Raw genomic sequence first — 56,751 nt, 5'->3', positions numbered from 1 at the left:
GGAAACCTTCACCGGCGTAGACAGCTTCCCGCTGATGGCCGTTCCCTTCTTCATCCTGGCCGCTGAACTCATGAGCGGTGGCTCGCTGACCGAGGTGCTGCTCAAGTTCGCCGGCCAGTTTGTCGGCCACAAGCGCGGTGGCCTGGGCTACACCAACGTGGTGTCGCTGACCTTCTTCTCGGGCATTTCAGGCTCGGCACTGGCCGACGCTGCGGGCCCCGGCTCCATGCTGATCCGCATGATGGACAAGGCAGGCTACGACCGCTCTTACGCGGCCGCCCTGACCGCCTCGACCGCCATCGTGGGCCCGATCATTCCGCCCTCGATCACCATGATCGTGTACGCCCTGCAGGACGAAAGCGTCTCGGTGGGCGCGCTGTTTGTGGCCGGCATCATCCCGGGCCTGCTGATCGCCGCCGCCATGTGCGTGGTCAACTGGCACATCTCCAAGAAGCGCAATTACAAAGGCGAAGGCAAGCTGCCCCCGCTCAAGGACATCTTGAGCAACACCTGGAAGGCCCTGCCCGCGCTGATGCTGCCCATCCTGATCCTGGGCGGCATGCGCGCCGGCTGGTTCACCCCGACCGAAGCCTCGGTGGTGGCCGTGTTCTACGCGCTGGTCTGCGGCAAGTACGTCTACCGCACCCTCAAGTGGTCGGCCGTGCCCAACATCCTGGCCTATTCCTCGCTGCTGACCGCCTCGGTGCTGATCATCATTGGCCTGTCGGGCTCCTTCGCCTGGCTGCTGACCATCGAGGGCCTGCCCCAGCTGATGGCAGACTGGCTGATCGGCATGAACCTGTCGCCCTGGATGTTCCTGATCATGGTCAACGTGTTCCTGTTGATCTTCGGCATCTTCATCGAGCCCCTGCCGGGTGTGATGGTGCTGGTGCCCATCCTGGCCCCGGTGGCCCTGAAGCTGGGCGTGGACCCGATCCAGTTCGCCATGATCGTGATCTACAACCTGACCCTGGGCATGATCACGCCGCCGGTGGGTGGCCTGCTGTTCGTGACCTCCAACGTGTCCAAGGTGCCGCTGTCCGACCTGACCCGCGAGTTGATGCCCTTCCTGTGGGCGCACGCCGTGGTGCTGGTCATCCTGACCTTTGTGCCCGCCGTCAGCAGCTGGATGCCCCACGCACTGGGCTTCAAATAAGCCCAAACCTTGGCGCGTGAGCGCCCCGCGCAGCGGTATACTGCGCGCCGTCAGGAGAGAGCGTGCCTTGCCCCCAAAGCAAGCTGCACGCCGCCGAAGGCGAAAGCGGTGGGCAGCCCCCACCGCCCGAACGCTCAGGCAAAAGGACTGACAAGCGTCTGGCAACAGACGTCTCCCAGCTGGAGAGAGGCCGTGCATCACGCCACGGTCCACCGAAGGAGCAAGCCTGCATCGCCAGGTGAATCTCTCAGGTAAAGCGGACAGCCGGGGCCCCGTGTGGGAGCGTGACTTTGCGTCGCGCCCCTTGTGTGCCCCCCCCCGTGCCAAAGGCCTGTCCGTGACCGCTGCTTCCGCCCCCTCCGCTGTCCTGCTCCACACCCCCCTGAACGCCCTGCACCTCGAACTCGGTGCCCGCATGGTGCCTTTCGCGGGCTACAGCATGCCTGTGCAGTACCCCGCCGGCCTGATGGCCGAGCACCTGCACACCCGTGCGAGCGCCGGCCTGTTTGACGTCTCGCACATGGGCCAGTTGCGCCTGGTTGGCGCCGACGCCGCGGCCGCTTTTGAGAGCCTGATGCCCGTCGACGTGATCGGCCTGGGCCTGCACAAGCAGCGCTACGGCCTGCTGCTCAATGACGAGGGCGGCATCCTCGACGACCTGATGTTCGTGAACCGGGGCGAGGACCTGTTCGTCATCGTCAACGGCGCCTGCAAGGCGGCCGACATCGCCCATCTCCAGGCCCGCATCGGCCAGCGCTGCGAAGTCATCCCGATGCCCGAGCAAGCCCTGCTCGCCCTGCAAGGCCCGCAGGCCGTGACCGCCCTGGCCCGACTGGCCCCAGGTGTGGCCCAGCTCGTGTTCATGACCGGGGGCCACTTCGAGCTCGCGGGTGCGCGCTGCTACGTCACCCGCAGCGGCTACACCGGTGAAGACGGCTTTGAAATTTCAGTGCCGGCGACGCAGGCTGAAGCGCTGGCGCGGGCCCTGCTGGCCCAGCCCGAAGTGCAGCCCATCGGCCTGGGCGCGCGCAACTCGCTGCGCCTCGAAGCCGGCCTGTGCCTGTACGGCAACGACCTCGACACCGGCACCACCCCGGTCGAAGCCGGCCTGACCTGGGCGATCCAGAAAGCGCGCCGCGCCGGTGGCGAACGTGAAGGCGGCTTCCCGGGCGCGGCGCGCGTGCTGGCCCAGTTGGCCGACCTGAGCGGCGCAGCCGGTGTGCTGACCCGCCGACGCGTCGGCCTGGTGGCCCTGGAGCGCGTGCCCGTGCGCGAACACACCGAGCTGCAAACCGAAGCCGGCGAGCGCATTGGCGAAGTCTGCAGCGGCCTGCTCGGCCCCAGCGTCAACCAGCCCGTGGCCATGGCCTATGTGCGCGCCGACCAGGCCGCCCTGGGCACCCGGCTCCAGGCCATCGTGCGCGGCAAGGCCGTGCCCATGCAAGTTGCCGCCATGCCCTTCATTCCCAACCGATACTACCGGGGCTGATTTGCATCCAGCCCTTCAACCCAACAACCCTGATCAGGAGAAATCATGAGCGTCAAATATTCCAAGGAACACGAGTGGGTCAACGCCGCTGACACGGCCGCTGCCGTGGTCGGCATCACCGTGCACGCGCAAGACGCGCTGGGCGATGTGGTCTTTGTGGACCTGCCCGAAGTCGGCAAGACCTTTGCTGCCGGTGACGTGGCCGGTGTGGTCGAGTCCGTCAAGGCCGCCGCCGACGTGTACATGCCCGTGGACGGCGAGATCGTCGAAGTCAACGAAGCCCTGCGCGCCGATCCGTCCCTGGCCAACAGCGCCCCTCTGGCCGAAGGCTGGTTCTTCAAGGTCAAGCTGGCCAACCCAGCCCAGCTCGACGCCTTGATGGACGAAACCACCTACTCCGACTTCACCAAGAACGCCTGAGCCGGCGTTCCTCCCTGACGAGCCTTCACATGCTGATGCAATCCGCCCTTCCCCTCGCCGATCTTGAAAACCCCGCCGAATTCCGGGCCCGCCACATCGGCATCGGCCCAGAAGACGAAGCCCCCATGCTCAGCGTGGTGGGTGCGGCCTCGCGCCGGGCCCTGATCGATGGCATCGTGCCCCGCAGCATCGCGCGTGAACACGCCATGGTGCTGCCAGCGCCGGTGACCGAGGCCGCCGCCCTGGCGGAGCTGAAGGCGATTGCATCGCAAAACAAGATCCTGCGCAGCCACCTGGGCCAGGGCTATCACGGCACGCACACACCCGGCGTGATCCTGCGCAACATCTTGGAAAACCCCGCCTGGTACACGGCCTACACGCCTTACCAGGCCGAAATTTCACAGGGCCGCATGGAGGCCCTGGTCAACTTCCAGACCCTGGTCTGTGACCTGACCGGCATGCCCATGGCCAATGCGTCCATGCTCGACGAAGCCACCGCCGCCGCCGAAGCCATGACGCTGGCCAAGCGCTCGGTCAAGAGCAAAGCCAACACCCTGCTGGTGGCGGGCGACTGTCACCCGCAAACCATTGAAGTCATCCAGACCCGCGCCGCACCGCTGGGCCTGGAGGTCGTCATCACCGCCAGCGACGCTGACTGGACCGCCGCCCTGGCTGAACGCGACTACTTTGCCGCCATCGCCCAGTACCCCGGCACCCACGGCCAACTGCGTGACCTGCGTGCCGACGTGCAGCAAGCCCACGCCAAACAGGCCGCCTTCATCGTGGCCGCCGACCTGCTGGCCCTGACCCTGCTGACCCCGCCCGGCGAGTGGGACGCGGACATCGTCATCGGCTCCACCCAGCGCTTTGGCATGCCCATGGGCGCGGGCGGTCCGCACGCGGCCTTCATGGCCTGCCGCGATGAGTTCAAGCGCTCCATGCCGGGCCGCCTGGTCGGCGTCAGCGTGGACAGCCACGGCCAGCCGGCCTACCGCCTGGCCTTGCAAACGCGCGAACAGCACATCCGCCGCGAAAAAGCCACCTCCAACATCTGCACCGCCCAGGTCCTGCCCGCCGTGGTGGCCAGCATGTACGCGGTCTACCACGGCCCGCAAGGCCTGCGCCGCATCGCCCAGCGCGTGGCCAGCTACACCGCCGTGCTGGCCACCGGCCTGCGCCGCCTGGGCTTCAGCCCGGTGAACGACAGCGCCTTTGACACCCTGAGCCTGGACGCCGGCGCCCAAGCCCCGGCCATCGTGGCACGCGCCCTGGCGGCGGGTGTCAACCTGCGCCTGAGCGCGGGCGGCCGCATCGGTATCTCGCTGGACGAAACCACCACCCGCGAGCACCTCGAAGCGCTGTGGGGCTTTTTTGCCGCCCCGGGCCAAAGCCTGCCGCAGGTGGCCGAATTTGAAGCCGGCCTGGCCGCGCTGATCCCCAGCGAACTGCGCCGCCGCAGCGCCTACCTGACGCACCCGGTGTTCAATACCCACCACAGCGAAACCAGCATGCTGCGCTACATCCGGGCCCTGAGCGACAAGGACCTGGCCCTGGACCGCAGCATGATCCCGCTGGGCAGCTGCACCATGAAGCTCAACGCGACCAGCGAGATGATGCCCATCACCTGGCCCGAGTTCGCCCAGATCCACCCCTTCGCCCCGGCCGACCAGTTGCAGGGCTACCGCCTGCTGGACGAGCAGCTGCGCGCCTGGCTGTGCCAGGCCACGGGCTACGCTGGCATCAGCCTGCAGCCCAACGCCGGCAGCCAGGGTGAATACGCCGGCCTGCTGGTCATCAAGGCCTGGCACGCCTCGCGCGGTGAAGCGCACCGCAACATCTGCCTGATCCCCGCCTCGGCCCACGGCACCAACCCGGCCAGCGCCCAGATGGTGGGCCTGCAGGTGGTGGTGACCGCCTGCGACGCACAAGGCAATGTGGACCTGGCCGACCTGCGCGCCAAGTGCGAGCAGCACAGCGCCCACCTGGCGGCAGTGATGATCACCTACCCCAGCACGCACGGCGTGTTCGAGACCAGCGTCAAGGAGCTCTGCGCCCTGGTGCACCAGCACGGTGGCCGCGTCTATGTGGACGGCGCCAACATGAACGCCCTGGTCGGCGTGGCCGCGCCGGGTGAGTTTGGCGGCGACGTCAGCCACCTGAACCTGCACAAAACCTTCTGCATCCCGCACGGCGGTGGCGGCCCTGGCGTCGGCCCGGTCTGCGTGGTCGAAGACCTGGTGCCTTTCCTGCCGGGCCATGCCACCGGCGGCCTGCCGGTCAACGGCGTGGGTGCCATCAGCGCCGCGCCCCTGGGCAATGCCGCCGTGCTGCCGATCAGCTGGATGTACTGCCGCATGATGGGCGCTGACGGCCTGCAAGCCGCCACCGAGACCGCCATCCTGTCGGCCAACTACATCAGCGCGCGCCTGCAAGACCACTACCCCACGCTGTACGCCAGCGCCAACGGCCATGTGGCGCACGAGTGCATCCTGGACCTGCGCCCCCTCAAGGAGCGCAGCGGTGTCAGCGCCGAAGATGTGGCCAAGCGCCTGATCGACTACGGCTTCCACGCCCCGACGCTGAGCTTCCCGGTGCCCGGCACCCTGATGGTCGAGCCCACCGAGAGCGAAACCCGCGACGAGCTCGACCGCTTCATCGACGCCATGATCGCCATCCGCGACGAGATCCGCCAGATCGAAGCCGGCACCTGGCCGCAAGACGACAACCCGCTCAAAAACGCCCCCCACACCGCCGCCAGCCTGATGGGTGCGGACTGGGCCCACCCCTACAGCCGCGAAGTGGCGGCCTACCCGGTGGCCAGCCTGCGCCAAAGCAAGTACTGGTCGCCCGTGGGCCGGGTCGACAACGTCTGGGGCGACCGCAACCTGTTCTGCAGCTGCGTGCCGGTCAGCGAGTACGCGGCCTGAGGCTGGCCCGCTGAGGCGCCGCCAAAAGCCCTCCGCTCGCCCCAGGCGCCCCGTCAGCGGGGCAGCAAAAAGCGCGAGGCTTGCTGCCGCTGCAAATCCGGCGCCTGCTCCGCCACCACCGCCAATTGCAGGGGCAGCACGCGGGCCGGATCGGCCCCAGCGGTCTGCACCGCCTGGGCCGGCAGGCGCACCGTGACGGCCACGCTGCGCTCGCCACTGGCGGGCACCACGATGGGCTCGGTCGGCAGCAGCTGCAGGCCGCCCGCCTCGCGCAGTTGCACCTGGTAGGCGTGCTCACGCACGTCGTAGTTCTGCACATGCAGGCGGTAGATGTTGTCCACCGAGCCATCGCGGTTGGGCCGCGCCAGCACGGCGCGGTCACGCAAGACCTCCAGCTGCAAGGGCACGCGCTGCGCCACCGTCCAGCCCACCCCCAGCAAAGCCAGCGCCAAGGCCAGCGCATAGCCGCGCACGCGCGGCTGGGCCAGGGTGTCGCGCCAGCCCGTGCCCAGGCTGTTGGCAAATCGGATCAGGCCGGTGGGCTGGCGGGCGCTGAGCATCACCCGGTCACAGGCGTCAATGCACAGGCCGCAGCTGATGCACTCATACTGCGCGCCTTGGCGAATGTCGATGCCCGCCGGGCACACCTGCACGCACAGGCCGCAATCCACACAGGCCCCCGCCGCCGGCAGGACCTGGGCTGCCGGGGCCGCCTGGCCAGCGGGGCCGGCTCCCCGCGACAGGGGCGCGCGCAGCACGTTGGCACGCGGCTCGCCACGGCGCTGGTCGTAGCTGACCACCTGGGTGTGTTCATTGCCCATCACGCCCTGGAAGCGCGCGTACGGGCACATGTGCTGGCAAACCTTCTCACGCAGCAGCCCCGCCTGCAAAAAGGCAAACAGCGCATAGCCCAGGCAGGCGCCCAGCTCCACCGGGCCCATGGCGCCGGCCAGGGTGCGGCGGGCCAGGTCGGGCCCGCTCGAAAAATAGGCCGTGAAGGTCCAGCCCAGGGCCAGCGACATCCCGCCCCACAGGCCCCAGGTCAGTGCCTGGCGTGCCGCCGACTGCAGGCGCTGGCCTGAGCGCGCACGCTGGCGGCGTTGGCCTGGCGTGCCCATCACCCAATGCTCCACACCCAAAAACACGCCGGTGTACACCGACTGCGGGCAGACAAAGCCACAGAACACCCGCCCACTCAAGGCCGAAGCCAGAAACAACGCCAGGGCGCCCGCCATCAGCAAGCCGGCCAGCAGCAGCAAGTCTTGCGGTCCGTAAATAGCGCCCAACAGGTGCACGCGCTGGTGGGCAAAGTCAAAGCTCAGCAAGGGTCGCCCGTTCCAGGACAGCCAGCACAGGCCAAAGAACAAGGCCTGGGTCAGGCCCACGCTGGCCCAGCGCGCACGGTTGAAGCGGCCCCCGATGGCGCGCACGCCCCAGCGCAGGGACGAGACCGGAGGGTGGAATTGGATCGGCTGCGCAGGCAGGCCGGACAAAGAGGTCATGACACAGGCTCCAGCGCTGGGCGCCGGCGGTCGATCGACCGTTGGCCGGACGCGCCAGCAAACGCCTGTCAGTGGGCCTGAAGCCCCCCTGAAAAAACAGGTTCAGAGCGCGTGAAAGAAGACCGGATCAGCCCGCCCAAGCCGGTCCCTGACGGCGCCCCCCGTTCAAGCCCCGGGCGGCGTACCCAGCTGCTGGCAGGCCAGCCGGCCCAGCCGCGCCAGCGCCTCGCGCAGCAGCTCAGCGCCCACCGCGCCGTAGTTCAGGCGCAGGCAATGGGCGAAGCCCTGGTCGGCTGAAAACAGCGCCCCGGGCATGAAACTCAGCCCCTCGGCCAAGGCCAGCGGCAGCAGCGCCCGGGTGTCGATGGCGCCTGGCAAGGCCACCCACAGCAGGTAGCCGCCCTCGGGCCGCGTGACCCGCGTGCCGGGCGGGAAATGCTGGGCGATCGCCGCCAGCGCCACATCGCGCTGCTGCCGCAAGGTTTGGCGCAAGCGACGCAGGTGCAGGTCATGCCCGCCCTGGGCCAGGTAGTCAGAAATCGCCACCTGCGAGGGCACGGCCGCCGACAAGCTGCTCATCACCTTGGCCCGCTCCACCGCGCGGCTCCAGCGCCCGGCGGCGGCCCAGCCCACGCGGTAACCCGGCGCCAGGCTCTTGGAGAAAGAGCCGCAGTGCAGCACCCAGCCCGCCGAGTCAAAGGCCTTGATCGGGCGCGGCTTGCGCGCACCGAAATAAAGCTCGCCATAAACATCGTCCTCCACCAGCGGCACCTCATGGCGCGCCAGCAGCTCGGCAATGGCCTGCTTCTTGGCCTCGGGCATCAGCGCGCCCAGCGGGTTCTGGAAGGAAGACATCAGCCAGCAGGCCTTGACCGGCTGGGTGGCCAGGGCCTGCTCCAGCGCGGCCAGGTCGATGCCTTCTTCGGGGTGGGTGGGCAGCTCCAACGCGCGCAACTGCAGCCGCTCCAGCGCCTGCAGCGAGGCGTAAAACGTGGGCGACTCCACCACCACCAAGTCACCCGGCTGCGTCACGGCCTGCAGGCACAGGTTGAGGGCCTCCATCGCGCCATTGGTCACCACCAGCTCGTCGGCCGACACGGCCAGGCCATCGGCGGCGGCGCGCTGGGCAATCTGCTGGCGCAGCCGGGCGTGGCCCGTGGCCAGGTCCTCGACCAGCTTGTGGGGCGCCAGGCGCCGCATCGCGCTGCCCAGGCTGCGCCCCAGCTTGGCCAGCGGGAACAGCGCCGGGTCCGGGAAGGCCGAGCCCAGGGGCTGCACATCGGGGCGGCGCGAGAGCTTGAGCACCTCCACCACCAAGTCGTTGACGGCCACCGACTGGGATTGCTCCTGCGGTTGAGACGTGTCGGGCAAGCGCAAGCCCTCGCCCAGTTGCGCCGCCACAAAGTAACCCGAGCGCGGCCGTGCCTGGACCAGGCCGCGCGATTCCAGCAGGTAATAGGCCTGAAACACCGTGGACGGGCTGATCTCGCGCCGCGCGCAGGTCAGCCGCACGGAGGGCAGGCGGTCGCCCACGCGCAGCGTACCGTTGCGGATCAGGGTCTGGAACTCGTCAGCGAGGCGTTCGTATTGGGTCATGGGCAAGGGAAAAACGAGCCGGGGAGCAGGTCAAACAGGCGGTCATCAGCATGGGCGCCCGCGGCGCTGGGCTCCACTTTGCCAGAGCGCGCGCCGCGCCCATTGTGAAGGCTCATTCGAGCCGGCGGGACTGGACACGCGGCCGGGACCCGGCCTGCGCCCCCGGCTCATTGCCCACTCGGGCCAGCCAGATCGTTTGAAGACGTCGAACGATCCATCCCAAATAAATCATTAGATCAAGCTGCCGCTTGCCACTAGCCTCGGACCCTGTTTTCAACCTCCAAGCAAAGACCCGCGGCATGACGGGACGTTTCCCCAGCGAGCGCACCAAGGCTCGCATCCTGGACATTCCGAGCCTCCAGCCGCACCAGCGGCCCTGGGGTGCGATCCGACCGCAGAGTCCCATGCCTGCCTGGCCGCAGCCCGCGCCCCGCCCCCTACTTCATCACTTCAAGGAAAGCCACTCATGTTGTTCCTGGTTCGCATGGATGTGAACATCCCCCATGACCTGCCCGATGCACAGGCCGCCGACATCAAGGCACGCGAAAAAGCCTACGCCCAAGCGCTGCAAAACGACGGCCGCTGGCGCCACCTGTGGCGCGTGGTGGGCGAGTACGCCAACTACAGCGTGTTTGATGTCGGCTCCAACGACGAGCTGCACACCCTGCTGTCAGGCCTGCCCTTGTTCCCGTACATGAAGATCCACGTCACGCCGCTGGCACAGCACCCCTCGGCCATCGCCTGACGTCCCCAGCCCTAGAAAAAAACGGAGACGAACCATGACAACCACCTCCTGGCTGCCCCGACTGCTGGGTCTGAGCCTGGTGCTCGGTGCGATCAGCGCCCAGGGCCAGACCCCGAGCAGCGCCAGCACCGACTGGCCCAACAAGCCCATCCGCTGGGTGGTGCCCTTCCCGCCCGGTGGCGCCATGGACGCCATTGCGCGCACCCTGGGCGAGCGCGCTGGCAAGACCTTGGGCCAGCCTTTTGTGATCGAGAACCGGCCCGGCGCGGGCGGCAACATCGGCGCCGACCTGGTCGCCAAGTCGCCTGCCGATGGCTACACCTTGATGATCACCTCCATCGGCATGGCCACCAACAAGCCGCTGTATGGCAAGCTGAGCTACGACCCGATCAAGGACTTTGCCCCGGTCAGCTTGCTGGCCGTGGTGCCCAATGTGCTGGTGGTCAACGCCAGCCAGAGCAAGCTGCGCTCGGTCGACGAGTTGATCACCGCGGCTCGCCAGTCGCCGGGCAAGATCACCTACGGGTCGGCCGGCAACGGCACCTCCATCCACCTGGCGGGCGAGGTGTTCAGCTCGATGGCGCAACTCGACCTGGTGCACGTGCCCTACAAAGGCAGCAGCCCCGCGCTGACCGACCTGCTCGGGGGGCAGATCGACCTGATATTTGACAGCATCACCTCGGCGCGGCCGCACCTGCAATCCGGCAAACTGCGTGCGCTGGCCGTGACCACCGCGAAACGCTCAGCCGCCCTGCCCCAGGTGCCCACCCTGGCCGAGGCAGGCGTGCCCGACTACGAGGTCTCGCCGTGGTTCGCCGCCTTCGTGCCGGCCGGCACGCCCAAGCCCGTGCTGAACAAGCTGCAGGCCGCGCTGGTCAACGCCCTGAAGCAGCCCGAGGTTCAGGCCCGCTTCGAGGCCATTGGCGCCGAAGCCGTGGGCTCCAGCCCCGACGAACTGGCCGTCCACCTCGCGCGTGAGTCCACGCGCTGGACCCAGCTGATCACCCAACGCGGCATCCGCCCCGACTGATTCCCTCACGCCCCCGAGGCGCTTTTGCACCATGAAAAAACGCACTTTCCTCCCACTCGCCGCCTCGGCGCTGGCCCTGCTGCTGTCGCCCCCCCTGCAGGCCCAGACCTTCCCGGCCAAGCCGGTCACCATCGTCGTGCCCTACGCCCCCGGCGGTCCGGTGGACAACCTGATGCGTGCCCTGGGCACGCGACTCGACAAGGAATGGGGCCAGCCCGTGCTGGTGCTCAACAAGTCAGGGGCCAACGAGATCATTGGGGCCGAGTTCGTGGCCAAGAGCGCGCCCGACGGCTACACCCTGCTGGCCGCCACCGAGGCCGCGCTCACCATGAACCCGCACCTCTACAAGAAGCTGCCCTACAACGCTGAAAAGGACTTCACGCCCGTGACCCGCCTGATCAGCGTGCCCATGGTGTTTTTTGTGCCCGCCAACGCCAAGGCCAACACGCTCAAGGCGTTCATCCAGCAAGCCAAAGCCGCCAAGGACAAGCCGATGAGCTATGGCTCCTCGGGCGCGGGCGGCATCGTGCACCTGCCGCTGGCGATGTTTGCCAAGCAAGAAGGGCTGGACATGGTGCACATCCCCTACAAGGGCGCGGCGCCGCTGATCCCCGAGGTGATTTCGGGCCAGGTGGACTCGGCGGTGTTGGGCGTATCGGTGATCGAGCAGCACGTCAAGGCGGGCAAGCTCAAGGCGCTGGCCATCTCGTCTGAGGCCCGCAGCGTGGCCCTGCCCGAGGTGCCCACCTTCAAGGAGGCCGGCGTCCAGGACATCGACGCCGTCTTCAACATCGGCCTCGTGGCCCCGGCCGGCACCCCGGCCGCAGTGGTCGACAAGATCGCCGCCGACCTGCGCCGTGTGCTGATGGCGCCGGACTTCCGCAAAGCCCAGATCGACGCCTACTCCTATGTGGCCGTGGGCTCCAGCCCGGCCGAGTACAAGGCGTTTTTGGCACGCGACCTCAAGGTGCAAGGCGAGCGCGTGAAAACCTCCGGGGCGACGCTGGACTGAGGGTCAGCGCTGGGGCACAGGATGGCCCCGACAGCCTGACCGTCCTCCAGACCAAGGCCTGGAACAGCGACCCCTCAGTAGGTCAGCGTCTCCACGCCGCGCGGTGTGCCCAGCAGGCACACGGCGGCCTTCTGGTGCGCGAACACGCCCACCGTGACCACGCCCGGCCACTGGTTGACTTGGGACTCAAAGGCGAGCGGGTCGGTGATCTGCAGGCCCAGCACGTCGACGATGTACTGGCCGTTGTCGGTCACCAGGGGCTGACCGTCTTTTTGGCGGATGCTGCCCTGGCCACCCAGGGCGGCAAACTGGCGGATGATTTGCTGCGCCGCCATCGGGATCACCTCGACCGGCAACGGGAACTTGCCCAGCACCGCGACCTTTTTGGACTCGTCGGCAATGCAGACAAAGCGCTTGGACAGCGCAGCGACGATCTTCTCGCGCGTCAGTGCGGCGCCGCCGCCCTTGACCATGTGGCCCTGGCCATCGATCTCGTCGGCGCCGTCGATGTAGACCGACAGGCTGCTGACCTCGTTCGCATCGAGCACCGGGATGCCCAGGGCCTTCAGGCGCACGGTGGACGCCTCCGAGCTGGACACCGCACCCGGGATTTGGTCCCGCATCGTGGCCAGTGCGTCGATGAACTTGTTGACCGTCGAGCCCGTGCCCACGCCCACAATTTCGCCAGGCACCACGTACTGAAGTGCGGCTTGGCCAACGAGGGCCTTGAGTTCGTCCTGGGTGTAAGAGGTGCTGCTCATGGGGAGGGGGTGGGTAGTTGGGGGAAAATCGAGGGAAATCACGAAACGCACCGAATTATCCAATGTCGCTTCTGCCCTACGCCCTCGCCCGCCCTTTTTTGTTCGGCATGGATGCTGAAAAAGCCCATGAACTCACCCTGCACGCCCTGGCCCGCACCCAAGGCACGCTGCTGCAACATGCCTGGGCCAGCCGCCGCGTCAGCGACCCGGTGCAGATCGCGGGCCTGAGCTTCCCCAACCGCATCGGCCTGGCCGCCGGCCTGGACAAGAACGCCCGCTGCATCGACGCTCTGGGCGCCCTGGGCTTTGGCTTTGTCGAAGTAGGCACCGTCACGCCCAAGGGCCAGCCGGGCAACCCCAAGCCGCGCATGTTCCGCCTGCCGCAGTCCAACGCGCTGATCAACCGCCTGGGCTTCAACAACGATGGGCTGGAAGCCTTCATTGCCAACGTCAAGCGCGCGCGCTTTCGCCAAGCCGGCGGCCAGCCCCTGCTGCTGGGCCTGAACATCGGCAAGAACGCCGCTACGCCCATCGAGCAAGCCACCAGCGACTACCTGACCTGCCTGGACGGCGTCTACCCCCACGCCGACTATGTGACGGTCAACATCTCCAGCCCCAACACCAAGAACCTGCGCGCGCTGCAAAGCGACGAGGCGCTGGACCAGTTGCTGTCCGCCCTGGCCGCGCGCCGCGCCGAGCTGCAAGTCCAGCAAAAGCGCCGCGTGCCCTTGTTTGTGAAGATCGCGCCGGACCTGGACGAAGCCCAGATCGAAGTCATTGCCGCCACCCTGCTGCGCCATGGCATGGACGGCGTGGTTGCCACCAACACCACCCTGAGCCGCGACGCCGTCAAAGGTCAGCAGCATGCCGAGGAAGCCGGTGGCCTGAGCGGCGCCCCCGTGCTCGAAGCCAGCAACCGCGTGATCCGCCGCCTGCGCGCCACGCTGGGCCGGGACTACCCCATCATCGGCGTGGGCGGCGTCATGAGCGGCGCCGATGCCGTGAGCAAGCTCGAAGCCGGCGCCAGCTTGGTGCAGATCTACACCGGCCTGATCTACCGCGGCCCCGAACTCGTGGGCGAAGCCGCCCGGGCGCTGAAGGCGCACGCGGCCAAGCGCTGAGCTGTCAACGGGCGCGAGCGACTGGGCCACGCGGGCCCAGTCGTCCCTCAGTGCCCGCCCAGGTAGAGCTGGGTCATGCGCGGGTTGGCCAGCAGCTCGCCCGCCGCGCCATCCAGCACACAGCGGCCCTGGTCCAGGATGTAGCCCCGGTCGCTGATTTGCAGCGCCTGGCGGGCCCGCTGCTCCACCATCAGAACGGCCACCCCAGCGGCCGGCAGGGCCTGCACCATCTCAAACACGCGCGCCACCAAAGACGGCGCCAGTGCCGCCGTGGGCTCGTCCAGCACCATGACCTTGGGGCTGGGCATCAGGGCGCGGGCAAAGGCCAGTTGCTGGCGTTCGCCGCCGGACAGCTGCCCAGCCGGCTGGCCCAGGCGCTCCACCAGCGCGGGGAAGTCGGCCAGCACCGCGTCCATGCGCTGGCGCAGCGCCTTCACGCCGCGCACCACCAGCAGGTTCTCGCGCACGGTCAGCGACGGGAACACATTCGCCACCTGAGGCACATAGGCCAGGCCCGCCTCAAAGCGGCGCTCAGCGGACCAGGCCGTGATGGGCTGGCCACTCAGTTCAATCGCCCCCTCCACCCGGGGCAGCAAGCCCAGCAGCGACTTGACCAGGGTGGACTTGCCGGCGCCGTTGGTGCCGGCGATGGTGACGATCTCCCCCTCCTCCAAGCGCAGGTCGATGCCGTGCAGGATGTCGACCTCGCTGTAGCCACCGCGCACGCCTTGCATTGACAGGCAACTCATACCACGCCCCCCATGTACGCTTCTTGGACCCGGGCGTCGTTCAACACGGCCTCGGGCTCGCCTTCGGCCAGGATGCGGCCCCGGTCCATCACGATCAGGCGCCCGGCCAAAGCCTTCAGGGCCTGCAGGTGGTGCTCGATGATGATGAAGGCCAGGCCGCGCGCGTGCAGTTGGCGGATGCGCTCAGAAATTTCATCGATCAGCACCGGGTTGACGCCGGCAAAAGGCTCGTCCAGCAAGATGCAGCGGGGCTCCAGCATCAGCACCCGGCCCAGCTCGACCAGCTTTTTCTGGCCGCCGGACAAGCCCCCGGCCAGGGTGTCACGCACCCGGCTCAGGTTCAGAAACTCCAGCACCTGCTCGGCTTTTTCGACCAAGGCGCGCTCTTGTTGCCGCGCCGCCGAGCTGGTCCAAAACGTGCCCAGCAAGGTCTCGGCCCGGACCTGGGGCGCGGCCACCAGCAGGTTGTCCAGAACGCTCAGCGACTTGAACTCGCGCGGCACCTGGAAGGTCCGCACCAGGCCCGCACGGGCCCGCTGGTGGGGGGGCGCCTGGCTGATGTCCTGGCCCAGCCAGCGGATCTGCCCGCTGTCGGGCAGCTGCTGGCCCGCCAGGGATGCAAACAAGGTACTTTTGCCAGCGCCATTGGTGCCGGCGATGCCCAGCACCTCGGCCGGCGCCAGGCTCAGGGACACGCCGTCCACGGCGGTGAAGCCGCCAAAGCGGCGGGTGATGTCTTGCGCTTGCAACAGGCTCATGGCTTGCCCCCAAACAGGCCGTTGGGGCGGTACAGGGTGATCAAAATCAGCGCCAGGCCGACGGCCGCCAGGCGCAGGCTGGCCAGCTCGACCTCGGACACGCCCGGAATCCAGTCTTTGACAAAGCGCGAGCCCTCCAGCAGCACCATCAAAGCCAAGGCCCCGAACAGCGCGCCCTTGACGCGCCCCACCCCACCCAACACCAGCCCCATCCACACATAAAAAGTGATCAGCGGGATGAACTGCTCGGGCGTGATGAAGGTGATGAAGTGCGCGTAAAACGCCCCCGCCAGGCCCGACAGTGCCGCGCCCAGCATGAACACCTGGATCTTGAAGCGCGCCGGGTCCTTGCCCAGCGCCGCCAGGGCGGTTTCGTCGTCGCCAATGGCGCGCAGCAAACGACCAAAAGGGCTGCGCGTCAGGCGCAGGGTGCCCCAGCAGACCAACAGCACCAGGCTCAGCAGGCAGGCAAACAAGGCCATGTCGGAGTGGCCCGAGCCCAAGCTGCCGAAAGCCTTGGGAATGCCAGGCAAGCCCTGAATGCCCTGGGTCAGCCAGCCCTCTTGCTGGATCACGATGCGCACCGTTTCCGAGAACCCCAGCGTCACGATGGCCAGGTAGTCGTCGCGCAGGCGCAGCGACAGCAGGCCAATCGGCAAGGCGCTCAAGCCCGCCAGCAGCGCAGCGGCGGCAAAGCTCAGCGGCAGCGGCACGCCCTTGAGCGACAGCAAAGCCGAGGTGTAAGCGCCAATGGCCAAAAAGGCCACCACGCCAAAGTTGACCAAGCGGGTCAGGCCGAACTGCAGGTTCAGCCCCAGCGCCAGCAAGGCATAGATCAGGGCCATGATGCCAATGGCCAATACATAGGCGGTCATGGGTTCACCTCACCAACTCAACCCGGCCCATCAGGCCGGCCGGCCGCACCACCAACACCCCTGCCAGCACCACGAAAGACAGCGCCAGCTTGTACGACGCCCCCAACCAGGGCGACAGCAGCTCCTGCATCACGCTCAGCAACAAGGCGCCGAGCACCGCGCCGACCGGGCTGCCAATGCCGCCCAGCACCATGGCGGCAAAAGCGGGGATCAGGCTTTCCCAACCAAAGTCGGGCGTCACCACGGCCTTGCTGCCCAGCAGCACGCCCCCCAAGGCCGACAAGGCGCCCACCAGCAGCCACAGGCGCAGCAGCAGGCTGCGCGCCCGGATGCCGCTGGCACGCGCCAAATCGGGCGAATCGGCCACGGCGCGCAACTGGCGGCCAAAGCTGGTCTTGAACAGCAACACAAACACCACGGCCAGGCTGGCCAGTGCAACGCCGGCAATCGCCAGGTCGCTGGGCAGCACGCGCACACCGCTGAAGTTCCAGGCCCGCACCAGCGGGATCTGGAAGGTGCGCTGGTCATGCCCCGCCACGTAGCCAATCAGGCTGCGCAGCAAAAAGCCCAGGCCAATGGCCGACAGCAGCGAGGCCACCATGGTCTGGCGCGCCAGGCGGCGGAAGATCAGCTCATGGCTCAGCCCTGCCACCCCAGCGGTGACCAAAGCGGCCACCACCGTGGCCGCCCACAGCGGCCAACCCGCCAGCAGCTGCATGGCCAGCGCAGCAAAAGCGCCCGCGGTCATGAAGTCGCCCGTGGCCGCATTGGGAAAGCGGTTCACCCCCATCACCAGCGTCATGGCCAGGGCAGGCAAGGCCACCACCAGGCCCTCCACCACGCCATTGATCAGCAGGTTCACAAAATCGATCCAGACCATAGGCCTCCTTCAAAAACCACGCGCACGCGCCGCGCCCTGCCCGGCCCCTTCACGGTGCCAGGGCAGCGCAGCCGTCGACCTGGGCGATGTCGCCCGCTCAGAGGCTGGCCGGGATGGACACCACGTCGCGGCGCACCAACTGGCCTTTTTCGATGATGAAGACGCCAAAGTCCGGCGTCGCGTCGCCTGCGGCATCAAAGTCCAGCTTGCTGGAGGCGCCTTCGTAGTTGACCTTTTGCTTCTTGCCCAGCAGCTCTTTGCCCTTGGCAAAGGTGAACACCGCTGTGCCCGGCGCGTTGGACACATCGCGGATCTTGCTGTTGATCTGCGCCACGGTGGCGCCCTTGCCGGCGGCCTCCATGGCCAGGGCCAGCGAGATCACCATGTCATAAGCCATGGCGGCGTAGACATTGCTGGCGGCGGGCTTGCCCGTGGCCTTGGTGAAGGCCGCGTCAAAGTGGGCATAGGACTCGCTCTTTTCGTTGGACACGGTGTCCACCGAAATGATGCCCTCGCACACCTCGTTGCCCAGGGCCTTGACCAGGTCGGGGTTCGCGGCCCAGCCCGGGATCACCCACTTCACATCCACCCCGGCCTGCCACCATTCGCGCAGGATGATGGTGGTGTCGGGCAGGTAGGAGCCGGTGACGATGACGTCGGGCTTGGCATTCAGGATGGACTGCAGCTCGCTGCGGTAGCTGGGGCGGTTGGGCTCGTAGACCACCTCGGCCACCACCTCGCCGCCGCGCTTCTTCCAGGCCTTGGCAAAGCCCTGCACATTGCCCAGGCCCGAGGCGTTGTTGAAGGCCATGGTCGCCGGGCGCTTGAAGCCGCGTTTGGCGCAAATCTCCGAAAACGCCGCGCCAAAGCGGTCGTTGGTGGCCTGGAAGCGCCACACCAGGTCTTTTTTGTCCAGGGTGGAGATGGCCGGCGCGCCCGACACATTCATCTCGATCAAATCGGCCGCATCGGTCAGCGGCATCACCGCCAGCGTCACGCCCGACGACCAGGTGCCCAGCACGGCCTGCACCTTGTTCACCTCGATCAGCTTCTTGGCGGCCAGCACGGCGGCATCGGGCTTGGTCTGGGTGTCCTCAGAGAACAGCTCAAGCTTGTAGCCCCCAGCGCCGCCGGCGGCATTGACCTCTTCCACCGCCAGGCGGATGGCCTGCTGCATGCCTGGGCCGTAAGGGCTGCCCGCGCCCGTGATCGGGTTCAGCGCGCCAATGCGAAACACCGAGCCCTGCTGGGCCAAAGCCAGCGTGGGCAAGAACTGAGCAGCCGTGGCGGCGCCACCGAGCTTGACGAAATTTCTGCGGTCCATGATCAGGTCCTTAGGGGTGAGGGAAATCAAAAACAAAAAACAGGTTTGGATTGCAGCGCGCTGCGGGCCGGCCCCACAGGGCCCGGCCGGGCGCCTCAGTCGCGCTTGACCAAGCGACCATCCTGGATGATCTGGACGATGTGCTCGCCCTGGCCCAGCAGGCAGCTGATGTCTTGCAACGGGTTGCCGCGCACCAGCAGCACGTCAGCCACCGCGCCGGGCGCCAGGTGGCCCAGCTGACCGCTTTGACCCAGGATCTCGGCGCCAATCACCGTGGCCTGCTGCAAGGCCGCGCCGTTGCCCAGCACGTCGGCACGCAGCTTCAGCTCATCGGACTGCATGCGCTGGCTTTCGCCCAGCAGGTCCGAGCCCAAGCCGATGCGCACGCCGGCACGGGCCAGAATCTCCAGCCCGCGCTTGCCCGCGCTGCGCACGCCGTCCACCTTGGCCATGGACTCGGGCGGCAGGCCAAACGAGGCGCCTTCGAGCGCCAGCGCCTCATACGTCACCAGCGTGGGCACCATGAAAGCGCCCAGTTCGGCCATCAGCTTGGCGCTGTCTTCATCCACCAAGTTGCCGTGCTCGATGGTGCGCACGCCGCAACGCACGGCCCGCGCAATGGCGCGCGGCGTGTAAGCGTGGGCCATCACATAGGTGCCGGCGTTGCTGGCTTCTTCGACCATGGCGCGCAGTTCAGCCTCGGAGTAGCCCAGGCTGGTGATCGGGTCGTTGGGCGAGGCCACCCCGCCCGAGGCCATGACCTTGATTTGTGTGGCGCCCTTCAAAATCTCTTCGCGCACGGCCAGGCGGCAGTTGTCCACCCCGTCCACCACCAAGCCGATGTTGCCCAGCTTGTAGGCGCACGAGCACGGGTCGAGCGCATCGCTGCGCACCCGGAAGTCGCCATGCCCACCGGTTTGCGACAGCGCCTTGCCCGAGGGAAAGATGCGCGGCCCCGGCACCAAGCCGGTGCGCGTGGCCTCGGCCAGCGACCAATCCGCCCCACCCGCATCGCGCACCGTGGTGAAGCCGCGCTGCAACATGCCCTTCAAGATGGGCAGCGAGCGCAGCATGACAAACACATTGGGCATGCGCGCCATCTGGCCCAGGTTGAAAGACGACGCCACCGTGTGCACATGGCAGTCGATCAGGCCAGGCATCACGGTCAGGCCGGCCGCATCGATCACTTGCGCCTCGGGCGGCGCCACCAGGGCCTCGCCCATCTCGGCAATGCGGCCGTCGCGGATCAGCACATCCGAGGGCGCCGACAAGGTGAGGCTGAGCGTGTCCAGCACGCGGCCCTGGCGAATGAAAAGCGTGGCTGATGCCATGGAGCGAGACCTTCCTAGGGTTCATGTAACAGAGTCCTACCCTGCCATGACCGGCCATCGGGTCCAGTCTCGGAGGGGACAGAATCAATCCCCCATGGTTAAGGACTTCCCCCCTGAGCGCAAACCACTAATCGTGATGCCCGCATTACCCTGGCTGATCCGCCAACCAGGCTGCGCCCGATTTTGGGCGGCGGGATGGGGCGCCTGGAGGCCAAGGCGCCCACGCACGCCGCATCAGCCCATGCTCAGCGGCGACGGCGCGGTTTGGGCCGGCGGCGGGCGGCGGCTCTTGAGCTTGATGTTCAGGCGCAGTTCGTTTTCGCTGTCGGCGTGGCGCAGCGCCTCGTCATAGCCAATGGCGCCCTGCTCGTACAGGTCGAAAATGGCGTCGTCAAAGGTCTGCATGCCCAGGCCCCGGCCCTTGGTCATCACGGCCTTGATGTCGTGAAACTCGGCCCGGTGGATCTTCTCCGCCATGGTGGGCGTGTTGAGCAAAATCTCCACCGCCGCCTTGCGGCTGTCGCCCTGCACGCCGCGCAGCAGGCGCTGCGACACGATGGCGTTCAGGTTCATCGACAAGTCCATCAGCACCTGCTGGCGACGCTCTTCGGGGAAGAAGTTCAGCACCCGGTCAAAGGTGCGGTTGGCGCTGGTCGCGTGCAGCGTGGCCAGGCACAGGTGGCCGGTCTCGGCAAAGGACAGGGCCTGCTCCATGGTCTCGGTGTCGCGGATCTCGCCAATCAAAATCACATCGGGCGCCTGGCGCAGTGCGTTCTTCAGCGCGTGGTGCCAGGACTGGGTGTCCACGCCAATCTCGCGGTGCGTGACCAGCGAGGCCTGCGAGGGGTGGACAAACTCCACCGGGTCTTCCACCGTCACGATGTGGCCCTTGGCGTGGCGGTTGCGGTGGTTGAGCATGGCCGCCAGCGAGGTGGACTTGCCCGAGCCCGCCGCCCCCACCACCAGCACCAAGCCACGCTTGGCCATCACGATGTTCTTGAAGGCCGCCGGCAGGCCCCAGCTGTCCAGGTCAGGGATCAGGTTGGGAATGGTGCGCACCACCAAGCCCACCTGGCCCAGTTGCCGGAACACATTGACGCGAAAGCGCGACAGCTCTGGCACGCTGAAGGCAAAGTTGCACTCCATCTCCTGCTCAAACTCTTGCTTGTGCCGGGCGTCCATCAGCGCATCGGCCAGCTGGCGGGTGTGCTCGCCCTGCAAGCGCTGGCTGTTGAGCGGGTGCATCTCGCCGTGCAGCTTGATGGCGGGCGGAAAATCCGCCGACAAAAACAAGTCCGTGCCACCGGCCTTGACCATGGTGCGCAAGAGCGTGTGGATGTACTGCAATGACGCGTCTTGGCCTGCCGCTTGTGACATGGAAACCCCCTGATCTTTATTTGACGCCGTTCAGCCGCCTGTGGCTTGACGCAGCGAGCTGTATTCCAACAGCTTTCAGGGTCAACCATGCCCCAGCGCCCGCAATAACCGGGCCAGAGCGTTGAATAGTCGAGGTTTTGGGCTTGGGCGCAGGCTCGGCGCTTCAAGCGGCCCGGAGCTCTTTCCAGGTCAGCATGCGCTGCAAGTCTTCATCCCACAGCGCCAGCTTGTAGCAACCCATCAGGGCGCGGGGCGTGGGCACCAGGCGGGGGGTTTGCTGGAACTCGGGGAAGTCTCGCCACACCTCGGGCAGGCGGTAGAACGGAATCGCCTCGTGGTGGTGGTGGATGGCGTGGTAGCCAATGTTGCCCAGGCACACATGGGCCCAAGTGGGCCAGTCCAGCTGGGACGAGCAGGTCACCGGTGCGGGCGTGCCCCGGCCCAGGCGCTGCTTTTGGTAGAGCACCGTCGGGAAGTTGTGCTGCACAAAAAACAGCACCGACCCAATGAAGGCCGCAATCGCCAGCGGCAACAACAGCCCGCGGCACCAAGGCCCCAGCGCGTCAACAGACAAGGCCAGCGCCAGCACGGCCGCGTGAAACACCACCGCCACCGCCGCGTCCCAGTGCGCGCGCGGATGGCGCAGCAGCGGCGCCATCACCATGCCAATGCCAAACACGGTGAACAAGCCAACCAACGCATTCAGCGGGTGCCGAATCCAGCGGTAGGTCGCCTTTTGCAGCAGCGTGCTGCGGCGCCAGCGCGGCACCGTCCACACCGGGAAGGAGCCAATCTGCGCGCTGCGGTGCAGGCCCGTGCGGCGGTGGTGGTAAGTGTGGCTTTGGCGCCAGACGCTGACCGGCGTCAGCATCAGCACCCCCAGGCACCAAAACAAGCGCTTGGCCCAGCGCGCCTTGCGGAAGAAAGCGCCATGCACATGGTCATGAAACAGCACAAACAAGCGCGTGGTGGCCAACCCGGCCAGCAGCGTCATCAGGTAAGCGACTGGGCCGTCCAAGCTGGCGGCCAGCACCATGGTGGAGACCGTCAAGGCCAAGGTCACACTGAGTTCGATCATCGAGCGACGCACATCCTCCTGCGCATAGGGCTTGAGGTCTTTTCTGGAGGGCAATTGCATCTGTTGGGGGCGTTGAAAAAGAGAGGTCGCTTGCAAAGCGAGCCTGAGATCAGGCTGTCGAGCGGGCCCGCGAGGATACCCGATGACGAAGCGCTTACCCCGGTGGCGGCAAGTCGCCGACCAGGTAATCGCGGCTGAAGCGGTGCACCTGCTCGTGCTGCGCAGCTTCGGCCAAGGGCCACCAGCGCCAGTCTTGGTGCTGGGCATCGCGGCTGGGCGGCTCGAATCCAGCGGGCACATGCAGCACATGGGCCAGCACCACGTAATGGGTCGACACCCCGGGCTGGCCGCTGAAACTGTCGTCGTAAAAATGCTCGTAACTGCCCAACCATTGCGGGCACACCTGCCATTGCGCCAGGGCCTCCCCCAAGCCCAGCTCGGTTTGGGCAATGCGCTGCAGAGCCGCCTGCATGCGCTCGTTCTTGTAGATGCGGCCCCCCGGCACGAACCAAAAACCCTGGGCAGGCCGGTTGCTGCGCAAGCCCAGCAGCACCTCGCGCTGGTCGCGAATCAGCACCAGGTCCATGGACACCAAGGGGCTGGCCGCCACCACGGTGGTGAAGGTGGGTAAATCAAGGTGGCCGATCACGGGGGCGGTTGAGGTCATGGTGGTGCCCATCAAAAAGAGCGAAATGAGAAGAATTGAAAGCCAAGAAAACGCCCCATCGTGGCCAGCCAGGCTGGCCCATCGAGGCGCAGCTTCACAGGCCAGGGCTGTCGGGCCGCTGCTGCCAGCGCCAGGCGCTGGTGCACATCTCAGCCAAGCCCAGTTCGGCGCGCCAGCCCAGTGACTGCTGCACCTGGGTGGCGTCTGCGACCCAGCTGGCGGCGTCCCCCGGGCGGCGTGGCACCACCTGGTAAGGCACGCGCTGGCCGGTGTGCTGCTCAAAGGCTTGCAGCAGCTGCAACACCGACACGCCCTGCCCTCGCCCCAGGTTCAGCACCTGGTGCCGGGGCTGGCCGGGGGGGGGATCGGCCCGCAGCACCTGTCGCACAGCGGCCAAGTGCCCCTGGGCCAGGTCCATGACGTGGATGTAGTCGCGCACCCCGGTGCCGTCGGGCGTGGGGTAGTCATCACCAAAAATGCTCAAGGCCGGGCGCTGGCCCGCCGCGACCTGGCCAATGACGGTCAGCAAGTTCAGGGTTTGGCCGCGTGGCGCCTCGCCCAGCAAGCCGCTGGGGTGGGCGCCCACGGGGTTGAAGCAGCGCAGGCTGGTGATGCGCCAGTCGGGGTGGCTGGCGGCCACATCGGTGAGGATTTGCTCCACCATGACCTTGGTGCGCGCCTCCGGGCTCAGTGGGGCCAAGGGGGCCGATTCGGCCAGGCAAGCTTGGCTGGGGTTGCCGTACACCGTGGACGACGAGGAGAACACCAGCCGCCGCAACCCCGCGCGCTCCATGGCACGCACCAGGGTCACGGTGCCGGCCACGTTGTTGTCGTAGTACAGCGCCGGGTCCGCCACGCCCTCGCCCGTGGCCTTCAGGCTGGCCGCGTGCACCACGGCCTGGATGGGGTAGCGGGCGAAGATGGCGTCCAGGGTGGCGGGGTCGCGCACGTCGCCTGGCTCAAACACCAGGGCATCGCCGCACAGCTGGGCCAGGCCCTGCCAGGTCGAAGCCGGGCTGTTGGCCAGGTTGTCCAGCAGCACGCAGGGGTGGCCCGCCTGGGCCAAGGCCTCAGCGGTGTGGCTGGCGATGTAGCCCGTGCCTCCAGTCAGCAGGATCATGGGCGCAAATCAGTGGGCCGGGTCGGCGTAGCCGTTGGGGTTGCGGTGCTGCCAGTTCCAGGTGTCTTGGCACATTTCTTTTAGGCCACGAACGGCCTTCCAGCCCAGCAGCTGATGGGCTACCGATGGGTCGGCATAGCAACTGGCCGAGTCGCCAGGACGGCGCGGCGCAATCACATAAGGCACCCGCTGACCGCTGTACTGCTCGAAGGCCTGCACCATTTGCAGCACTGAAATCCCCTGCCCTGTGCCCAGGTTGGCCACCAGGTAATTGCTGTCTTGGCGGTCGCCTTGCAGGTAACGCAAGGCGGCCAAGTGGCCGTCGGCCAAGTCCATGACGTGGATGTAGTCGCGCACGCCAGTGCCGTCCACCGTGGGGTAGTCGTTGCCAAAAATACTGAGTTGCGGACGCCGGCCCACGGCCACCTGGCCAATGAAGGGCATCAGGTTGCCGGGCACGCCGCGCGGGTCCTCGCCCATGAGCCCGCTGGGGTGTGCCCCCACGGGGTTGAAGTAACGCAGACAGGCCACACGCCAGTCGGGGTGGGCCGTCGCGACGTCACGCAGGATGTGCTCAACCATCAGCTTGCTTTGGCCGTAGGGGTTGATGGGGCCCAGGCGTGAAGTCTCGGTCAGCGGCAGTGACTCGGGGTCGCCGTACACCGTGGCCGACGAGGAGAACACCATTTGCTTGACCCCAGCGCGCTCCATGGCACGGATCAAAGTCACCGTGCCCGACACGTTGTTGTCGTAGTAAAGCGAAGGCTCGGCCACCGACTCGCCCACGGCCTTGAGCCCAGCAAAGTGAATCACCCCCTCAATGGGGTAGCGCGCAAACAAAGCGTCCAGCGTTGCCGCGTCGCGCACGTCGCCCTGCACAAAAACAGGGCTGGCCCCACCCAACACGCCCATGCGTGACAACACCCCTGGCTGGCTGTTGCAAAAGTTGTCCAGCACCACATAAGGGATGCCGGCCTGCGCCAAAGCCACACCCGTGTGGCTGGCAATGTAGCCAGCGCCACCTGTCAACAAAATCATGAATTACTCCCTGTACTGACTCGTTATCTCTAATGTTCGAATTTACAGCGCCTCTGGCTTGCCAAAGAAATAGCCCTGCCCTGCGTCGTAAATGCCCACCAGGCGGCGGGCCTTGTCTTCGGTGTCCACACCTTGGGCGATGACCTGCACGTCCATGGAGCGGGCCAGCGAGGCAATTGACGTGACCCAATCTGCAGCGCTTTGCTCGGCGTCCACCTCGTGCGACAGCACGCTGTCGAGCTTGACGTAGTCGGGCGGCAACTGGCGCAGCACATGGGTGGACAAGCGGTCCAGCCCCAGGCGGTCAATGCCAAAGCGCGCGCCCTGGCTGCGCACCACGCTGGCAAAAGCCCGGGCGGCATCCACGTCTTGCGACACGCCAAAGCAGCTCATCTCAAACGACAGCAGCTTGGCCTTGTCACCGTGGTCACGCAGCACGCCGCGCAGCCATTCGACAAAAGACCGCTGGGTGGCGCTTTGCAGCGACACATTGATGGCCATGGGGCTGGCGTCGCTGGCCTGCAGGCGGGCGCAAGCCAGCAGGACCACGGCGCGGTCCACCTCGGGCATGAGCTTGTGGCGAGTGGCCATGGGCACAAAGCTGGCGGCGGGCACCAGGGCGTTGTCTTCGTCCAGCAGGCGGGCCATCAGCTCGATGTGCACCAGGGACTGGTCGGCCAGGTTGACCACGGGCTGGGCCAGCAAGCGCCAGCGGTTGTCGTTCAGCGCGTGCTGGATCAGCGCACGCCAGCGCTCAGAGCCCAGGGCGTCTTGCTCAGACACCAAATGGTTGCTGGCCAACATGGTGTTGCGGCCTGACTGGCGCGCGGCCTCAATGGCCAAGTCCAGCCGGGCCATCAAATGGCCTTTGGTCTCGCCCACCTTGAAGGGCACGGCCCCCACGCTGCAAGACACGCCCTCGTCCTGCACGCCGGCAAACACCTCTTCAAGGCCGGTCAGCAGCTCTTGGCACCAGGACTTGCCCTCGTCAAAGTTGACATCCATCAGCACAAAACCAAAGGCCGACCCGCCCAGCCGCGCCCGGATGCTGGCCGAGCTGGTCAGCACCTCGCCGCTGATACGTGCCACCGCTTGCAGCAAGGCATTGCCGCGCTGGTAGCTGACACCGGTGTTCAACTCTTTGAGGCCATTGATTTCCAGGCCAATCACCATGCCGTGGGCCACCGGGTCGGGGCCGGACAAGAGCTCGCCCAGGTGCAGGTCAAAACTGCGGCGGTTGTCCAGGCCGGTCAGCTCGTCGTGCAGCACCTGCTTGCGAAAGCCTTCGGCCTTGGCCGTTTCAGCGTCCAAAATTTCTGAAATGCGGCGCGACATATCGTTCATGGCGCGCACCACGCGGGCCAGCTCACGCGCGGCGGGCTTGGTCAGAATTTGCTCAAAACGGCGCTCTTGCACGGCGCGGGCCGAGCGCTCTATGGCGTACAGGGGGTTCAAAATCACCTGCAGCAGCAGGTGCGACAGCACCAAGGCCACGCCATAGGCCAGGGTGAGCCAAATGGCCACCTCACGCGCGGACGTCCACAGGTATTGGTAAGCATGCTCGGGCTGGCTTTGCACCACCACCCGGCCCAGTTGGCGCCAACCGGCGCTGACAAAAGCCTCGCCCCCCGGCGGGGCCAGCGGGAAGGCGTTGGTGAACCACTCCGGCACATTGGCCACCTTGGCAGGCAGCTCGCGCTCGACCAAGACCTTGCCTTTGGTGTCGGTCAGCACAATGCGTTTGAAGAAGCCACGGTCAAAGAAACTGGCGACATTCAACTCCGCCAGCACCACGTCATCACGCGCCAATGACTGGGCCAGGGGCACAGACAAAGCCGTGGCCGCGTCTTGCGCGTGGGACGACAGTTGCTGCTCCAGGTAGTCACGCGTGCCGCGCACGCTGAACACCAGCAAGCCCACCAAAATGCAAATGAACACCGCCGAAATGGCCAACAAAATTTGACGACGCAAGGTCATGTCATTGCTCCCCCGTGTGTCGACCCGAAGGCAAGTTGTAAGCCACCCAGCCCATGGCCATGATGACCATCAGCGTCAGCACGTTGGCGGGCAGCTGCAGGTTGAAGTCCACCCAGCTGTGGATGGCAATGGACACAATGGCCATCATCACGCCAAAGGCAATGCCGCGCGGCAATGAACTGCGGCGCTTGGCCAGGGTGCGCGCCGCTGCATAAAACGTGGCCAACACAAAAGCGCCCAGCAGGCCCAAACCCACCAAACCATAATCGGCCGCCAGCTCCACATAATCATTGTGGGCGTGGTCAAAATACAGTTTGTCCGTGGCGCGGTAGCGCATGTAGCTGTTGTAAAAGCTGCCGCCCCCCGTGCCAAAGGCTGGAAAGTCGCGCACCAAACCCAGCGCAGCCATGGCGGCTTGCTGGCGTTGTTCAATGGATTCTTCCGAGCCGCCACCGCTGACAGTGGTCTCTTGCACGCGGTTGACCACCTTCTCCAGCCCCACCCAAGAGCCCACCACCACCACGTCCACCACAATCAGGCTGATCACCAGGGTGACCATGGCCGGCGCCGAGCGGCGCGTGAGTGCCAGGCTGATCAGGCCGACGATCACCAGTGAAGCAAAGAACCCTGCGTTGCCCATGCGCGAGCGGGTGAGCACCAGCGCAATCACCATCACCACCAGCAGCATGCGCAGGCGCATTTTGGGGCTGAGCACAAAGGCCAAGATGCGGCCCACGACGTGCTTCCAGCCCGAGCCCTGGGACACGTCCTTGCCCAGGCGGGCCAGCATCAAGCCCACGCCAATGGATAAGCACAGCTCCATGTAACCCGCAAAGTGGTTGTGGTAGCCAAAACTGCCCTTGGTGCGGTCGTGCAGCACCTCAAAAAAGTAGATTTGGTAATGCGCAGTGGCCGAGAACAGCACCACCGCCAACACGGCTTGTAACACGCCCGCCACCACCAGGCCCATGGCCAGCTGGTCCAGCCGGGCACGGTCACGCACGGTCAACAGCACCAGCAAGAAGGCGCAAAAGTAGCCCGTGGACAAAGCCGCATAAAGCCGGGTTTGGAACACATCCAGCGACAGCCTAAACGGCGCCACGCCGTCTTGCACCCGCCAGGCCTCAGGCGACAGGGCCTGCACCCAGGCGCTGGGCAATGGCAGGGTTTGGAACCACACCAACAGCACAAAGGCCCCCAGCGCCATCAACGGCCACTTGAACAGCGCCAGGCGCTGCCAAGCCGCATCGGCCTGCCCACGCCAAGCCCACAAAGCCCCCGCCAACAAGGCAAACACCCACGGCACCAAAATGCCGATGGCAAAAGTGCGGTTGCTGCCCAGGGGCAGCGGCGCCCACACCAACAGGGCCAACAGGCCCCAAAACACCCAGGCGTCGCGCACCGGTGGTGCGCCGCCCTCATCCGAGTAGGCAGCCCTACCCCTCTTGCTCTTTGTGATTGCCATCCCTGACCTGTTGAACAATGGTTTGCTGACTTTGTTGATTTATCGTTTGGCACCACTGGCGACGAACCCAGCGATGGGCGCCTGCGCGGCCTTCGCCTGCCCAGGCATGCAGCCTGAGTCTAGCGGCGCGCGCAGCCCCATCAGCCAAAAAAAAAGGCAGCGCGAAGCTACCTTTTTTGGATAAGGCCCAGGGGCCTGATCAGGTGCGGCTGGCGCCGCCACCGCCACCACCCGAGGAGGTGCCAGCTGGGGCAGACGAGAAGCTGCTGGAGCCAGAACCCGTACCACCTTGGTTACCCGTGCCCGTACCGCCGGCGGCGGTGGATGCCGTCACCGTGGCGGTGTTGGCACCTGCGCCGATGGCGGCGTTGGAGATGACCGTTGCCGACACGTTAGCAGCTTGGGCCGCGGCCACCACTGCAGCCACCACAGCGTCAGAAGCCTTACCGGCAGTCACGACGGCCGACACAACTGCAGCGGCATCTTGACCAGAAGCCAGCATGGCGGTGGTGATGGTGCCCGGCGTCACGCCAGCAGCCAAAGCGGCAGCGGCAATGCTGTCAGCCGTGGCGCCAGCTGCTGCTTGCGCCTTGACTTCTGCCTCGACGGCCGTGGCGGACATGCCGCTGGTGAACGCGGCGAATGCCGAGGCCCCCAGAGCAGCGATGCTCATGGCGATCAGGGACTTCTTGATGAGATTGCTCATAGTGACCTCTCTGTAAAAAATGTGTGTCGCGCGAGTCTAACAAAGTAGTTAGCGGCCACCAAGCACTTTGTTGCGGCGCAACATTTGGTGCACTCATTCGAGAATTGATGGAAATGAAGGGCACCCGCACACCATTTTGGTGAATATTCAATTTAATGTCGCCAAAGCAATAAACCACCGACAAAAGGCATCAAAAAAATCAGCTAGGCAAGGCCATCGTCCACACGCCTCCCCTGCCCCAGAGGCCTTGGAACCGTTAGAGCCCCGCGTGCGTCAGAGCAAGAACACAACGCCAAGCACCGGTACCGTTAGACAGCGCGCAAATATTAGGGTTTGTATGTAAAACCGCACACACCTTGGCGATAATAGAAGCTTTGTAAAACAACCAAGTCAGGGACCCTAGGGATGAGTTCTACAGAACAAGCAAAAGCACAGCGTGTTTACGTGGCAGGCCACCGGGGCTTGGTGGGGTCTGCCCTGGTGCGACGGCTGCAGGCCCAGGGCCAAACCGTGCTGGCCCGCACCCACGCCGAGCTGGACCTGACCCAGCCCGACCAAGTCGAAGCCTTTTTTGCCACTGAAAAGCCCACTCAAGTCTACCTGGCCGCCGCCAAAGTGGGCGGCATTGTGGCCAACAACACCTACCCAGCAGAGTTCATCCGCGACAACCTGGCCATCCAAACCAACGTCATCCACTCGGCCTGGCGCCATGGCGTGGAACGCTTGCTGTTCTTGGGCTCCAGCTGCATCTACCCGCGTGAATGCCCCCAACCCATGCGTGAAGAGCACCTGTTGACCGGCCCGCTGGAGCCCACCAACCGCCCCTACGCGCTGGCCAAGATTGCGGGCATTGAAATGTGCTCGGCCTACAACCGCCAGTACGGCACCCGCTTTTTGGCGGCCATGCCCACAAACTTGTACGGCCCCGGTGACAACTACAACCTGCAAAACAGCCATGTATTGCCCGCGCTGATCCGCAAGTTCCATGAAGCCAAGCTGCGCGGCGACGCCCAAGTACCGGCCTGGGGCACCGGCACCCCTTTGCGCGAATTCTTATACAGCGACGACATGGCCGACGCCTGCGTCTACCTCATGGACTTGCCCAATGACCGCTTTGACAGTCTGCTGTCGGTGTACCCGCCGCTTGTGAACGTGGGCTGCGGGCATGACCTGAGCATCAAAGACCTGACCCAACTGGTGGGTGAGGTGGTGGGCTACACCGGTGAGGTGGTGTGGGACACCACCAAACCCGACGGAACACCGCGCAAGCTGATGGACGTGGGCCGCCTGACTGGCATGGGCTGGGCCCCCAAGGTGGACCTGCGCGCCGGCATTGGCCTGGCTTATGCAGACTTTTTGAAGCGCCAGGCCGAAGGCGCGTTTCGCGACTGATCAACGGCCGCAACAGGCAATCACAGCAGCATCACACATCGAATACTTTTAAATTCAATCAGAGAGAAAACCAAAATGAGCAATCAGGGTCAACCTACCACCGTCGCCAACGCCCGCAAAGTGGCACTGATCACCGGCGTGACCGGGCAAGACGGGTCTTACCTGGCCGAGCTGCTGCTGGAAAAGGGCTACGAGGTGCACGGTATCAAGCGCCGCAGCAGCTTGTTCAACACCGACCGCATTGACCACCTGTACCAAGACCCGCATGAAACGGGCCGCAAGTTCATCTTGCACCACGGTGACCTGACCGATTCGACCAGCCTGATCCGCATCATCCAACAAGTGCAGCCGGACGAAATCTACAACCTGGCCGCACAAAGCCACGTCGCTGTGAGCTTTGAAGAACCCGAATACACAGCCAATGCCGACGGCATTGGTGCGCTGCGCATTTTGGAAGCCATCCGCATCCTGAAGCTGGAGAAGAAGACCCGCTTTTACCAGGCCAGCACCAGCGAGCTGTATGGCTTGGTGCAAGAGATCCCGCAAAAGGAAACCACCCCCTTCTACCCGCGCAGCCCTTATGCCGTCGCCAAGCTGTATGCCTACTGGATCACGGTGAACTACCGTGAAGCCTATGGCATTTATGCCTGCAACGGCATTTTGTTCAACCACGAAAGCCCTGTGCGTGGCGAAACCTTTGTCACCCGCAAAATCACCCGTGCCATTGCCCGCATTGCGCTGGGCCTGCAAGACTGCCTGTACCTGGGCAATATGAGCGCCCTGCGCGACTGGGGCCACGCCAAAGACTATGTGGAAATGCAATGGCTGATGCTGCAACAACAGCAAGCCGAGGACTTTGTGATTGCCACCGGCGTGCAGTACAGCGTGCGCCAGTTTGTGGAGTTTGCGGCAGCAGAGCTGGGCGTGACATTGCGCTTTGAAGGCGATGGCGAAGCGGAAGTTGGCATTGTGGCTTCCGTCACTGGTGACAAAGCCAAATGCAAAGTGGGTGATACCATTGTGCGCGTTGATCCACGATATTATCGCCCAACAGAAGTCGAAACCCTGCTAGGTGACCCCTCAAATGCCCACGCCAAGCTGGGATGGAAGCCCAAAATCACCTTGGCTGAGTTGGTCAAAGAAATGGTCCTAGCAGACTATGATTCCGCACGCAAAGATGCCTTGATCAAGATGGCTGGCTTTAAGGCGTTTGACCACCACGAATAATTAGCCGAACATAACTAAGCCGCCAGGATCTTCTGAGACTGGCGGCTTTTTTATTTATTCAATTTACAGATCTATTCCAGTCTTGAACCAATCCCTGCTGAAGGCTTGTATTGACCCAGCACTTCCTGCACAGGTCAGGCCGCTAACGCATAAGCCTCAGCGGGGGTCTTCATTTTCAATGCCTGGTGAGGGCGCCGATGGTTGTACCAGCCGATCCAATCTGCAATCACCCGGCTGGCATGTTGCAGGGTTTCGAACCGGTGGCGATGCACGCATTGGTCCTTGAGCGTGCGAATCACGCGCTCGACCATTCCGTTCTGCTCGGGGCTGTAGGCCGTGATGAACTCTTGCTGCAGGCCATAGCTTTTGACCAGGGCCGTGTAGCTCCGGCTGGTAAACACCAGGCCGTTATCAGATCTCAGCAAGAACGGGTGTTTCACCTTGCCTAGGCAGCCATACCGCGCGATCAGTGCTTGCTCCAGGGCCGATTCGGCCGTCTTGGAGCGGCCACTGCGGCTCAGGTGCCAGCCCAGCAATTCACGGCTGTAGCAGTCGATCACCAGGGCCAGTGAAGCCCATCCATCGCGTCCTGCCCAAACCCGGCACAAATCCGTCGCCCAGCGCTGATCTGGGGCCTTGGCCACCGACGGCAGAGCCTGGATTCTGGGCCTGAAGCCCACCGGGCGCTTGCGCACCTGCCCGCCTGGTGCAGCGCACGGCCTTGGCCGAAGGGATTGCAGCCAGAGACAGCAAACCTGTGCTTCACGGCGATAACGGCGCCACGCTGAAAGCCACGACGGTGCTGGCGATGCTGCACTGGCTGGGGGTCAAACCGTCTTACTCGCGGCCCCGGGTGAGCGACGACAACGCGTTTGTCGAGGCGCTGTTCCGAACGGCCAAATACCGACCGGAATACCCCAAGAGCGGATTTACGGACCTGAATGACGCGCGGGCCTGGGCGGCGAGGTTCGTGCATTGGTACAACCTGGAGCATCGCCACAGCGGGATTCGATACGTGACACCAGCGCAGCGCCACAGTGGGCAGGACGTTGAGATATTGAAGCGCCGCGATGAGCTGTACCAGCAGGCCCGCCAATGCCATCCGGCCAGGTGGGCAAGGCACACCCGAAACTGGGATCACATCGCGGTGGTCAAGCTCAATCCGGAGCGGGATTCGGAGCCCATCGAAACGCCGGCATCAGCACTGGATAAAGCGCCTCGGCGCGCATGAATCAGGCGACAACTGTCTTGACACGCACCCCCCCTGAGCAGGAAATCTCTGGGTCAATACAGCGCGTCTCACGCGCTCCATGTCCCGTAAAGCTTGCTCACCCGACAATGCAGTCTGCGAGGGATTCTTCGGCCGACTGAAGAACGAACTGTTCTATGCAAAAAGCTGGATGAATACGAGTATCGAGGAGTTCACTGTAGAACTTGATTCCTACATCCGCTGGTACAACGAAGCACGGATCAAAATCTCACTGGGATCAATGAGCCCCAGGGAGCACCGCAAGTCTCTCGGAATCGCAATATAACAAGTCCAAGAAATCGTCCGCCCCCTGAGTAGGAAATCACTGGGTCAATATAAGGTTTGGTTCTGGGCGACGCTGTGCGTTGAAAAGCAGATCCGCCCCTGGCGACGGACTTGAAGAAATGGCCGTTTGCAGGCCCACAACTGGCAGACTAAAGAGCACCGTCAATCATGATAACCTGATCCAAAGCGGAAACCTCAACGGATTCAACCCGCACTAGTACCTGCACGACCGAATACACCAAGGCTCAGCAGGGACTTTAACTTAGTTAGTGAAATCACACTATCAATTCTGCACCCACACATACCTCCAGTGTTGCTTCAACAGAGACCCACCCCAAATCCGTGCGCAACCATACGCATTACTAATTGGTCATAAGAGCTTTCCGTGCAGTGCATTTTAATAGTGCACTATCATTAATCACCATGCCCTACAATCAATAAAGTTATTTTCATAAAACCGGATAGCATCGACGATTCTGGTCTTGCCTTGGATGATTTTCAGGATCAGCGTCGCCTTCTATTTATCCACCCAAGCATGACGACATCGACCAGCAATAAAAAAGTCCGCCCTGCAACGCACCACCCAACCAGATAATAAATAAAAAATAAATCAATATCTCAATGAGATGAATCACGACGAAAGAGCTGTCCAGCCGCCTTAAAAACAAAAACTGTATTAGTGACCAAATATCTAAAAAACAGCCGCTTAGGCTCACTCACCAATCGATAAATCCACTCCATACCAATACGTCCCATCCATTCAGGAGCACGTCGTAATGTACCCGCATGAAAATCAAAACCGGCACCAACACCCAACAATACAGAATTTAATTTATTTGCATTATTAAACATCCAGTATTCCTGCTTAGGACACCCCAAGCCAACAAAAATAATACCAGGCCCAAGAGAATTAATATGATCAATAATTTTTTTATTCTCTAAAGAAGAGATGGCACTAAATGGCGGAGAGTAAACACCTGATATGTTCAAGCCAGGAAATGACCGACATAAATTCAACTTCAACTTATCAAGAGTAGAGTTATGCGAGCCATAAAAGAATACACTTATACCCAACTGCTCCGCCCTGCGAAAGAGCAGATTCATAAAATCGGGCCCAGGCACTCGACTCTGATTCGGACTTCCCAATCGCCTTAACATCCAAGCGACTGGAAACCCATCGGGTGCCACGATATCAGCAGCTTCTAGTACCTTGCTAAAATCTGGAGCTTGGTTACCAGTAACAAGTACATGTGCATTGGCAAAAACAACATAGCGCCCAAAATTAGCAGATTTCACCCAATTACAAACAAGTTCTGCAAGAGACTCAGCCGTGACAGGGCTTACCCCCATACCTATAACAGAAATTTTCTTCATCGCCTCACCTCAAATAGACCCATAAATTAGTTCCAATCGATCAAGATACAAATCAAATCTATAGTCGTTGGCAGTAACAAAGGCATGATCGGAAATATCAGGATACGAAGTCATGGATTCGTACGCGCGAAGCATACATGCAAAAAAATCATCCACATCGCCTGGACGTGCAATAAAACCATTTACAGCATCATTGACAACGCTGGATATTGCACCCAAGTCAGTAACCACTGGAATAAGGCGTGATGCCATTGCCTCCAGCATTGCAATCGGCATACCCTCCCCAGATCGTGATGGCAATATAAATATATCGGCATTTCGCAAAAGTGCTATCTTCTCTTGACCTTGCACAACACCACAGTAAGTCCATCCCCCTGTAGATAATTCTTCCAAATGCGACAGCACACTTAATCGCAATGGACCATCACCACATAAAAATAAATGACTACCCGGATATCGGGAAATTATTTTACTCCAAAGATCCGGGATTATATCAACTGATTTACTTTCAACAAATCTACCGAGAAATATAATATTAACCCCACCTATTTCCAGATTAACAGCCTTGGTGGATTGAAAGTAATCCTCACCAACAAAATTAGGCAACTCAATTAACGGCCTTCTGGAGAATGTTTTCTTAATATGCTGCGACTCCTGCGGACCGAGAACGATACAACGCGCAGAATAATTTATCATGAAATAAATCATTTTCCTTATAAAAAAAGGAACAGGCGTAGTAGTTAACCATTTTCCACCGTGATAATGAACAACCACTTTTAAAAAAAGTAACTTGGCAATTAAAAACAGCAAAAAATCCCTAACTACTGCAGGCGTGTCAGCTGAAGTATTAAGATGAAATATTTTTCTGCCCGAAGAAAAACGAAAACGCAGAAGCTTCGACATAGATACAGTCGCATAGAAAATCCTTGAGCCTATCGACTTAGCACTATCAGGCGTGCCAACATTCAAATGGAAAAAAGTTGTTGGACGCGTAGAAACCAAAGGACGAACAAGCGCAGCTATACCACTAACGTTCTTATTAACCTCAAGGGATGGAGATGTAATTAGAATTTTAGTCATGACTTAATTCCTACAACTTTAGCCGGAATACCAACCGCTACTGAATAAGGCGGCAAACTACTTAGAACAACAGCATTGGCTCCGATTGTTACACCACAGCCAATAACAATATCTCCAAGTATGGAGCAGCCGCATCCGAAATCGACATGGTCGTGAATTGAGGGGACATTGTTGCCATCCGTAGCGCGTTCGCCAATTGTAACTCCATGACGCAGAATACAATTGGAGCCGATTACAACTGAAGGATGTACAACTAACCCAAATCCGTGATAAATCCTTAGACCTGGCCCGGCCTTCACCGCCAGTGGTAAATCAATACCCATAACATAGCTCGTGAGAATTTTATAAAATACTCTACAAGGCAATAAAAACAAGGACACAATTCGCGGAAGGGCTAAAGTTCCACGACAGATACGATACAAAGCAACTACAAGAAGTCCCTTGGTGTTACCGCGGTTCGCAACTAGATCAGCTCGTAATTCAGAAAACATCTAACCTCCAATTTCACGCCGATAGCAAGAATCCGATCTCGGATACTTAACAGAGGCAAATATTATCCCAAACAAAATATTAAACCAGAAAAACACCCCACCTTGAAACAACTGAAGTATCAGAAAAAAGAAAAACATAGATATTGCCAAAATTCTCGTGGAGTCTCGAGATGGACTGGCACGCACAAATAAATACAACGCAAAACAATAAAATAGATAAAAAATTAAACCGATTAATCCGCTTGTTTGATATGCATCAAGAAATCCGTTGTGCGAAAAAATATGCAGCCCAACTGCCTGCTCCATTAAGTCCTTAGCATACCCCAGCCCAATTCCAAACAAAAATCCGGGAATACCTTCAGAGAAAGGCCCCTCCAGCGCATGCCGCCAAAAATCAAATCGACCTGACCCGAGCTGGTTAAATGATTGTTCTTGCTCATACAAATTTGTCCCGGTGATTCGCATTCTAAATAAATCCGAAGTCTCAAACGCGACAAGAAAGCCCAATAGACCTACTAAACCTAAGCCCATAAAATATTTAAGAAACTTTTGAAAAGGAAAAAATAGAAAAAGATAGACATTTAACCCAACTACAAAACAGATCCAACCAGTACGTGCATAAGTTTTATACAAAACTGTCATTCCGATAAAAGCAAGCAAGCATCCGATCGAAAGTCGAATCTTTTCATTCAAAACAAAATGAACCACAAAAACCAATGCAACAGCAACCGATACGGCCGCATTGTGGGGGTTACTAAAAATACCAGAAAAACTAAAAAGCTCATCATAACCATAGATATCTAAGGACTGGAATTCCTTAACCTCATACGGCGACAACCCAAGCAAAAATGGAATACAAGAAAGCAATATCCATATCGGAACGAAAGTTCGAAAAGCATCAAACATCTTTGGCGAGAACGTTTTCGAACGGAAAAATTCAATTGCTAGAGGTAAGCTTAAAAATTTAAAAACCTCAACAAAATCATATAAAAAATATGCAAAGCTATGATAAAAATATATGAGTGACTTGACCCCAAATGCAATGCCAAGAACAAACTGAAACGACCAAATATAGGATTTCCTAAGAATAATATCCGTCAAAAAAAATAGCACCAGAAAGGACTTCCATAGAACTCCAAATTTTTGCCCAAATAATTCCAAATCATCAAAATATGAAATCATAAACAAAAAAAGCCCTAGGCAAGAATAGAATAATGCAATACGCTTATTCTCATAGTTTATATAAATCATACTTTCGTCCACAAAGGTGGCAAGCCACGCAATTTGCGCCCAAAATCATACGCGATATTACAAAACTTTTGGCTAAATAGCAGGCCCAAAAAATACCGAAGATATATTCTTATTTTAAAAAGGAAAAGCGGAAGGCTAAAGTCCTTCAGTCCATTCTTGTATCTCGCCATATAAATTTCCGAAAGGCCTTTTAATGCATTTCGAGGGCTACTACTCATTCCACCGTGCCGCATACCTACAATAGGCTCACCGCCAATATACAGCGCATCCTTAGAACCCAATGCTCTTAATAAAAAATCATAATCACCTGCTATCTTAAAACTCGAATCAAACAAACCAACATCTTTAAATAACGTACTTCGGTGAAATGTTGCGGGATGTGGGAGGCACATCATTTTGTAGAATGTCTGCTTTAAAATTGACCAGGGCGCACCAATGCTATACAAATAATCTTTGCGTGAATTAACGACGCACACCGAGCCATAGATAATAGGAATTTCTTTTGAAGAGGAATAAAGTAACGGTTGTACTTCAGCAAGCACATTGGAACGCCAGAAGTAATCATCACAACCAAGAAAAATCACCCATTCAGAATCAATGACCTTTAAGCCTTTATTCCAAGCGTCGTATATTCCTGAATCCTTTTCACTCACAAAGTGACTTATATCATTAGAAAACTCAGAAAGCACCTCAATGGTTCCATCGGTCGAAGCACCATCAATAACAATCAACTGCACTGAGACATTTTCCTGCGAAACTATACTAGCCAGACACTCACGCACTGTCGAAACACCATTATAAATCGCAACAATAACAGAGAAATCATAAGTTTTAGAACTCATCGATCACCTCGAAAAATATTTATTAAAAACAATTTAAATCGCTGGTCCGCCAAAAATGCGATTCCAACAAAAGAATATACCAGCGCAATAAAAATCCATATAAATTTATTGGGCAAATGAAAATACTCATGCAGAGAAAGCAACCCAACAAAAACTACTAAGAACCCCAAAAAACCAAATAGTATCTGGTTAAAAAATAGCGGCTTCCAATATATTGAATAATCAACGTGCAATGCCCAAATAGGTATCCAACTTCCCATCAATAGGGAGACCGTCACGGCGCAAATAACGCCGTAGCCACCAAAAAAATGCCCTAGAACCATGCAAAAAACAACACATGATATCGAATTAATCAACTGGGATAATATATTCCATCGCATGCGCCCTACCCCCAAGTAGAAAAAATATGCGGGTATATTAAACCCATTAACAAACCAACCAAAGGAGAGGATCATTCCAAAAATAATGAACCGCTCGCTGTAGGCACCCGTGAGTAAATATGAAAATATATAAAAACTCGCAACCAATACCGTAAATATTGGAAGATAGAAATAGCAATGAATGCTAAATACTTGCTGATAGAAAGCCCCAAGACCCGTCTTATCATCGACCGAAATTGCGGCAACCTTGGGTGTTAAAACTTGATTGGCCGACACAATAAGGGAGCGCACTTTTGAAATTAATTGGCCACACATTTCATAATATGCAACCGAAGACAAATCCCCAAACCTGCTAAGTGCTAACTTTATAAATGGATCAAAAAACAAACCCAACAAGGAATTAAACTGAAAGGCAAAGGAAAATAAAAACATTTCCTTAAACTTAGAGAAACTCCAAACAAATGGAAACCATGGCAACGATAGAATCCGTCTCAAAATAATCCAACTAACCAATAGAAGATATAAGGTCTGGATTAGCTGAGCGATTGCTGCTCCATGTATCCCGTCAGTTGGAATAAAAAATAAAGAAGCCCCGAGGAGCACAAGGTTTGAAGATATGGCTACGATATTTCGCTTAATTATTTCATTGCAAGCATCTAATCCAGATTGAACGCAAGACACTGCGGAACCGAGCCACAAGTTCGTCAGTGCAACTGGAAGAATCTTTTTTGCAATCTCGACATCACTTTCTTTAACTATGAAAAAGGGGAGTGCATAGTTAAATAAAGGATAAGCGCAGACCAACAAAAGGCCTGTCAGAAAAATTGTCGTGAGCAGAGCAGTTTGGATGACCACAGCGGCATCATGTCGTTGGCCTTTAAAAAAATACCTCGAAACAAAATTAACCACGCCGCCAGAAAATCCTAGGTCACCAAGCTTAGCGACTGCTGTACTCGCAACAACAATAGACCATATTCCTACCTGTGCCGCACCGACGTTATCAATTAAAAATCGATATAGTATAAATACAGTAATAGCCGCAACTAAATTCTGAAGAACAGAGAGTATACTTGCAAAGCCAATCATTCAAAATCCACTATTGATTATTAGGTTAATATGCATTGCGATTAAAAAAGCCTTTAAAAACAGTCAGGAAAATTATTTTTGCATCAAACCAAACCGACCAATTCTCTATATAATAAAGATCAGCTTGAATTCTAGCCTCCATTTTATCAACGGTGTCAGTTTCCCCTCTCAACCCATTGATCTGCGCCCATCCAGTAATACCTGGCTTCACCTTATGCCGCAGCATATAGCGAGGAATCAATTCTCGGTACTGCAAGTTATGGGCCACTGCATGCGGACGGGGGCCCACAATGCTCATTCGCCCTTGCAGCACATTCACAAACTGGGGCAGTTCGTCCAAACTGCTGCTGCGCAAAAAGGCACCTAAAGGGGTAATACGGGAATCACCTTTTTTAGCCTGGGTCACCTGCCCTGTATGTTCATCATGCACATACATGCTTCTGAATTTATAAACCTCAATGGTCTCGCCATTCCAGCCATGGCGCTCCTGCTTGAAGATAACTGGTCCCTTGCTGGTCAACTTGACCGCCAAGGCCACAGCCAGCAAAACAGGTGAGATCAAGACCAAAATCAAAAAACCAACAATCCGGTCTTCCAACCATTTCAAAACAAGGTTAATACCAGACATGGGTGAGCTGGATATATCCAGCATAGGCATGCCCAACACAACTGTAAGACCGTTGTTCACCAGTTGAAATGCACCCATATCGGGTACCAAACGGATGTTGGCAGTGCTGTGCCTCAGCTCATTCAGCACAGGCTGAATAGCATTCATGTCATTGGCAGAAGGGCAAATCCAAACTTCATCAGGGTCCAACTGCCCCAGTGAATATTGAAGACCCTTGATGTCATCCACCCCGACCACACCCACCAGGTCATAGCCCGTCCAATTGGATGTTTTGACACGGCGCCGAATGGCCGCCACTGGCCCGCCCCGCCCTACCAGCAGAACACGCATGTGGTTGACTTGCTGGCCACGCAGCCAAGCCATGGTCAAAAACAAGGCTAGGCGGGCAACCCAAGAAATTCCAAGAGAAAGCGCTGCCCAAGACAGCAGCCAAATGCGAGAAAAGTCGGCGCTGCTCTTGGTCAACACCAACCAGGTCATCAACAGGGCCCAGGTGATGGCCCAGGCCAGGCCCACCCGGCCCAACATGGCCTTGAACTTGCCACCACGCCAATTGCGGTAGATGGCAGATGACACCAGCAGCATGAGGGTGGCCATCTGCACAATCAGCAAGGCATAGATTTGCGGGGGTGGCAGGTCCGCCGCTTCAAAGCGCCAAACATAGGCGGCCAAACCTGCCCCAGCAAAAGCAAACCAGTCCACCACATGCACACCAAAGCGCATGAGCGAGCTAGAGCTGCGCATTGAAAAAGTAGCCAAAAATCCCTCCCTATCCAAATTATTCTTAAAACCTGATTCACGCTACAGAGTGATGCGACTGCGGTCTTGGCTACCTGCCATAAACATCCTCAAATCGCACGATGTCGTCTTCACCCAAATAAGTACCGGACTGCACCTCAATCATCTCCAGGGGCAGCTTGCCGGGGTTGTCCAGTCGGTGCTTTTCACCCAGGGGGATGTAGGTGGACTGGTTCTCCGCCACCAAATACACCTCACTCCCACGGGTGACGCGGGCCGTACCCTGCACCACAATCCAGTGTTCAGCACGGTGGTGGTGCATTTGCAAAGACAAGCTCGCGCCCGGCTTGACCACAATGCGCTTGACCTGAAAGCGCTCTCCCATGTCCACGCTGTCGTACCAACCCCAGGGGCGGTGCACCTTGCGGCTGCTGCTGGCTTCAGCCCGGCCCTTGGCCTTCAACTGGGTCACCACGTCTTTCACCTTTTGGATGTGGGCTTTGCTGGCCACCAGCACAGCGTCTGCCGTTTCAACCACCACGACATCGTCCAAGCCCACGCAAGCCACCAAGCGTGAATGGGCCATGACCAAGCTGTTCTTGGTGTCGATGGCCAGGGCGTCACCCACCAGGGCGTTACCTTGTTCGTTTTTGGGGCTGATGTCCCACACCGCACTCCACGCGCCCACGTCCGACCAGTTGGCCGCCAGGGGCACCACTGCAACTTCACCCGTGTTGTGCGCGGCGCTGGCCAAGCGTTCCATCACGGCATAGTCAATCGAGTCGGACGGTGACGTGGCAAAGGCAGCCTTATCAGGGCGCACAAAGTCGGCATCGGCCTGGCGGGCATCAAACGCGGCTTGACAGGCGCTGTGCATGGCCGCTTGCAGTTGCTGCATCTTTGCCAGCCACACAGAAGCCTTGATGACAAAAATGCCGCCGTTCCAAAAGAATTCACCACTGTCCAGGTAAGCCTGGGCAGTTTCAGCATTGGGCTTCTCGACAAATTCGGCCACGGCAAAGCCGGTGCTACCCGCAAGGGCCGCACCACGGCGGATGTAGCCGTAACCGGTTTCAGGCGCCGTCGCCTGGATGCCAAAAGTCACCAGCTTGCCAGCCTCGGCCAGCGGCACAGCCGCAGCCACTGCAGCTTGAAAGGCTGCAGCGTCTTGAATCACATGATCTGCCGGCATGACCACCATGACGGGGTCAGCGCCATCCGCCCGTGCGGCCAATGCGCCTAAGGTCAAAGCCGGGGCCGTGTTGCGGCCCATGGGCTCCAGCACCAGGGCGGCTGGCTTCACGCCCACGGTGCGTAATTGCTCAGCCAGCAAAAAGCGGTACTCATCATTACCCACCAGTATGGGGGCCACCAAGGTGGCGCCGTCGCCCTGCCCCACTCCAGCCAGCCGCAACGCCGTATCTTGTAAGAGCGTGTGTTGGCCCACCAGCTTCAGCAGCTGCTTGGGGTAATGCTCACGCGACAAAGGCCACAAGCGGCTGCCAGAGCCACCACACAAAATGACGGGTTGCACCAAAACGGTCATTACTTTCTTTCCAATAGCGCTTGAATCAATACAAAGATTTAGCAGCAGCAGCAAAGCCTCTTTGGCCATGCACACTCCAACTAACCAGCAGGCCATAGGCCTTAAACAAAAAAGCAGGTGGGCCTGTTAAGAACAAGCTCCGTCTGGCAATGCACGCAGCCTGTCAGGCAGTTTCACCGAGGGAGATGTGTACTTGCGGGCACGGCAACTCAAATCACGAGTCTGCTTTGTTTGGGTGACTTGACCACGGCCCTCGGCAGCGACGGCAGCATTCAAAGCCAACTCGGCAGACATGGGTCGCAAGATCAGGGCCCGGTCAAAGCGCTGATAAGCCTGACTGTAAAAGTCGCGTGACACATCGGGCACCGCCCGGGCTTGAACGGCGTAATGGCCAAACAGCAAGCCCAATTGGCTGTGCAGCAAAGCGTCATCAGGGGTGTGGGCCAGGCCCTCAGACAAGCTGTCGCGCCACTTCACCATGTCGGCCAGAGGCAAGCGGGTGCCCCTGGTCGTCCATTGAGTAATTTCGGCACGGGCTTTGGCGGTGGCCAGGTCGGCCAGGGTGGCGGGCACCAAGGTGTTCAGCGACGCCAGCACCAGCACACCCAGTGCCAGCAGCAGACCCATCCGCAACCAAGACTGGGGGCGCAGGTGTTTCATGTCAGCCCAATCCCAAAATGCTGGCGGGGGTGGTGGTAAACAGCCGGTCCGCGCGCTTGGCGCCATATTCGCTGGCAACCAGCTGACGCGCTTGGGCCAGGTGTGGCGGGCGTGAATCCAAATTGTGCGCATCGCTGGCCACCACGGCCACGGCGTCTTGCTCCATCAAGGCCCAGGCCGCTTTTTGCGACGCCTTGCCAAACTGGCCCAACAGCGACCCACCCGTCACCTGCAGCCAACAACCCGCTGCCAAATACGGTTGGATGCGATCCACATCGGCCATGACGTGCTTGTTGCGCTCGGGGTGGGCAATCAAGGGGCGAATGCCCATCTCCAGCAGGCGGTACACAAAGCCCACACCCCAGCCTGGCAGGCCCTGGTGCGGAAACTCCAGCAGCAAAATCTTCAGGCCTTTGACCTCGCCCAAAAACGGCACCTCGTGGTCCATCAACTGGGCCAAAGACTCGTCTGAGGCGCGCATTTCACCTCCCAGGTGCACCTTCAGTGCAATGCCATGCTCGTCCAACGCTTGCTGAAACGCGGCCACATGCAAGGCTATGACGGACTTTTGGTTGGGGTAGCGCCCCGGGTGAAAATGCGGCGTCATGGCACTGGCCGTGATGCCGTCGGCCACCGCCGCACGGGCCAGGCCCAGCGCCTCTTGCAAGTTGCGGGCACCGTCGTCCACGCCATGCAAAAAGTGGCAATGCAGGTCAATCAGGCCGTGGGCGGGGGCGGTGCTCATGCGGGCTTAAGCCTTCTTCTTTTGGGGCTTGGTTTGGCCTTCGGGCTCGCTGCCATACACCTCGCCGTAGCCGCCCGCGTAGGCGCCCTTGCCATAGCCGTACTTGCCATAACCCGAGTATTCACCGTGGTAGCGCTCGGCCTTGGCAAAGTCAAAGCGGTTCAGCACCACACCCATGATGTCGCCGTCGGCCCGACGAATGCGCTGCAGGCCCTTGCGTGCCAACGGGTAAGGGGTGTCACCCGCCTTGACCACATAGATCACGCCCGTGGCGTGCGCGCTGATGACCAGGGCATCGCTCACCAACTCCACCGGGGGCGAGTCGATGACGATCACATCAAAAATGGTAGCCAAGTGGTCCAGTGTGGACTTGAACTTTTGCGACAGCATCAGTTCCAGCGGGTTGGGCGGGATGGGGCCAGAGCCCAGCACGCTCAGGCTGGAGCCTTCCACCGCTTGCAAGCAGTCGTCCAGCTCGGCGGTGCCTGCCACCAGGTTCGACAAGCCCTTGGCGCTGGGCGCCAGGTCCAGACCCTTGGTGATGGCTGGGCGGCGCATGTCCGCATCAATCAACAAAGTGCGCTTGGTTTGGGCATGCGCCAAGGCCAGGTTGATCGAGAAGGTGGTTTTGCCCTCGCCCGGCAGGCTGGACGTCACCAGCAAAATGCGGTTGGGCACGTCAATGGCCGACAGCAGCACGCCGGTGCGCGCGGTGCGCACGGCTTCAGAGTAGATGGACCTGGGGTTGTCGATGAACAGGCGCGCACTCGACACGCGGTCCGTGTCGCCCTTATCCAGCAGGGGCAAAGTGGTCAGCAACGGGGCCTTGAGCTTGGCTTCCACGTCGTCCGTGGTCTTGATGCTGTTGTCCAGACGGTCCAGCAGCAAAGACACCAGCACGCCAATGAACAAACCCAACACAAAGGCAATGCCAATCATTTGTGCCTTTTGGGGTTTCACGGGCTTGGTGGGCACCACAGCGGTGTCCACCACACGGGCCACAGCGCTTTGCAAGTCGCCAGACACATTGGTCTCTTTGGCCCGCTTCATGAACATGTCGTAGATCTGCCGGTTCGAATCGGCCTCGCGCTCCAACACACCCAACTCAAACTCTTTGCGGTTCAGGTTTTGGATGGAGCCACGGGCAGAATTCAGTGTGCCTTCCAGCGCACGCTCAGTGCCTACTGCCACCTCGTATTCACGGGTGACACTGCCCACCACCGTGTCCACCTGGCGCTTGACATTTTCACGCGCGCTCTTCAGTTGCGCTTCTGCGGCCACGTACTTGGGGTGCTCAAAGCCATAGCGTTGCGACACCTCAGACATATTGCGTTCAGCGTCGGCTTGTGACTTAAGCGCGTCAGACACATTGCTGTTGCGCACCACAGCCGGCAGGCTGCTGAAGTCGCCATTCTTGCCCACCGACTTGATTTGGTTGTACGCGTTCTCCGCCTCAGCCCGGCGCAGGCGGGTTTCCACCAGGCGTTGGGTCACTTCTTCAATTTGCTTGCCCGCACCGCTTTGGCTAGTGCCCTTGACGTCCACAATGCCCGCCTTCTCGCGGTAGTTTTGCAGGCCACGCTCAGATTCGTCCAGCTTGCTCTTCAAGGACGACAAACGCTCTTGCAGCCAACCGCTGGCCTGCTTGGTCATTTTGTAGCGGGCGTCCAGGTCATTTTCGATGTAGGTGTTGGCCACCGTGTTGGCCACCAGGGCCGACAAGGCCGGACTGGTGGACTCAAAACTGACCTTAGCCAACTGGCTCAAGCGCACGGGTTCGATACTCAGTTGCCTAGAGAACTTACCGTACACCGCATCCGCCAAGGCCGCATCGGTCCATTCTTTGGGCTCAGCCGTCTCGCTGATGCCCAGCTTTTCTTGCAGCTCTTGCAGCTTGCCCTTTTCTTTCAGGCGCGGGTCAAACTCGGGGTAGTCCCACAGCTTGGCGGCCTGGATGGCGCGCATGGACACCTCGCGCGACTTGATGATCTCGACCTGGGTCTGAAAGTACTCTCGGTTTTGCGACATGCCCGAGTACACGTCTTCAATCGACACCACTTTGTTCTTGTTGGACTCGATCAGCACCGTGGTGGTGGCCTTGTACACAGGGGTCAAGGCGAAAACAACCACGCCCGCCAGCAGGGCGACCAACAAGCCAAAGCCCAGAATGGCCCATTTTCTTTTGGTGATGCTGCGCCAGTACTCCAGCAGGTCCAGCTGGTTGGCCTGGTCTTCCGGGTCATGCAGCGAGATGTTTTTGTGCTTGTGCGCTGGCTCGGCGGGGTTGGTGGCGGCGGTCAAGGGCATGTGTGACAGACTTCAATTCAATCAACAAGCACCCCGAAGGGTGCTTGCTTGTATTAACAAAACAGGGGGACTCAGGCTTCAGTCAAACGGGCTGGCGGTGGGGCTTATTTAGAAAAAGCTTTCTTCCACCGTCAAAATATCACCGGGGCCAATCACCGAGTTCAAATCCACTTTTTGCGGCTTTTGGCTGACATCGTCTTCGCGGATGACATGGATTTTGTTCAACGCGGCCCGCTCTTTGAAGCCACCCGCCAACGATGCCGCCTTGCGCACCGTCAAGCCGGGCTGGTAGGGGTAGCCACCAGGCTTTTCCACCATGCCGTTCACGTAAAACGGGCGGTACTCGTCAATTTGAACTGACACCTTGGGGTTGACCAAGATGCGACCCTTCAGGCCCGCCACGATGATGGCCTCCAGGTCGCCCACGGTGCGGCCAAACACCTTGATCTCACCAATGGCCGGAAAGCTGACCGTGCCCGCATCCGTCAAGCGGATTTTTTCGCGGGTGAACTCGTCCTCACCCAGCACGCGGATGCTGATCACATCACCCGCGGCCAGCTTGTAAGACGACAAGGCCGACACACGGGCTTGCTGCGGCGTGAGCTGGTAAGCAGTGGCATCGCCCCCCGCAGGGGCTGGGGCCGAGCCCGATTGGGCCTGAGCGCCCAGCGCCAGCAAGCCGCAAACCAGCCCCACTCCGATTTTGACCACCGGCGCGCGGCCAGCTTTTGTTTGTCTCAACATCACGCAGCAAACCCCTGTTTAAATTACAAAGTACCTTGGATCGAAACGTAGGTCACGTTGCGATTGAAGTTAAAGGTATTTTGGTTGGACGAGCGATCGGTGTAGGTGTACTCCGCACCAGCGCGCCAGTTGCGGCCCAGTTCGTAGAAGGCACCAATGCCGACGTTGTTGGTGGTGTCGGTGCGGCCAGCGCCCGAGAAGTCGGTCTTGACCGTGCCCACAGAAGCGCGGCTGCTCAGGTTGCTGGCCCAGCGGTGGTTCCACTGCAGGCTGGTGGCCGTGTTCATCAGGTAGTTACCCACACCGGTCGAGTCCGCCGGGGCCTTGCTGGTGATCAGGTCAAAGGTCGAATAGGTGAGCGGCGACCAGCGCAGGCCACCTTCCCACGACACGCCCGTGGCCTTGATCGGTGCGTTAGAGAACTTCTTCTCTGCGTAACCAATTTTGAAAGTGCCCGAGGTCTTGGCCGTGGCTTCCCAGGTGGCGCCCACGTAGTAGCGTCGATCGGTGTTGGTGCTGATCGTGGCGGTCTTGTAGTCCGCATTGGTTTGGCGCAGCTCAAAAATCATCGAGGTACGCGGCATCACACGGTAGAAGAAGCGGCCCGACACGGTGGTCAAGTCGGTGTCAAAGCTGGCGGTGACGTCACGATTGTTTTGGTAACGCTTTTGAACGTAGTTACCTTCCAATTCCACCCGGCCTTGCGCCTGGGGCGCGCCATAGGCCAACAGCGCACGGGCCGTGGGGGCCGTCCAACGGTTGGGGGTGTTGACGGTCACGCTGGTCGAGCCGCGGGCGTCGGTTTGGTCCACATAACCCAAGTCCCAACCCAGGCGGGTACGGCTGTCAAAGTAGTTGTCGCCAGCCAGGTCGAAAAAGTGGTGGTTGAAGTTGTCAGCGCTGCTGCCGGTGTACTTGGTGTAGTTGCCAGCGTAACGCAGGGTGTAGCGGTCGCCGGCCTTCTTCAGCTCGCCCACCACTTCGGGTTGCACCGAGTAGAAGTTGCTGGAGATGGCGCCGGTGTTGACACCCGACACGTTGCTGTTGTGACCCAGGCCACCAGTGGCCGAGGTGTAAACGTAAATGCCGTTGTCAAAACGAATCGGCAGGCCATTGGTGGCCGAGGTCAAGATGCGCTCTTGCGTGGCGTCACGGCGGCCAATGCCAGCCAGCTCATACGAGGGCGTGGCCGACAGTTGGCTGGAGCTGCCCGTTGTGCCCGGGGCGTTGAACAAACCACCCAGGGTGCCGCCATTGGAGGCTGGGGCCGTGTTGGTGGCCGCAGGGGTGGTGGTGCTGGCTGCAGCGTCGTTGCTTGCAGCTTGCTGAGCCTGGGCCAACGAAGCGATGGACAGGGAGGCGGCCGCCAGGGCCAAGGGGTGCAGGAAGAATTTTTTCATGTTGGGGACGTCCAAGGTTGGTTGATGTTTCCGGGGCCGTGGGCTGGCCTCGCCTCGCCTGAAACCATCTGGTACGCACAGATGTATCTGGATGTTATCACGCACCGTCAAAATTTTCGCGTTTACCCTAATAATCCGGCTCTAACGCAATGTGACAAACTTGTAATTAATCGGCCTGAGATTCTAAGTTAGGCCTTCCGGGGCCGGCTGTCATCAGCAGCACATCACCCAATCGGGGTATCCTGACCAAACAGGGCGCGGTTAAATCAACTTAAACTGATGCACAAAACATCAGTTCAATCAGTTTTAAAGAGAACTCTGCACCGTGGCGGCTGCGCAGTTGCATTTTTGGCAAAGTCACCAAGTTGGTGCGTTGGCGGGCAGGTCTTAGCGCGGCGGGGGGTCAGCGGCACGGTTTGGCAAGCCAGTGGTTCAAACGGCGCCGAAATTGTCGCCAAGCTACAACAGTGGGTGAAGCCCCAGCAAGCTTGCTGACGACCATCAAGCCTGCACCCGGCCCGCTCTGGACAAAGCAGGCACTACGCGATCAAGCGCAGCCCCCCTGCGCAGCACTTTCAGCAGTGCGAAGACCAGCGGTCAAACCGCCGCCGCCAGCGACCTGACGTGTACGCGCATTGCGATACTTCCAAGCGACATTGGACGCACATTCAAAGCTCAGCATCGATTAACTTGCATCAGTTTACAGAAAACCTATTGATGCGCGGGCATTTGACAGGCTTATTCAGCCCTGATTTTAAACAAATGATATTCACCCAACAATGAATAAATCAGCCCCAAAAATAAAAACCATTGAAAATCAGAAACGAGCCATTCATTTGAATGGCCTTCAAATACCCCAAGCCCAAGCGGGCAGCCCCACCCACCAGGGCGACTTGATGCCCCCGCACCACAGCCGGGGTGCCAAAGCTGGGGTGGCACGGTTCGCGCTTAACCGGCGTGTGCAATTGGCGCTATCCTTGGCGCGGCAGCTTTTACCCAGTGCAAGCGCCACCGGCCCTGGCGCGCCTGCGCTGGCCAGCCGCTTTCTGACGACTTTTTAGCCCTTTCTCTTTCCCTTCCCATACGCGGCATGCCCGGCCTCAACGCCCCCGTCCGTCACAGCGACTGCCCCACCCTGCCCTGGTCGGCGGGCCAGCGCTTGGCCAGCCCTGCGCTGCGCCGCTGGGTGGCAGCCGGCCTGGCCAGCGCCTTGGTGCTGGTGTTGGCCTTGGGGGCCTGGACCTGGGCGCAGGCCGGGGTGGTGGATTTTTCGCGCAACCTGCTGAGTTGGGCCGACCGCCAATGGGGCCCTGATGCGCCCGCCCGCTTGCTGACCTGGCAGCGCATCGTGCGCGATTCGCTGCAGGCCAAAGAGGCGGGCCGGATGGAGCTCACCAGCCAACTGGCCCGGTCCAATGATTTTTTCAACCAGGTGCCGTATTACTCTGACCGGCAACACTGGGGCATGGACGATTACTGGGCCACCCCTGTCGAGCTGCTGGGCAGCCTGGGTGGCGACTGCGAGGATTACGCCGTGGCCAAGTACCTGATGCTCAAAGAGCTGGGCGTGCCCATTGAGCGCCTGCGCATCACCTACGTGCGCGCCCTGCGCCTGAACGAGGCGCACATGGTGCTGGCCTATTACCCCACGCCCGACGCTGACCCGCTGATCCTGGACAACCTGAACCCCGTCATCCGCCCCGCCTCACAGCGCACCGACCTGGAGCCGGTCTACAGCTTCAACGACGACGACCTGTGGCTGGCCAATGGGCTGACGCGCAAGGGCGGCTCCAGCCAAGTGCGTTTGTGGAAAGACATGCTGGCCAAAATGGCGCGCGAACAGCAGATGTAAAAAACACGGCCCAGCCGCAGCGGCTGGGCGCCCAAAGGCACGAGCACCTGGCCTTTGCCGGGCGCCAGCCTTCAGCCCAGGCGGCGCATCAACATGGGCAGGACCCAACTGGCCAGGCCCACCACGCGGCGCGGGCCCATCAGCAAAAACATGCCGGCAGCGGCAGCCACCAACAGCGGCTGGCGGGTCAAAGTCCGCATCAACTGGCTGCGCGGAAACCCGTCGCCCGCCCTGTCGCCGCTCGCGCTGGCGGGGCCTTCGGCTTGCAAGGTGGCAATGGCGGCTTGGATGCGCCGGGTTTGGCGCAGCAGGCGTTGGCGCTCGATGCGCTCCAGCAACTGGCCTTTGCGCTCTTCAGGGCTTGGCGGCCTGGGGGCTTCGCGGCCAGGCAGGCCGGTCGAGCTGGATTGGGTAGAAGGGGTCGAGGAGGTGGAGGCGTCGCGGCTCATAAACCGTCCTTCAGTTCGTGCCAGTCACGCAGCAACTCGCGCCGGGTCAAGGCAAACGCCCGGTGCCCCGCGCGCAGCGCCTGCACCAGGGCCAGCGCCAGGCCCAGCCACAGCAGCAGCCAGACCCCAGCCACCGACCAGGCCACGGTGACACGCCAAGGCGTGTCCCAAAACTGCACCATGACCGCGGCCGACAAGACGATCAACACCACCGAGGTCAGCACCGCGCCCAGCACGGCCAGCAGCACGATGCGCTGCAGGCGCTGCTTTTCTTCGGCCCACTCGATGGTCAGCAGCTCGACCCGGTCTTCCGCCGCCTGGGCCAGGTCGGCCGCACCTTGGCGCACGCGTTGCACGCGCTGGTCCAGCCCCAAAAAGGACAGCCACTTCATGCGCCTGCCCCGGCAGGCCCACGGCGTGGCAGGCGGGGGCCTGCGTCACGCATCAGCGGCGGCCCAGCAAGAAGCCGATCAGGGCGCCCACCGCCAGTGCGGCACCGGCCACGCGCCAGGGTTCGTCGTGGGCATAGTCGTCGGCGGCGCGGGCGGCGTCTCGGGCTTGGCGGGCAGCGTCGTGCGCGGCTTGCACGGCGCTGGCGCGCACCGACTCCAGGCCGGCGTCCATGCGCTCGCGCAGGGCCTTGATTTCAGGCACGGCGTCGAGTTCTTTGCGGGTGATCAGGTTGCGCAGGTCGGCGACCAGGTTGTCGAGCTCCGAGTGGGTCACGGGACGGCTGCTGTCGCTGTTGCTAGAGGCCATGGTTCTCTCCTGATTTCAGGCCCCGGCCAAGCCATATGTCAGCCGATGGGCACAGAGCCATCTTAAACACCCCCACAGACCCGGGATTGACTGCGATCAAAGTAGGGTTGTAAGCAGGTGCAAACCAAATGCCCCAGCAACGCGCTTCGACGACGGGGTGCAGGGCCGGCGCGCACCCCACGGGTGGAGCCAACACCCCGCGCCCCGACGGCCTCAGAGATTGAGCCGGGACCACCAGCGGCCGTCGACTTTCTCCACGATGAGGACCTGAGAGTCCGTCTTGCCGCTCGCGAACGTCACGTCCAAGCGCACCCGCACTTTGTCGCCAGCGCCCCCCACGCGGGTGGACTTGAGCGAGGCGATCTTGTCGCCCTTGTCAGCACTGCGCGCCTGGATCGCGCAGTACATGGTCATTTGGGTTTGCATGACCTCTTGGGTGATCGAAGGCTCCCGAAAGTACTCACTGAAGCGCTTGGGGTCACAGTCCTGCTGGGCCCGGAAGGCGGCCTCGGCGACGCTCTCCGGGGTGCTGCCCGTCAAACCCGAAAACAGACCGCTCAGGCGCCCCCAAAGGGACACCCCATCGGCGTCGGTCTGGTGGCCCTGATCGCCGCCTCGGGGCAGCTTGGCTTGCGCAGCCTCTTGCTCGGCTTGGGTCAGCGCCCGCCAGCCCTGGTCTTGTGCAATCCAGCGAACGGCGCGTTCTTCCGTCGAGAACTGCCCATCGAATTCGGACTTGAAGGGCGCCACCAGGCTCCAGTCCGCACGGTCAGCCCAGAGGATGCGCGCCGTGCCCGGCTGGATGCGCTGGCCCTCCTGCTTGAGCACCGCCTTGGGGTCAAATTTCAGGCTTTCCAAGCCCAAGGTGCTGGCAGCGCAGAGCTGCCGACCCGAGACAAATTGCGCTGCCTTGGGCGTCTTCTCGTAGCGCAACAAACGCGCGCCAAAGAGGCCCTGCTGGACCACAGGATCAGGCCCTGTGTACAGCTCAGCCTGGGTCAAGGCGGTCAACCAATCCACCGCCTGCTGGTTGCCCGCGTCGATGTAAACCGGGCTTTTGGCGTAGTCAAAGTTGCTCAGGCAGGGGCGGTTGAGTTGCTTTTTGGCGTCGGTGGCCAACCAGTCCTTCAGGCCCTCGCGCAGTTCGGCCTCGGTGGCGTCGCGGGAGGCCAGCGCCCACCAGGCCGCGCCACCGCCGCCCAGCACCAACACGGCGGCAGCAGCAACCAGCGCCAAGGTCTTGGGGGTCCATGGGCGCCTTTGGCGCCCCGGGCGGGCACTGGGGGCGCCAGCGCTTGGGGCTGGGGCTGGGGCTGAGGCAATCTGCGCAGCGGCCCCAGCCGCCGAGCGCGGGGGCCGCAAGGTTTCACCGCACTCTTCGCAAAACGTGGCGTCCAGGGCTTGTTCGGTGCCACAGGCATGGCAAAAGCGTTTCATCGGCGACCTCACTCAGACCAAAGATTGGCCGCAGTTCTCGCAGAAACGGTCGCCCGCTTCGACGGGCGCCTGGCAATGGCGGCAGCTCAAGGCGGCCGGTGCCGGGGAAGTGGCCACCACTTGCGGCGCCGCAGTGGGCGCCCCTGGGCTGGTGGGGCCCGGGTTCAGGCGGCCTTGCTCGGCGCGCTCGCGGGCTTCGGCAGCGCGGCGGCGGGCGTCTTCTTGCAATTGGCGGGCGCGCTCCTTGGCGCGTTGAATCTGCTCGCTCAGGCCCGCGTCGGCGCTGGAGACGTCCAGCTCGGCCGTCAAGTGCAAAAACAAGCGGTTCAGCCCCAGGATGAACATGGACAGCAGGCTGGCCGCCACCAAAGCCCCCAAGATGCCCAAGCCAAAACCGGCCCCCAGGAGCAGGCCGTTGTCACCGCCCATGCCGCTCATCGCCCGCATGAGCATGTGCATGCCAAAGCCCTGCAGGTTATTGCTGGCCAGAATGCCCGCGCTCATCCCGCCCACGGTCAGCACGCCAAAGCTGATGAAGCCCACCAGCATCGACGAAATCAAGGTCATCAAGACGGTGTGCAGCACCACGCCCAAAGCGGTTTGCACCAGGCGCTGGGTGGCCAACACGTACAAGGTGGACACCGCATGGCGAATCGACGAGCCCGACCACACGGCGGGCCCCACCATGGCCATCGAGAAGTACAAGGCGGCGTACACAAACGCCACCGTCAGCACCCCGGCGGGCAGGAGCACCGTGATGAGCAAGCTGCCCAGCACCGGGATCTTGCACAGCAACAACGCCACGGCCAACACCAGCAGGCCCACAGCGAGTCCCAGGCCCGCCAGCAAGGCCAGGCACAGCAGCTTGCCTGCCGCGAACAAACCATCCAACAAGGCCGCCGCCATGGGACGGGGCTGGCCCCCCAGAGCCTGGTCCATCAACTGGATGCCCGCCGCCGACAAACCAGAGTGCACCAGCACCAGGGCCAACAGCCCCCCAAGCGCGATGACCACCCCTTGGCCCGTGCTGGCCGAGGCCATGATCAGCAACACCGCTCCCACGGCGGTGACGATCAAAGTGCTCAGCGCCTGCCGGTTCTGCAAGGCCTCGCCGGAGCGCAGCAGCAGCTCCATCAGGCTGGATGCCGCAGGCGTGGCGCGTGTTTCGTTGTGTGACATGGTGTTCCCTCTTTTTTATTCAGTGATTGGCAAAAAATCAGATCAAGCACGGGCCGCCGGCCCCGCGATCAAGGCGTGCGCTGGGTGCGGCTTTCACGGCATTCAGGCACTTGCCCCCAGTGGCCCGGGCAGTGCTTCCAGTTGGCTTGTTCGGTACAGACCACTTTTTGCAAGAAGGGTTGACGCGAGCAGGCCTCCAGATCGCTGCGCAAAGCCCCCAACCATGCGGGTAGCTGCGATGGGTTGGCCGTGGCGGCAGCCCGCGCATTGGCTTCGGCCTGCTGGCGAGCGGCCTCCTGGGCGTGCGCGGCACGCTCTTGCTCGGCCTGACGCGCAGCCGCCTGCTCTTGGGCACGGCGTGCGTCGGCCGCCCGCTTGGCCTCTTCGGCCTGGCGTGCCTCGGCCAGCTTCTTGGCCTTGGCTTGCTCTTGCAGCTTTTTGTCGGCAGCGAGCTTGGCGGCGGCTTTGTCGGCGTCGCTGCTGGGGGCAGCCCCCGCCGCGGCTGTGGTGGCGGTGGCAGTGGGGGTGGCCGAGGCGGTGGTTGGGGCAGGCGCCGCCTCAGTGGGGGCCGGGCTGGCGGGCGGCACGGCGGCGGCAGATTCGGTCGGCGAGGCGGTGGTCTCTGTCGTTGCCGGGGTCACCGCCGGGCTGGCACTGACCGCTGACGCCGGTGCCGAAACAGGTGCTGCCGACGGCGCTGCCCGCTGCCAAGCCCACCAGCCGCCCCCCGCCGCCAGCACCGCAGCCAATGCGATGGCGCCCAACACCAAGCCACGTCGCGTGTCACCGCCCTGCTCCGTGGCCGTCGAGCTGGGGTTCGGCCCCTCGGCAATCAAGATCTCGGCGGAGCCCGGCTCGGTCTCCGGCGAGGCCTCGGCCGGCGCTGTGGGCGCGCTGGTCACGCTGGCCATGGGCGGCTCGGCAGCTGGCGGAGTGGGCTCAAGAGGCAGGTCGACCGGCTGGGGCATGGGCGCCGCTTCAGGCTCGGCCACTGGAACAGGCGCTGGAGCTGGAACAGGCGCTGGAGCTGGAGCTGGAGCTGGAGCTGGAGCTGGAGCTGGTGCAGGTTCAGGCTCGGGCTCGGGCTCGGGCTCGGGCTCGGGTGGCGGAGCCACGGAGACCACCGGTTCAGGTGCCACCGGCTCGGCCACAGGCCAAGCGGGCGCAGCGGCGGCAACGGCTTTTTCCAGCGCAGGCGCTTGAACCTCGGGGGGCTGGACGGGCGCCAGCGCCTGTTCAATGCCCTGCCCGCAGCCCTTGCAGAAGCGGGCCAACCAACCCACCGGCTGGTTGCAATGGGGGCATGGCTTGGTCTCAGGCGCGGCAGGGGCCGGCGGCACCTTGGCCTCTGCCGGGGCCGGGGCAGCCACAGCGCCCATGGCGGCTGGAACGCGCAAATCCGCGCGGCAGTGCCGACAGAACTTGGCGGTGTCCGCTACTTCTTGGTGGCAGGAAGGGCAATGCACAAAACCTCCGGTATTCGTCTGGGGTCAGAGGTGGACGCCCACCCCTGCGGCGCTGGGGCCACAATGAAAAAACAAGACGAATCGGAATGCAAAACACCACATCCGCCTTGACTCGCGCGGATGTTAAGCAAGGCCCACGGGGTGTTCCATAGAACAGTGTTCTATGTGGCAGAGATACCGCACGGCTGCGCCTACTTCCGTCCGAGGCGCCCCCTAAAATCACCCGCTTGGCATTTTTAATCCACCGTCTGTGTTCAGACGGACCTGGATTCAGCCCCTCGGCCCCGTCTGTTGCCCCATGTCCATCCCTTTGTTTCTTGATCATTTGCGCCGCGCCAGCGCCGCCCGTGATTCATTTGTGGACGGATTGCGGCGCCACGCCCTGAGCCGATTTCACTTTGAATACCCCAGCGTGACAGGCGACGACGCCGAAGACGCCATCAGCCAGACCTTGGCCGATTTGGTAGACGGCAAAATCAAAGGGTTTGAATGTGATGCCCTGCCCCACAGCACCGCTTATGCACAAGCGCTGACGACGTATTTGGCACGGCAAATAGCCCCCCGCAAACTGATCGATTCATGGCGCAAGCAAGCCAAAGACCTGGCCAAGGTATCGATTGATGAATTGATGGACACGCCCCAGGGAGAAGCCTGGCTGCAACGCGAGCTGTATAAATCGCATCAAAATCGCCCACCCGAGGCCTGGGAGTTGGAACACCAATTGCAGCTGTTGAGCCACTGCCTGAACCAATTGAGCGCCCCGCTGCGTTCCGTGGTGCAAGGGCGCTTGGCTGACGAGTCGCAAGCCGAGACCGCCCAGCGCCTGGGCCTGGGCAAGGTGGAGACCGTCAAAAGCCGCATGTTCTCGGCCATCAAGAAGCTGCAGCTGTGCATGAAGAGCCAAGCACCCACCCAAAGCGTGTCGCCATGAGCCTGCCGGACCACGAGCCCCCGCTGCGCCCCGAGGACGACTTGCTGGTCGAGGCGCTTTACCGCCCCCTGAGCGCCACAGAACAAGCCCAGTTGCAAGACGCCGCAGCGGGCCAGCCCTCGCCCAGCCGCCTGGCGGTGCTGGGCGGC

50 protein-coding genes, 3 pseudogenes and 2 riboswitches (2 of these 55 only partly in view) are annotated in these 56,751 nt (G+C 61.5%); of the genes and pseudogenes, 15 read left to right on the top strand and 38 right to left on the bottom strand.

From position 1 onward, the window contains the following. The 4 genes from PSQ39_RS08285 to gcvP form a co-directional block, all read left to right on the top strand. Positions 1-1,156 carry the 3' portion of a TRAP transporter large permease gene (locus PSQ39_RS08285; protein WP_273926263.1) on the top strand. It extends 137 nt beyond the left edge of the window, so only the last 1,156 of its 1,293 coding nucleotides appear in the window; the start codon falls outside the window, past its left edge; the stop codon is at positions 1,154-1,156. A 41-nt stretch (positions 1,157-1,197) separates the two neighbouring features. Then, positions 1,198-1,316: riboswitch (glycine riboswitch) on the top strand. A 9-nt stretch (positions 1,317-1,325) separates the two neighbouring features. Then, a riboswitch (glycine riboswitch) is annotated at positions 1,326-1,430 on the top strand. Between the two features lie 63 nt (positions 1,431-1,493). Then, a complete protein-coding gene (gene gcvT, locus PSQ39_RS08280) occupies positions 1,494-2,645 on the top strand; it encodes a glycine cleavage system aminomethyltransferase GcvT (protein WP_273926262.1) in 1,152 nt (383 codons plus the stop codon). 45 nt (positions 2,646-2,690) lie between these two features. Further along, positions 2,691-3,065 carry a glycine cleavage system protein GcvH gene (gcvH, locus tag PSQ39_RS08275; RefSeq protein ID WP_273926261.1) on the top strand — a complete coding sequence of 125 codons (375 nt, stop codon included), beginning with the start codon at positions 2,691-2,693 and terminating at the stop codon, positions 3,063-3,065. A gap of 29 nt (positions 3,066-3,094) precedes the next feature. Continuing rightward, the gene (gcvP, locus tag PSQ39_RS08270; protein ID WP_273926260.1) at positions 3,095-5,992 is read left to right on the top strand and encodes an aminomethyl-transferring glycine dehydrogenase; all 2,898 of its coding nucleotides are present in this window, start codon (positions 3,095-3,097) and stop codon (positions 5,990-5,992) included. Between the two features lie 53 nt (positions 5,993-6,045). Here gcvP and ccoG read toward each other — a convergent pair whose 3' ends face one another. Continuing rightward, a complete protein-coding gene (gene ccoG, locus PSQ39_RS08265; protein WP_273926259.1) occupies positions 6,046-7,494 on the bottom strand; it encodes a cytochrome c oxidase accessory protein CcoG in 1,449 nt (482 codons plus the stop codon). 165 nt (positions 7,495-7,659) lie between these two features. Beyond that, positions 7,660-9,090, bottom strand: coding sequence for an aminotransferase-like domain-containing protein (locus tag PSQ39_RS08260; RefSeq protein WP_273926258.1), 1,431 nt, complete (start codon positions 9,088-9,090; stop codon positions 7,660-7,662). Between the two features lie 466 nt (positions 9,091-9,556). Here PSQ39_RS08260 and catC point away from each other — a divergent pair, with 466 nt between their 5' ends. From catC to PSQ39_RS08245, 3 genes are read left to right on the top strand one after another with little or no spacing between them, the layout of a single operon-like run. Next, a complete protein-coding gene (catC, locus tag PSQ39_RS08255) occupies positions 9,557-9,835 on the top strand; it encodes a muconolactone Delta-isomerase (RefSeq protein WP_273926257.1) in 279 nt (92 codons plus the stop codon). 34 nt (positions 9,836-9,869) lie between these two features. Then, positions 9,870-10,865: a tripartite tricarboxylate transporter substrate binding protein gene (locus PSQ39_RS08250; protein WP_273926256.1), complete on the top strand. Its 996-nt coding sequence runs from the start codon at positions 9,870-9,872 to the stop codon at positions 10,863-10,865. 31 nt (positions 10,866-10,896) lie between these two features. Next, positions 10,897-11,877: a Bug family tripartite tricarboxylate transporter substrate binding protein gene (locus PSQ39_RS08245; protein WP_273926255.1), complete on the top strand. Its 981-nt coding sequence runs from the start codon at positions 10,897-10,899 to the stop codon at positions 11,875-11,877. A gap of 74 nt (positions 11,878-11,951) precedes the next feature. Here PSQ39_RS08245 and rpiA read toward each other — a convergent pair whose 3' ends face one another. Next, the gene (gene rpiA, locus PSQ39_RS08240) at positions 11,952-12,638 is read right to left on the bottom strand and encodes a ribose-5-phosphate isomerase RpiA (RefSeq protein WP_273926254.1); all 687 of its coding nucleotides are present in this window, start codon (positions 12,636-12,638) and stop codon (positions 11,952-11,954) included. A gap of 62 nt (positions 12,639-12,700) precedes the next feature. Here rpiA and PSQ39_RS08235 point away from each other — a divergent pair, with 62 nt between their 5' ends. Further along, positions 12,701-13,759, top strand: a complete 1,059-nt coding sequence (locus PSQ39_RS08235) for a quinone-dependent dihydroorotate dehydrogenase (RefSeq protein ID WP_273926253.1) — start codon at positions 12,701-12,703, stop codon at positions 13,757-13,759. Between the two features lie 47 nt (positions 13,760-13,806). Here PSQ39_RS08235 and PSQ39_RS08230 read toward each other — a convergent pair whose 3' ends face one another. The 14 genes from PSQ39_RS08230 to PSQ39_RS08165 all read right to left on the bottom strand — a co-directional run bounded on the left by PSQ39_RS08230 (position 13,807) and on the right by PSQ39_RS08165 (position 29,104). Then, the gene (locus PSQ39_RS08230; RefSeq protein WP_273926252.1) at positions 13,807-14,508 is read right to left on the bottom strand and encodes an ABC transporter ATP-binding protein; all 702 of its coding nucleotides are present in this window, start codon (positions 14,506-14,508) and stop codon (positions 13,807-13,809) included. Further along, positions 14,505-15,266, bottom strand: a complete 762-nt coding sequence (locus PSQ39_RS08225; protein WP_273926251.1) for an ABC transporter ATP-binding protein — start codon at positions 15,264-15,266, stop codon at positions 14,505-14,507. The genes PSQ39_RS08230 and PSQ39_RS08225 overlap by 4 nt, the downstream gene beginning before the upstream one ends. Next, entirely contained in the window at positions 15,263-16,141 is an 879-nt protein-coding gene (locus PSQ39_RS08220; protein WP_273926250.1) for a branched-chain amino acid ABC transporter permease, read from the bottom strand. The genes PSQ39_RS08225 and PSQ39_RS08220 overlap by 4 nt, the downstream gene beginning before the upstream one ends. Before the next feature lie 4 nt (positions 16,142-16,145). Further along, a complete protein-coding gene (locus PSQ39_RS08215; protein WP_273926249.1) occupies positions 16,146-17,021 on the bottom strand; it encodes a branched-chain amino acid ABC transporter permease in 876 nt (291 codons plus the stop codon). 97 nt (positions 17,022-17,118) lie between these two features. Beyond that, positions 17,119-18,345 carry an ABC transporter substrate-binding protein gene (locus PSQ39_RS08210; RefSeq protein WP_273926248.1) on the bottom strand — a complete coding sequence of 409 codons (1,227 nt, stop codon included), beginning with the start codon at positions 18,343-18,345 and terminating at the stop codon, positions 17,119-17,121. 95 nt (positions 18,346-18,440) lie between these two features. Beyond that, complete coding sequence (locus tag PSQ39_RS08205) at positions 18,441-19,676, bottom strand: metal-dependent hydrolase family protein (protein ID WP_273926247.1); 1,236 nt, start codon at positions 19,674-19,676, stop codon at positions 18,441-18,443. Between the two features lie 234 nt (positions 19,677-19,910). After that, complete coding sequence (locus PSQ39_RS08200; protein ID WP_273926246.1) at positions 19,911-21,053, bottom strand: PilT/PilU family type 4a pilus ATPase; 1,143 nt, start codon at positions 21,051-21,053, stop codon at positions 19,911-19,913. Positions 21,054-21,216: 163 nt separating this feature from the next. Further along, positions 21,217-22,191 carry a fatty acid desaturase family protein gene (locus PSQ39_RS08195; RefSeq protein WP_273926245.1) on the bottom strand — a complete coding sequence of 325 codons (975 nt, stop codon included), beginning with the start codon at positions 22,189-22,191 and terminating at the stop codon, positions 21,217-21,219. 94 nt (positions 22,192-22,285) lie between these two features. Beyond that, the gene (locus tag PSQ39_RS08190; protein WP_273926244.1) at positions 22,286-22,798 is read right to left on the bottom strand and encodes a GDP-mannose mannosyl hydrolase; all 513 of its coding nucleotides are present in this window, start codon (positions 22,796-22,798) and stop codon (positions 22,286-22,288) included. Positions 22,799-22,892: 94 nt separating this feature from the next. Beyond that, positions 22,893-23,918 (bottom strand): UDP-glucose 4-epimerase GalE, encoded by a 1,026-nt coding sequence (galE, locus tag PSQ39_RS08185; RefSeq protein WP_273926243.1) that lies wholly within the window; start codon positions 23,916-23,918, stop codon positions 22,893-22,895. Between the two features lie 9 nt (positions 23,919-23,927). Then, positions 23,928-24,956, bottom strand: a complete 1,029-nt coding sequence (gene galE, locus PSQ39_RS08180) for a UDP-glucose 4-epimerase GalE (RefSeq protein ID WP_273926242.1) — start codon at positions 24,954-24,956, stop codon at positions 23,928-23,930. A gap of 42 nt (positions 24,957-24,998) precedes the next feature. After that, complete coding sequence (locus PSQ39_RS08175) at positions 24,999-26,933, bottom strand: bifunctional diguanylate cyclase/phosphodiesterase (RefSeq protein WP_273926241.1); 1,935 nt, start codon at positions 26,931-26,933, stop codon at positions 24,999-25,001. A gap of 1 nt (position 26,934) precedes the next feature. Then, positions 26,935-28,398 (bottom strand): O-antigen ligase family protein, encoded by a 1,464-nt coding sequence (locus PSQ39_RS08170; protein WP_273926240.1) that lies wholly within the window; start codon positions 28,396-28,398, stop codon positions 26,935-26,937. A gap of 199 nt (positions 28,399-28,597) precedes the next feature. Next, complete coding sequence (locus PSQ39_RS08165; protein WP_273926239.1) at positions 28,598-29,104, bottom strand: hypothetical protein; 507 nt, start codon at positions 29,102-29,104, stop codon at positions 28,598-28,600. Positions 29,105-29,509: 405 nt separating this feature from the next. On the opposite strand from PSQ39_RS08165, the gene PSQ39_RS08160 reads away from it, so the two are divergent. Both PSQ39_RS08160 and gmd read left to right on the top strand, forming a co-directional pair. After that, the gene (locus PSQ39_RS08160) at positions 29,510-30,496 is read left to right on the top strand and encodes a GDP-L-fucose synthase family protein (RefSeq protein WP_273926238.1); all 987 of its coding nucleotides are present in this window, start codon (positions 29,510-29,512) and stop codon (positions 30,494-30,496) included. A 75-nt stretch (positions 30,497-30,571) separates the two neighbouring features. After that, positions 30,572-31,723: a GDP-mannose 4,6-dehydratase gene (gmd, locus tag PSQ39_RS08155; RefSeq protein WP_273926237.1), complete on the top strand. Its 1,152-nt coding sequence runs from the start codon at positions 30,572-30,574 to the stop codon at positions 31,721-31,723. 134 nt (positions 31,724-31,857) lie between these two features. On the opposite strand, the gene PSQ39_RS08150 is transcribed toward gmd, so the two are convergent. Next, on the bottom strand, positions 31,858-32,367 hold the full coding sequence (locus PSQ39_RS08150) for an IS3 family transposase (RefSeq protein WP_273926236.1): 510 nt from the start codon (positions 32,365-32,367) through the stop codon (positions 31,858-31,860). A 59-nt stretch (positions 32,368-32,426) separates the two neighbouring features. On the opposite strand from PSQ39_RS08150, the pseudogene PSQ39_RS08145 reads away from it, so the two are divergent. Together PSQ39_RS08145 and PSQ39_RS08140 are read left to right on the top strand one after the other, a co-directional pair. After that, positions 32,427-32,954 (top strand): annotated as a pseudogene (locus tag PSQ39_RS08145) (integrase core domain-containing protein); the annotation flags it as partial. A 52-nt stretch (positions 32,955-33,006) separates the two neighbouring features. Continuing rightward, positions 33,007-33,258: pseudogene (locus PSQ39_RS08140) on the top strand (IS3 family transposase); the annotation flags it as partial. 617 nt (positions 33,259-33,875) lie between these two features. Here the strand turns inward: PSQ39_RS08140 and PSQ39_RS08135 are convergent. The 13 genes from PSQ39_RS08135 to PSQ39_RS08075 form a co-directional block, all read right to left on the bottom strand. Further along, on the bottom strand, positions 33,876-34,631 hold the full coding sequence (locus PSQ39_RS08135; RefSeq protein WP_273926235.1) for a WecB/TagA/CpsF family glycosyltransferase: 756 nt from the start codon (positions 34,629-34,631) through the stop codon (positions 33,876-33,878). A gap of 9 nt (positions 34,632-34,640) precedes the next feature. Further along, positions 34,641-35,711 carry a glycosyltransferase family 4 protein gene (locus tag PSQ39_RS08130; protein ID WP_273926234.1) on the bottom strand — a complete coding sequence of 357 codons (1,071 nt, stop codon included), beginning with the start codon at positions 35,709-35,711 and terminating at the stop codon, positions 34,641-34,643. Continuing rightward, positions 35,708-36,202 carry a serine O-acetyltransferase gene (locus PSQ39_RS08125; RefSeq protein WP_273926233.1) on the bottom strand — a complete coding sequence of 165 codons (495 nt, stop codon included), beginning with the start codon at positions 36,200-36,202 and terminating at the stop codon, positions 35,708-35,710. The genes PSQ39_RS08130 and PSQ39_RS08125 overlap by 4 nt, the downstream gene beginning before the upstream one ends. Further along, positions 36,203-37,384 carry an O-antigen ligase family protein gene (locus PSQ39_RS08120; protein WP_273926232.1) on the bottom strand — a complete coding sequence of 394 codons (1,182 nt, stop codon included), beginning with the start codon at positions 37,382-37,384 and terminating at the stop codon, positions 36,203-36,205. It abuts the gene before it with no gap. A 65-nt stretch (positions 37,385-37,449) separates the two neighbouring features. Further along, positions 37,450-38,295: a glycosyltransferase family 2 protein gene (locus tag PSQ39_RS08115; RefSeq protein WP_273926231.1), complete on the bottom strand. Its 846-nt coding sequence runs from the start codon at positions 38,293-38,295 to the stop codon at positions 37,450-37,452. Beyond that, a complete protein-coding gene (locus tag PSQ39_RS08110) occupies positions 38,292-39,761 on the bottom strand; it encodes a lipopolysaccharide biosynthesis protein (protein WP_273926230.1) in 1,470 nt (489 codons plus the stop codon). The genes PSQ39_RS08115 and PSQ39_RS08110 overlap by 4 nt, the downstream gene beginning before the upstream one ends. Before the next feature lie 25 nt (positions 39,762-39,786). After that, a complete protein-coding gene (locus PSQ39_RS08105) occupies positions 39,787-41,133 on the bottom strand; it encodes an undecaprenyl-phosphate glucose phosphotransferase (protein ID WP_273926228.1) in 1,347 nt (448 codons plus the stop codon). An 85-nt stretch (positions 41,134-41,218) separates the two neighbouring features. Further along, positions 41,219-42,673 carry a mannose-1-phosphate guanylyltransferase/mannose-6-phosphate isomerase gene (locus PSQ39_RS08100; RefSeq protein ID WP_273926227.1) on the bottom strand — a complete coding sequence of 485 codons (1,455 nt, stop codon included), beginning with the start codon at positions 42,671-42,673 and terminating at the stop codon, positions 41,219-41,221. A gap of 126 nt (positions 42,674-42,799) precedes the next feature. Further along, complete coding sequence (locus tag PSQ39_RS08095) at positions 42,800-43,333, bottom strand: hypothetical protein (RefSeq protein WP_273926226.1); 534 nt, start codon at positions 43,331-43,333, stop codon at positions 42,800-42,802. Position 43,334: 1 nt separating this feature from the next. Further along, positions 43,335-44,078 (bottom strand): tyrosine-protein phosphatase, encoded by a 744-nt coding sequence (locus tag PSQ39_RS08090; RefSeq protein WP_273926225.1) that lies wholly within the window; start codon positions 44,076-44,078, stop codon positions 43,335-43,337. A gap of 6 nt (positions 44,079-44,084) precedes the next feature. Further along, positions 44,085-46,385, bottom strand: coding sequence for a GumC family protein (locus tag PSQ39_RS08085; RefSeq protein WP_273926224.1), 2,301 nt, complete (start codon positions 46,383-46,385; stop codon positions 44,085-44,087). Positions 46,386-46,493: 108 nt separating this feature from the next. After that, entirely contained in the window at positions 46,494-47,129 is a 636-nt protein-coding gene (locus PSQ39_RS08080) for a polysaccharide biosynthesis/export family protein (protein ID WP_273926222.1), read from the bottom strand. A 23-nt stretch (positions 47,130-47,152) separates the two neighbouring features. Next, positions 47,153-48,529: an outer membrane beta-barrel protein gene (locus tag PSQ39_RS08075; protein ID WP_273926221.1), complete on the bottom strand. Its 1,377-nt coding sequence runs from the start codon at positions 48,527-48,529 to the stop codon at positions 47,153-47,155. 1,090 nt (positions 48,530-49,619) lie between these two features. On the opposite strand from PSQ39_RS08075, the gene PSQ39_RS08070 reads away from it, so the two are divergent. Then, the gene (locus PSQ39_RS08070) at positions 49,620-50,381 is read left to right on the top strand and encodes a transglutaminase-like cysteine peptidase (RefSeq protein ID WP_273926220.1); all 762 of its coding nucleotides are present in this window, start codon (positions 49,620-49,622) and stop codon (positions 50,379-50,381) included. A 71-nt stretch (positions 50,382-50,452) separates the two neighbouring features. On the opposite strand, the gene PSQ39_RS08065 is transcribed toward PSQ39_RS08070, so the two are convergent. The 7 genes and pseudogenes from PSQ39_RS08065 to PSQ39_RS21765 all read right to left on the bottom strand — a co-directional run. Next, positions 50,453-50,830 (bottom strand): hypothetical protein, encoded by a 378-nt coding sequence (locus PSQ39_RS08065; RefSeq protein WP_273926218.1) that lies wholly within the window; start codon positions 50,828-50,830, stop codon positions 50,453-50,455. Next, a complete protein-coding gene (locus PSQ39_RS08060) occupies positions 50,827-51,222 on the bottom strand; it encodes a phage holin family protein (RefSeq protein ID WP_273926216.1) in 396 nt (131 codons plus the stop codon). Before PSQ39_RS08060 ends, PSQ39_RS08065 begins: the two co-directional genes overlap by 4 nt. Before the next feature lie 52 nt (positions 51,223-51,274). After that, a complete protein-coding gene (locus tag PSQ39_RS08055) occupies positions 51,275-51,589 on the bottom strand; it encodes a DUF883 domain-containing protein (RefSeq protein WP_273926215.1) in 315 nt (104 codons plus the stop codon). 213 nt (positions 51,590-51,802) lie between these two features. Continuing rightward, on the bottom strand, positions 51,803-53,026 hold the full coding sequence (locus tag PSQ39_RS08050) for a zinc ribbon domain-containing protein (RefSeq protein WP_273926213.1): 1,224 nt from the start codon (positions 53,024-53,026) through the stop codon (positions 51,803-51,805). Between the two features lie 12 nt (positions 53,027-53,038). After that, the gene (locus PSQ39_RS08045; protein ID WP_273926212.1) at positions 53,039-54,205 is read right to left on the bottom strand and encodes a zinc ribbon domain-containing protein; all 1,167 of its coding nucleotides are present in this window, start codon (positions 54,203-54,205) and stop codon (positions 53,039-53,041) included. A 68-nt stretch (positions 54,206-54,273) separates the two neighbouring features. Next, a complete protein-coding gene (locus PSQ39_RS08040) occupies positions 54,274-55,173 on the bottom strand; it encodes a hypothetical protein (RefSeq protein ID WP_273926210.1) in 900 nt (299 codons plus the stop codon). 291 nt (positions 55,174-55,464) lie between these two features. Further along, positions 55,465-55,671: pseudogene (locus PSQ39_RS21765) on the bottom strand (double zinc ribbon domain-containing protein); the annotation flags it as partial. Between the two features lie 298 nt (positions 55,672-55,969). Here PSQ39_RS21765 and PSQ39_RS08035 point away from each other — a divergent pair. Together PSQ39_RS08035 and PSQ39_RS08030 are read left to right on the top strand one after the other, a co-directional pair. Then, positions 55,970-56,602, top strand: a complete 633-nt coding sequence (locus PSQ39_RS08035) for an RNA polymerase sigma factor (protein ID WP_273926208.1) — start codon at positions 55,970-55,972, stop codon at positions 56,600-56,602. Beyond that, positions 56,599-56,751 carry the start of a hypothetical protein gene (locus PSQ39_RS08030; protein WP_273926207.1) on the top strand. Its footprint extends 510 nt past the window's final position, so only the first 153 of its 663 coding nucleotides appear in the window; it begins with the start codon at positions 56,599-56,601; its stop codon lies off the right edge, out of view. Before PSQ39_RS08035 ends, PSQ39_RS08030 begins: the two co-directional genes overlap by 4 nt.

The sequence above is a fragment of the Curvibacter microcysteis genome (assembly GCF_028649455.1).
GTDB lineage: Bacteria > Pseudomonadota > Gammaproteobacteria > Burkholderiales > Burkholderiaceae_C > Curvibacter > Curvibacter microcysteis.
This window is presented reverse-complemented; position numbering and strand designations above follow the sequence as displayed.

Excerpts from the sequence above, each read along its gene's own strand:
- gcvH (WP_273926261.1), top strand. The coding sequence starts at position 2,691 with ATGAGCGTCAAATATTCCAAGGAACACGAGTGGGTCAACGCCGCTGAC.
- gcvP (WP_273926260.1), top strand. The coding sequence starts at position 3,095 with ATGCTGATGCAATCCGCCCTTCCCCTCGCCGATCTTGAAAACCCCGCC.
- ccoG (WP_273926259.1), bottom strand. The coding sequence starts at position 7,494 with ATGACCTCTTTGTCCGGCCTGCCTGCGCAGCCGATCCAATTCCACCCT.
- PSQ39_RS08260 (WP_273926258.1), bottom strand. The coding sequence starts at position 9,090 with ATGACCCAATACGAACGCCTCGCTGACGAGTTCCAGACCCTGATCCGC.
- catC (WP_273926257.1), top strand. The coding sequence starts at position 9,557 with ATGTTGTTCCTGGTTCGCATGGATGTGAACATCCCCCATGACCTGCCC.
- PSQ39_RS08250 (WP_273926256.1), top strand. The coding sequence starts at position 9,870 with ATGACAACCACCTCCTGGCTGCCCCGACTGCTGGGTCTGAGCCTGGTG.
- PSQ39_RS08245 (WP_273926255.1), top strand. The coding sequence starts at position 10,897 with ATGAAAAAACGCACTTTCCTCCCACTCGCCGCCTCGGCGCTGGCCCTG.
- rpiA (WP_273926254.1), bottom strand. The coding sequence starts at position 12,638 with ATGAGCAGCACCTCTTACACCCAGGACGAACTCAAGGCCCTCGTTGGC.
- PSQ39_RS08235 (WP_273926253.1), top strand. The coding sequence starts at position 12,701 with ATGTCGCTTCTGCCCTACGCCCTCGCCCGCCCTTTTTTGTTCGGCATG.
- PSQ39_RS08230 (WP_273926252.1), bottom strand. The coding sequence starts at position 14,508 with ATGAGTTGCCTGTCAATGCAAGGCGTGCGCGGTGGCTACAGCGAGGTC.
- PSQ39_RS08225 (WP_273926251.1), bottom strand. The coding sequence starts at position 15,266 with ATGAGCCTGTTGCAAGCGCAAGACATCACCCGCCGCTTTGGCGGCTTC.
- PSQ39_RS08220 (WP_273926250.1), bottom strand. The coding sequence starts at position 16,141 with ATGACCGCCTATGTATTGGCCATTGGCATCATGGCCCTGATCTATGCC.
- PSQ39_RS08215 (WP_273926249.1), bottom strand. The coding sequence starts at position 17,021 with ATGGTCTGGATCGATTTTGTGAACCTGCTGATCAATGGCGTGGTGGAG.
- PSQ39_RS08210 (WP_273926248.1), bottom strand. The coding sequence starts at position 18,345 with ATGGACCGCAGAAATTTCGTCAAGCTCGGTGGCGCCGCCACGGCTGCT.
- PSQ39_RS08205 (WP_273926247.1), bottom strand. The coding sequence starts at position 19,676 with ATGGCATCAGCCACGCTTTTCATTCGCCAGGGCCGCGTGCTGGACACG.
- PSQ39_RS08200 (WP_273926246.1), bottom strand. The coding sequence starts at position 21,053 with ATGTCACAAGCGGCAGGCCAAGACGCGTCATTGCAGTACATCCACACG.
- PSQ39_RS08195 (WP_273926245.1), bottom strand. The coding sequence starts at position 22,191 with ATGCAATTGCCCTCCAGAAAAGACCTCAAGCCCTATGCGCAGGAGGAT.
- PSQ39_RS08190 (WP_273926244.1), bottom strand. The coding sequence starts at position 22,798 with ATGACCTCAACCGCCCCCGTGATCGGCCACCTTGATTTACCCACCTTC.
- galE (WP_273926243.1), bottom strand. The coding sequence starts at position 23,918 with ATGATCCTGCTGACTGGAGGCACGGGCTACATCGCCAGCCACACCGCT.
- galE (WP_273926242.1), bottom strand. The coding sequence starts at position 24,956 with ATGATTTTGTTGACAGGTGGCGCTGGCTACATTGCCAGCCACACGGGT.
- PSQ39_RS08175 (WP_273926241.1), bottom strand. The coding sequence starts at position 26,933 with ATGACCTTGCGTCGTCAAATTTTGTTGGCCATTTCGGCGGTGTTCATT.
- PSQ39_RS08170 (WP_273926240.1), bottom strand. The coding sequence starts at position 28,398 with ATGGCAATCACAAAGAGCAAGAGGGGTAGGGCTGCCTACTCGGATGAG.
- PSQ39_RS08165 (WP_273926239.1), bottom strand. The coding sequence starts at position 29,104 with ATGAGCAATCTCATCAAGAAGTCCCTGATCGCCATGAGCATCGCTGCT.
- PSQ39_RS08160 (WP_273926238.1), top strand. The coding sequence starts at position 29,510 with ATGAGTTCTACAGAACAAGCAAAAGCACAGCGTGTTTACGTGGCAGGC.
- gmd (WP_273926237.1), top strand. The coding sequence starts at position 30,572 with ATGAGCAATCAGGGTCAACCTACCACCGTCGCCAACGCCCGCAAAGTG.
- PSQ39_RS08135 (WP_273926235.1), bottom strand. The coding sequence starts at position 34,631 with ATGAAGAAAATTTCTGTTATAGGTATGGGGGTAAGCCCTGTCACGGCT.
- PSQ39_RS08130 (WP_273926234.1), bottom strand. The coding sequence starts at position 35,711 with ATGACTAAAATTCTAATTACATCTCCATCCCTTGAGGTTAATAAGAAC.
- PSQ39_RS08125 (WP_273926233.1), bottom strand. The coding sequence starts at position 36,202 with ATGTTTTCTGAATTACGAGCTGATCTAGTTGCGAACCGCGGTAACACC.
- PSQ39_RS08120 (WP_273926232.1), bottom strand. The coding sequence starts at position 37,384 with ATGATTTCATATTTTGATGATTTGGAATTATTTGGGCAAAAATTTGGA.
- PSQ39_RS08115 (WP_273926231.1), bottom strand. The coding sequence starts at position 38,295 with ATGAGTTCTAAAACTTATGATTTCTCTGTTATTGTTGCGATTTATAAT.
- PSQ39_RS08110 (WP_273926230.1), bottom strand. The coding sequence starts at position 39,761 with ATGATTGGCTTTGCAAGTATACTCTCTGTTCTTCAGAATTTAGTTGCG.
- PSQ39_RS08105 (WP_273926228.1), bottom strand. The coding sequence starts at position 41,133 with ATGCGCAGCTCTAGCTCGCTCATGCGCTTTGGTGTGCATGTGGTGGAC.
- PSQ39_RS08100 (WP_273926227.1), bottom strand. The coding sequence starts at position 42,673 with ATGACCGTTTTGGTGCAACCCGTCATTTTGTGTGGTGGCTCTGGCAGC.
- PSQ39_RS08095 (WP_273926226.1), bottom strand. The coding sequence starts at position 43,333 with ATGAAACACCTGCGCCCCCAGTCTTGGTTGCGGATGGGTCTGCTGCTG.
- PSQ39_RS08090 (WP_273926225.1), bottom strand. The coding sequence starts at position 44,078 with ATGAGCACCGCCCCCGCCCACGGCCTGATTGACCTGCATTGCCACTTT.
- PSQ39_RS08085 (WP_273926224.1), bottom strand. The coding sequence starts at position 46,385 with ATGCCCTTGACCGCCGCCACCAACCCCGCCGAGCCAGCGCACAAGCAC.
- PSQ39_RS08080 (WP_273926222.1), bottom strand. The coding sequence starts at position 47,129 with ATGTTGAGACAAACAAAAGCTGGCCGCGCGCCGGTGGTCAAAATCGGA.
- PSQ39_RS08075 (WP_273926221.1), bottom strand. The coding sequence starts at position 48,529 with ATGAAAAAATTCTTCCTGCACCCCTTGGCCCTGGCGGCCGCCTCCCTG.
- PSQ39_RS08070 (WP_273926220.1), top strand. The coding sequence starts at position 49,620 with ATGCCCGGCCTCAACGCCCCCGTCCGTCACAGCGACTGCCCCACCCTG.
- PSQ39_RS08065 (WP_273926218.1), bottom strand. The coding sequence starts at position 50,830 with ATGAGCCGCGACGCCTCCACCTCCTCGACCCCTTCTACCCAATCCAGC.
- PSQ39_RS08060 (WP_273926216.1), bottom strand. The coding sequence starts at position 51,222 with ATGAAGTGGCTGTCCTTTTTGGGGCTGGACCAGCGCGTGCAACGCGTG.
- PSQ39_RS08055 (WP_273926215.1), bottom strand. The coding sequence starts at position 51,589 with ATGGCCTCTAGCAACAGCGACAGCAGCCGTCCCGTGACCCACTCGGAG.
- PSQ39_RS08050 (WP_273926213.1), bottom strand. The coding sequence starts at position 53,026 with ATGAAACGCTTTTGCCATGCCTGTGGCACCGAACAAGCCCTGGACGCC.
- PSQ39_RS08045 (WP_273926212.1), bottom strand. The coding sequence starts at position 54,205 with ATGTCACACAACGAAACACGCGCCACGCCTGCGGCATCCAGCCTGATG.
- PSQ39_RS08040 (WP_273926210.1), bottom strand. The coding sequence starts at position 55,173 with ATGCCCCAGCCGGTCGACCTGCCTCTTGAGCCCACTCCGCCAGCTGCC.
- PSQ39_RS08035 (WP_273926208.1), top strand. The coding sequence starts at position 55,970 with ATGTCCATCCCTTTGTTTCTTGATCATTTGCGCCGCGCCAGCGCCGCC.